This window comes from Pseudomonas sp. BS-2016, from assembly GCF_001806145.1.
Taxonomy (GTDB): Bacteria; Pseudomonadota; Gammaproteobacteria; order Pseudomonadales; family Pseudomonadaceae; genus Aquipseudomonas; species Aquipseudomonas lundensis.
Window position 1 is genome coordinate 166,654 of sequence record NZ_MLCT01000034.1, and the last position, 42,936, is coordinate 209,589.

41 protein-coding genes and 3 pseudogenes (1 of these 44 only partly in view) are annotated in these 42,936 nt (G+C 58.4%); 17 read left to right on the forward strand and 27 right to left on the reverse strand.

Annotated elements, in window-relative coordinates:
- Nucleotides 1-2,321 carry the 5' portion of an ATP-dependent RNA helicase HrpA gene (gene hrpA, locus BKD70_RS18345; protein ID WP_047276082.1) on the reverse strand. Its footprint begins 1,591 nt before the window's first position, so the window shows 2,321 of its 3,912 coding nt (coding positions 1-2,321); its start codon is at nt 2,319-2,321; the stop codon falls past the left edge of the window.
- Between the two features lie 135 nt (nt 2,322-2,456).
- Nucleotides 2,457-4,166, reverse strand: a complete 1,710-nt coding sequence (gene aceK, locus BKD70_RS18350; protein WP_047276084.1) for a bifunctional isocitrate dehydrogenase kinase/phosphatase — start codon at nt 4,164-4,166, stop codon at nt 2,457-2,459.
- 136 nt (nt 4,167-4,302) lie between these two features.
- Here aceK and BKD70_RS18355 point away from each other — a divergent pair, with 136 nt between their 5' ends.
- Nucleotides 4,303-5,187 carry a DMT family transporter gene (locus BKD70_RS18355; RefSeq protein WP_047276086.1) on the forward strand — a complete coding sequence of 295 codons (885 nt, stop codon included), beginning with the start codon at nt 4,303-4,305 and terminating at the stop codon, nt 5,185-5,187.
- 62 nt (nt 5,188-5,249) lie between these two features.
- On the opposite strand, the gene BKD70_RS18360 is transcribed toward BKD70_RS18355, so the two are convergent.
- The 3 genes from BKD70_RS18360 to cysK form a co-directional block, all read right to left on the reverse strand.
- The gene (locus BKD70_RS18360; protein ID WP_047276088.1) at nt 5,250-6,113 is read right to left on the reverse strand and encodes a DMT family transporter; all 864 of its coding nucleotides are present in this window, start codon (nt 6,111-6,113) and stop codon (nt 5,250-5,252) included.
- A gap of 320 nt (nt 6,114-6,433) precedes the next feature.
- Complete coding sequence (locus BKD70_RS18365) at nt 6,434-7,372, reverse strand: aspartyl/asparaginyl beta-hydroxylase domain-containing protein (protein WP_047276087.1); 939 nt, start codon at nt 7,370-7,372, stop codon at nt 6,434-6,436.
- Nucleotides 7,373-7,648: 276 nt separating this feature from the next.
- The gene (gene cysK / locus BKD70_RS18370) at nt 7,649-8,623 is read right to left on the reverse strand and encodes a cysteine synthase A (RefSeq protein ID WP_047276090.1); all 975 of its coding nucleotides are present in this window, start codon (nt 8,621-8,623) and stop codon (nt 7,649-7,651) included.
- 207 nt (nt 8,624-8,830) lie between these two features.
- Between cysK and BKD70_RS18375 the strand changes: the two genes are divergently transcribed.
- Both BKD70_RS18375 and BKD70_RS18380 read left to right on the forward strand, forming a co-directional pair.
- Nucleotides 8,831-9,676, forward strand: coding sequence for a MoxR family ATPase (locus BKD70_RS18375; protein WP_047276083.1), 846 nt, complete (start codon nt 8,831-8,833; stop codon nt 9,674-9,676).
- Between the two features lie 19 nt (nt 9,677-9,695).
- Complete coding sequence (locus BKD70_RS18380) at nt 9,696-10,874, forward strand: VWA domain-containing protein (protein ID WP_047276093.1); 1,179 nt, start codon at nt 9,696-9,698, stop codon at nt 10,872-10,874.
- 30 nt (nt 10,875-10,904) lie between these two features.
- Here the strand turns inward: BKD70_RS18380 and BKD70_RS18385 are convergent, their stop codons facing one another.
- The 6 genes from BKD70_RS18385 to BKD70_RS18410 all read right to left on the reverse strand — a co-directional run bounded on the left by BKD70_RS18385 (nt 10,905) and on the right by BKD70_RS18410 (nt 15,310).
- Nucleotides 10,905-11,828, reverse strand: coding sequence for a biotin-dependent carboxyltransferase family protein (locus BKD70_RS18385; RefSeq protein WP_047276095.1), 924 nt, complete (start codon nt 11,826-11,828; stop codon nt 10,905-10,907).
- Complete coding sequence (locus BKD70_RS18390; RefSeq protein WP_047276097.1) at nt 11,825-12,529, reverse strand: allophanate hydrolase subunit 1; 705 nt, start codon at nt 12,527-12,529, stop codon at nt 11,825-11,827. The genes BKD70_RS18385 and BKD70_RS18390 overlap by 4 nt, the downstream gene beginning before the upstream one ends.
- Nucleotides 12,526-13,275 (reverse strand): 5-oxoprolinase subunit PxpA, encoded by a 750-nt coding sequence (locus tag BKD70_RS18395; protein WP_047276099.1) that lies wholly within the window; start codon nt 13,273-13,275, stop codon nt 12,526-12,528. Before BKD70_RS18395 ends, BKD70_RS18390 begins: the two co-directional genes overlap by 4 nt.
- A 182-nt stretch (nt 13,276-13,457) precedes the next feature.
- Nucleotides 13,458-13,991 (reverse strand): DUF2937 family protein, encoded by a 534-nt coding sequence (locus tag BKD70_RS18400; protein ID WP_047276074.1) that lies wholly within the window; start codon nt 13,989-13,991, stop codon nt 13,458-13,460.
- A gap of 12 nt (nt 13,992-14,003) precedes the next feature.
- Nucleotides 14,004-14,780: a class II glutamine amidotransferase gene (locus tag BKD70_RS18405; protein ID WP_047276072.1), complete on the reverse strand. Its 777-nt coding sequence runs from the start codon at nt 14,778-14,780 to the stop codon at nt 14,004-14,006.
- Nucleotides 14,781-14,815: 35 nt separating this feature from the next.
- The gene (locus BKD70_RS18410) at nt 14,816-15,310 is read right to left on the reverse strand and encodes a hypothetical protein (RefSeq protein WP_047276208.1); all 495 of its coding nucleotides are present in this window, start codon (nt 15,308-15,310) and stop codon (nt 14,816-14,818) included.
- Nucleotides 15,311-15,398: 88 nt separating this feature from the next.
- Between BKD70_RS18410 and BKD70_RS18415 the strand changes: the two genes are divergently transcribed.
- On the forward strand, nt 15,399-17,444 hold the full coding sequence (locus BKD70_RS18415; RefSeq protein WP_047276102.1) for a S9 family peptidase: 2,046 nt from the start codon (nt 15,399-15,401) through the stop codon (nt 17,442-17,444).
- A 32-nt stretch (nt 17,445-17,476) separates the two neighbouring features.
- Here BKD70_RS18415 and BKD70_RS18420 read toward each other — a convergent pair whose 3' ends face one another.
- The gene (locus BKD70_RS18420) at nt 17,477-17,773 is read right to left on the reverse strand and encodes a hypothetical protein (protein ID WP_047276068.1); all 297 of its coding nucleotides are present in this window, start codon (nt 17,771-17,773) and stop codon (nt 17,477-17,479) included.
- Nucleotides 17,774-17,855: 82 nt separating this feature from the next.
- On the opposite strand from BKD70_RS18420, the gene BKD70_RS18425 reads away from it, so the two are divergent.
- From BKD70_RS18425 to BKD70_RS18440, 4 genes are all read left to right on the forward strand, one after another.
- Nucleotides 17,856-18,542 carry a spermidine synthase gene (locus tag BKD70_RS18425; RefSeq protein WP_047276066.1) on the forward strand — a complete coding sequence of 229 codons (687 nt, stop codon included), beginning with the start codon at nt 17,856-17,858 and terminating at the stop codon, nt 18,540-18,542.
- A gap of 52 nt (nt 18,543-18,594) precedes the next feature.
- Nucleotides 18,595-18,969, forward strand: coding sequence for a YajD family HNH nuclease (locus tag BKD70_RS18430; protein ID WP_047276064.1), 375 nt, complete (start codon nt 18,595-18,597; stop codon nt 18,967-18,969).
- A 92-nt stretch (nt 18,970-19,061) separates the two neighbouring features.
- Entirely contained in the window at nt 19,062-19,529 is a 468-nt protein-coding gene (locus BKD70_RS18435; RefSeq protein WP_047276062.1) for an RNA methyltransferase, read from the forward strand.
- Between the two features lie 78 nt (nt 19,530-19,607).
- Nucleotides 19,608-19,943 (forward strand): DUF2892 domain-containing protein, encoded by a 336-nt coding sequence (locus BKD70_RS18440; RefSeq protein WP_047276060.1) that lies wholly within the window; start codon nt 19,608-19,610, stop codon nt 19,941-19,943.
- Nucleotides 19,944-20,002: 59 nt separating this feature from the next.
- Here the strand turns inward: BKD70_RS18440 and BKD70_RS18445 are convergent, their stop codons facing one another.
- From BKD70_RS18445 to BKD70_RS18480, 8 genes are all read right to left on the reverse strand, one after another.
- Entirely contained in the window at nt 20,003-21,052 is a 1,050-nt protein-coding gene (locus tag BKD70_RS18445; protein WP_047276058.1) for an AI-2E family transporter, read from the reverse strand.
- Nucleotides 21,053-21,122: 70 nt separating this feature from the next.
- Nucleotides 21,123-21,941 (reverse strand): DUF4892 domain-containing protein, encoded by an 819-nt coding sequence (locus BKD70_RS18450; RefSeq protein WP_047276105.1) that lies wholly within the window; start codon nt 21,939-21,941, stop codon nt 21,123-21,125.
- A 145-nt stretch (nt 21,942-22,086) separates the two neighbouring features.
- A complete protein-coding gene (locus tag BKD70_RS18455) occupies nt 22,087-22,941 on the reverse strand; it encodes an alpha/beta hydrolase (RefSeq protein ID WP_047276106.1) in 855 nt (284 codons plus the stop codon).
- Nucleotides 22,942-22,946: 5 nt separating this feature from the next.
- Nucleotides 22,947-23,753 carry an alpha/beta fold hydrolase gene (locus tag BKD70_RS18460; protein WP_047276109.1) on the reverse strand — a complete coding sequence of 269 codons (807 nt, stop codon included), beginning with the start codon at nt 23,751-23,753 and terminating at the stop codon, nt 22,947-22,949.
- Between the two features lie 111 nt (nt 23,754-23,864).
- Nucleotides 23,865-24,308: a hotdog fold thioesterase gene (locus BKD70_RS18465; protein WP_047276111.1), complete on the reverse strand. Its 444-nt coding sequence runs from the start codon at nt 24,306-24,308 to the stop codon at nt 23,865-23,867.
- Between the two features lie 139 nt (nt 24,309-24,447).
- Complete coding sequence (gene sixA / locus BKD70_RS18470) at nt 24,448-24,897, reverse strand: phosphohistidine phosphatase SixA (protein WP_047276113.1); 450 nt, start codon at nt 24,895-24,897, stop codon at nt 24,448-24,450.
- The gene (locus tag BKD70_RS18475; protein WP_047276115.1) at nt 24,894-25,223 is read right to left on the reverse strand and encodes a DUF4389 domain-containing protein; all 330 of its coding nucleotides are present in this window, start codon (nt 25,221-25,223) and stop codon (nt 24,894-24,896) included. Before BKD70_RS18475 ends, sixA begins: the two co-directional genes overlap by 4 nt.
- 18 nt (nt 25,224-25,241) lie before the next feature.
- The gene (locus tag BKD70_RS18480; protein ID WP_047276117.1) at nt 25,242-26,267 is read right to left on the reverse strand and encodes an NAD(P)H-dependent glycerol-3-phosphate dehydrogenase; all 1,026 of its coding nucleotides are present in this window, start codon (nt 26,265-26,267) and stop codon (nt 25,242-25,244) included.
- A 260-nt stretch (nt 26,268-26,527) separates the two neighbouring features.
- Between BKD70_RS18480 and BKD70_RS18485 the strand changes: the two genes are divergently transcribed.
- The 4 genes from BKD70_RS18485 (at nt 26,528) to BKD70_RS18500 (ending at nt 31,513) form a co-directional block, all read left to right on the forward strand.
- Nucleotides 26,528-28,414 (forward strand): ATP-binding protein, encoded by a 1,887-nt coding sequence (locus BKD70_RS18485; protein ID WP_047276119.1) that lies wholly within the window; start codon nt 26,528-26,530, stop codon nt 28,412-28,414.
- 249 nt (nt 28,415-28,663) lie between these two features.
- A complete protein-coding gene (gene fabA / locus BKD70_RS18490) occupies nt 28,664-29,179 on the forward strand; it encodes a 3-hydroxyacyl-[acyl-carrier-protein] dehydratase FabA (protein WP_047276121.1) in 516 nt (171 codons plus the stop codon).
- A gap of 11 nt (nt 29,180-29,190) precedes the next feature.
- Nucleotides 29,191-30,411: a beta-ketoacyl-ACP synthase I gene (gene fabB / locus BKD70_RS18495; RefSeq protein WP_047276123.1), complete on the forward strand. Its 1,221-nt coding sequence runs from the start codon at nt 29,191-29,193 to the stop codon at nt 30,409-30,411.
- 319 nt (nt 30,412-30,730) lie between these two features.
- Nucleotides 30,731-31,513 (forward strand): hypothetical protein, encoded by a 783-nt coding sequence (locus BKD70_RS18500; RefSeq protein ID WP_047276125.1) that lies wholly within the window; start codon nt 30,731-30,733, stop codon nt 31,511-31,513.
- A gap of 125 nt (nt 31,514-31,638) precedes the next feature.
- On the opposite strand, the gene BKD70_RS18505 is transcribed toward BKD70_RS18500, so the two are convergent.
- Entirely contained in the window at nt 31,639-32,646 is a 1,008-nt protein-coding gene (locus BKD70_RS18505) for an amidohydrolase family protein (protein WP_047276127.1), read from the reverse strand.
- Nucleotides 32,647-32,786: 140 nt separating this feature from the next.
- On the opposite strand from BKD70_RS18505, the gene BKD70_RS18510 reads away from it, so the two are divergent.
- Entirely contained in the window at nt 32,787-33,203 is a 417-nt protein-coding gene (locus tag BKD70_RS18510) for an OsmC family protein (protein ID WP_047276128.1), read from the forward strand.
- 64 nt (nt 33,204-33,267) lie between these two features.
- Nucleotides 33,268-34,128, forward strand: a complete 861-nt coding sequence (locus tag BKD70_RS18515) for a pirin family protein (RefSeq protein ID WP_047276130.1) — start codon at nt 33,268-33,270, stop codon at nt 34,126-34,128.
- A gap of 58 nt (nt 34,129-34,186) precedes the next feature.
- Here BKD70_RS18515 and BKD70_RS25735 read toward each other — a convergent pair whose 3' ends face one another.
- The 3 genes and pseudogenes from BKD70_RS25735 to BKD70_RS18525 form a co-directional block, all read right to left on the reverse strand.
- Nucleotides 34,187-35,029 (reverse strand): methyl-accepting chemotaxis protein, encoded by an 843-nt coding sequence (locus tag BKD70_RS25735; protein WP_371264259.1) that lies wholly within the window; start codon nt 35,027-35,029, stop codon nt 34,187-34,189.
- Nucleotides 35,030-35,044: 15 nt separating this feature from the next.
- Nucleotides 35,045-35,869 (reverse strand): annotated as a pseudogene (locus tag BKD70_RS25740) (cache domain-containing protein); the annotation flags it as partial.
- Nucleotides 35,870-35,972: 103 nt separating this feature from the next.
- Nucleotides 35,973-37,292 carry a Na+/H+ antiporter family protein gene (locus BKD70_RS18525; protein ID WP_162493713.1) on the reverse strand — a complete coding sequence of 440 codons (1,320 nt, stop codon included), beginning with the start codon at nt 37,290-37,292 and terminating at the stop codon, nt 35,973-35,975.
- 523 nt (nt 37,293-37,815) lie between these two features.
- Between BKD70_RS18525 and BKD70_RS25745 the strand changes: the two are divergent.
- Together BKD70_RS25745 and BKD70_RS25750 are read left to right on the forward strand one after the other, a co-directional pair.
- Nucleotides 37,816-38,886, forward strand: a pseudogene (locus BKD70_RS25745) (HAMP domain-containing protein); the annotation flags it as partial.
- 342 nt (nt 38,887-39,228) lie between these two features.
- Nucleotides 39,229-39,744: pseudogene (locus BKD70_RS25750) on the forward strand (methyl-accepting chemotaxis protein); the annotation flags it as partial.
- A gap of 23 nt (nt 39,745-39,767) precedes the next feature.
- On the opposite strand, the gene BKD70_RS18535 reads toward BKD70_RS25750, so the two are convergent.
- The 3 genes from BKD70_RS18535 to BKD70_RS18545 are packed head-to-tail and all read right to left on the reverse strand — an operon-like array spanning nt 39,768 to nt 42,081.
- Nucleotides 39,768-41,102 (reverse strand): ATP-binding protein, encoded by a 1,335-nt coding sequence (locus BKD70_RS18535; RefSeq protein WP_047276138.1) that lies wholly within the window; start codon nt 41,100-41,102, stop codon nt 39,768-39,770.
- Nucleotides 41,099-41,767, reverse strand: a complete 669-nt coding sequence (locus tag BKD70_RS18540) for a response regulator transcription factor (RefSeq protein WP_047276140.1) — start codon at nt 41,765-41,767, stop codon at nt 41,099-41,101. Before BKD70_RS18540 ends, BKD70_RS18535 begins: the two co-directional genes overlap by 4 nt.
- Nucleotides 41,767-42,081 carry a PepSY domain-containing protein gene (locus BKD70_RS18545; protein WP_047276015.1) on the reverse strand — a complete coding sequence of 105 codons (315 nt, stop codon included), beginning with the start codon at nt 42,079-42,081 and terminating at the stop codon, nt 41,767-41,769. The genes BKD70_RS18540 and BKD70_RS18545 overlap by 1 nt, the downstream gene beginning before the upstream one ends.
- 220 nt (nt 42,082-42,301) lie before the next feature.
- Here BKD70_RS18545 and queD point away from each other — a divergent pair, with 220 nt between their 5' ends.
- Nucleotides 42,302-42,658 carry a 6-carboxytetrahydropterin synthase QueD gene (queD, locus tag BKD70_RS18550; RefSeq protein ID WP_047276013.1) on the forward strand — a complete coding sequence of 119 codons (357 nt, stop codon included), beginning with the start codon at nt 42,302-42,304 and terminating at the stop codon, nt 42,656-42,658.
- Nucleotides 42,659-42,936 lie beyond the last annotated feature (278 nt).

The window sequence follows — 42,936 nt, forward strand, 5'->3', positions numbered from 1 at the left end:
AGCAACCGGGCATTGGCCGCCAGGCACTTGGCCCGCGACTGGATCTCACCGCGCACCAGACCTTCGCGGATAAACAGCTCACGGGACAGCACCGGGTCAATCGGCCCGTAATGCACGGGGCGACGGCCCACCACGATCAAACCGAACAGCGTGATTTGCTCAAAGGCCACCACTTGCCCGCGTTTTTTCTCCCAGTGCGGCTCAAAGTAATTCTTTTTGACCAGATGCCCGGCCAGCGGCTCGATCCAGTCCGGCTCGATCTTGGCCACCATGCGCGCATACAGTTTGGTGGTTTCCACCAGCTCGGCGGTCATCAGCCATTGCGGGCGTTTTTTGCCCAACCCCGAAGACGGGTGAATCCAGAACCGACGCTGACGCGCGCCCAGGTAATCACCTTCTTCGGACTTCTGCCCGATCTGGCTGAGCAACCCCGACAACACGGCCTTGTGCAGCTTGGGGTAATCCGCCGGTTCTTTATTGACCGACAGTTGCAGGTCACGGCAGATCAAGCTCAGTTGACGGTGAGAATCGCGCCACTCGCGCAAGCGCAGGTAGTTCAGGAAATTCTTGCGGCACCAGTTGCGCAGCGGACTGGCGGTCAGCGCCTGGCGCTGCTCTTCAAACCCGCGCCACACATTGATCAGCGCGGCAAAGTCCGAGTCCACATCCTTCCATTGCGCGTGGGCCTGATCGGCCGCCTGCTGACGCTCCGGGGGACGCTCGCGCGGGTCTTGCACCGACATCGCACTGGCCACGATCAACACTTCCTGCAAGCTGCCGAGCTTGGCCGCTTCAAGCAGCATGCGCCCCATGCGCGGGTCGACCGGCAGGCGCGCCAGTTGGCGGCCCAGCGGCGTCAGCTGGTTTTCGCGGTTGACGGCGGACAGCTCCTGCAACAGGTTGAAGCCGTCCGTAATGGCTTTGCCGTCTGGCGGCTCGATGAACGGGAACGCCGTAATTTCCCCCAGACGCAGGTGCAGCATTTGCAGGATGACGGCCGCAAGGTTGGTACGCAGAATCTCGGGGTCGGTAAATTCCGGGCGCCCGTTGAAGTCTTCTTCGGCGTACAACCGCACGCAGATACCCGGCTCAACCCGCCCGCACCGGCCCTTGCGCTGATTGGCGCTGGCCTGGGAAATGGCTTCGATCGGCAAGCGCTGGACCTTGGCCCGGTAGCTGTAGCGGCTGATGCGTGCGGTGCCGCTGTCAATCACATAACGAATGCCCGGCACCGTCAGGGAGGTTTCTGCGACGTTGGTCGCCAAGACCACGCGGCGTCCGGGGTGCGACTGGAAAATCCGCTGCTGCTCGGCCGGTGACAGTCGTGCATACAACGGCAGGATTTCGGTGTGTTTAAGCTGGGCCTTGCGCAGCATGTCGGCGGCATCGCGGATTTCGCGCTCGCCGGGCAAAAACACCAGCACGTCGCCGGGGCTCTTGCGCTCATGACGCTCGTGGGCAGCAATTTCGTCCAGCGTCGCAATGATCGCCTGATCGACGCTCAAATCCTCTTCGACGCTGTTGCCCTCCTCGTCCTGCTCGGCGGTCAACGGGCGATACCAGGTCTCGACCGGGAACGTGCGGCCCGAGACCTCCACAATCGGCGCATCGTTGAAGTGCTTGGAGAAACGCTCCAGATCGATGGTGGCCGAGGTAATGATGACCTTGAGGTCCGGGCGCCGGGGCAGCAGGATTTTCAGGTAACCCAGCAAAAAGTCGATGTTCAGGCTGCGTTCGTGGGCTTCGTCGACGATGATCGTGTCGTAGCGTTCGAGGAAGCGGTCGTGCTGGGTTTCGGCCAGCAAAATCCCGTCGGTCATCAACTTGATCAGCGTGTTGGAATCGCTTTGATCCTCAAACCGCACCTGATAGCCGACCAACGCGCCCAACGGCGTCCCCAGCTCCTCGGCCACGCGACTGGCCACGCTGCGCGCGGCGATACGCCGGGGCTGCGTATGGCCAATCAAACCGTGCTGACCGCGCCCGATCTCCAGGCAGATTTTCGGCAGCTGGGTGGTTTTGCCCGAACCGGTTTCACCGGCCAGAATCAACACCTGATGCTTGAGCAGCGCGGCCTTGATCTCATCGCGCTTGGCGGCGATCGGCAAGTGTTCGTCATAGCGAATCAACGGCACACTGGCCGCCCGCGCCGTCACCTGCGCGCACGACGCCTCAACCCGCGCCACCCAGGCCGCCAGCTTGGCGTCGTCCGGTTTTTTGCGCAGCTCATGCAACTGCCGACGCAGCGTGTGGCGGTCGGCAATCATGGCGTGATCGAGGTTTTTCAACAGCTTGTCGATAGCAGGCGATTCGTCAGTCATCAGGTGCGTAACAGTCTTGGTAAAGGCAGGGGGCGGATTGTCGCAGATTTAAGGGCCCAAGCACGAATCTGTAGCACGACGACCCTCAGTTGTGCGTATCCGGGAGGTGTCAAGAAACGCCTCCCCTGCGCAGCATCATCCCCGCCGCCGATAAGGAAACACATCGATCACCTTGCCCGACGCGATGGAGGCTTGCAGGGCTTTCCAGTAATCGGCGTCGTAGATTTCACCGTGCAGCTCGTCGAACAAACGGCGCTGGCTGGCATCGGCGAACAGGAACGGCGGAAATTCTTCGGGGAACACGTCCAGCGGACCGATGGAGTACCACGGCTCGCTGGCCATTTCGTCTTCCGGGGTGCGCGGCTGGGGGATGTGCCGGAAGTTGGCTTCGGTCAGAAAGCAGATTTCGTCATAGTCGTAGAACACCACGCGGCCATGGCGGGTGACGCCAAAGTTTTTCAACAGCATGTCGCCGGGAAAGATGTTGGCCGCCGCCAGTTGTTTGATCGCTAACCCATAGTCGTCCAGGGCTTCGCGGATTTGCGCAGGGTTGGCGTTTTCCAGGTACAGGTTGAGCGGGGTCATGCGCCGCTCGGTCCAACAGTGGCGAATCAGTACCGTGTCGCCTTCCACCTCGACCGTGGACGGCGCCACGTCCAGCAGCTCGGCCAGGCACTCGGGCTCGAACTTACTTAACGGGAAACGGAAATCCGCAAATTCCTGGGTGTCGGCCATGCGCCCGACCCGATCCACGCTTTTGACCAGCCGGTATTTTTCAATGACCGTGGCCCGGTTGACGTTTTTGGAGGGTGAAAACTTGTCCTTGATCAGTTTGAACACGGTGTTGAAGCCCGGCAGGGTGAACACGGTCATGACCATGCCGCGCACGCCGGGGGCCATGATGAAGCGGTCATCCGTGGTGGCCAGGTGGTTGATGAAGGCGCGGTAGAACTCGGACTTCCCGTGTTTGTAAAACCCGATGGAGGTGTAGAGCTCAGCGATGTGCTTGCCCGGCAGGATGCGTTTGAGAAAGCCGACAAACTCGGCGGGCACTGGTACATCGACCATGAAGTACGAACGGGTGAAGGAGAAAATGATCGACACTTCGGCTTCGTCGGTGATCAAAGCGTCTATCTGAATGCCCCGTCCTTCGCGGTGCAGCAGCGGGATCACCAGCGGCCATTGCTCGTCACGGGTGTAGAGGCGCCCTACCAGATAGGCCCCCTTGTTGCGGTACAACACCGAGCCAAACAGTTCGATGCTCATGTCCGGGTCTTTGCACACCCAGTCGGGCAGGCTTTCACGCAGGTGTGCTTCCAGCCTGCGCACGTCGCCCGGTAAATCGGCGTACGCCTCACTGAACGCGTAGTCGCTGAAGATCTGCGTGAGCGTGAGGCTTAACTGCCCGGCGGGGCGATACGTGCGGGTTTGTGCGGCCCGCGGCTGACGCAAGGCCGGGCGCGTGGTGTGAATGAACATGCAGTCGTCGCTGATCAGGTCGTGGCTGAACAGGCTGCAAAACGTCGAGTTGTACCAGGTCTCGGCCAGCTCGTCGTCCAGCCGCGGATCAATCAGGCGGATGTACGCGTGCTTGACCAAGGGCCACTGGCTGGCATCCAGCAAACCCTGTTCAGCGAACGCCGATTGCAACCGCTGGCGGACCTGACTGACTTTTTGCTCATAGAGGTTGATCCGTGCGGCGGAAGCCTCCTGCGCGTCCTGCCACAGCGCGCCTTCAAACCGGGCGCGGGCGCCGTCGGTGATTTGCCGAAAGTGCTCACGGTAATCATCGAAGCCATCGAGAATCAGTGTTGCGATGGCGTCGGCCGGCCAGGTACGGGGCATGGGGAAAACCTCTGCACGAACGTCGTGGATGTTGTTATGCGCCTGAGCTTAGAGGCCAATTGTTACCGGACGCAACCATTGCCTTGCGCGCAGCATCCCCTACACTGCCCGCCACAAAACCTGTAAGGAAACATCCGTGAGACTTGTCGATATCGTGCGCATGCTGTCGCTGGCAGGCATTTGGGGCGCCAGCTTTTTGTTTATGCGGATCATCGCACCGGTTCTCGGCTCCATCCCTACTGCTTTCTTTCGTGTGTCCATCGCGGCCACCGGATTGCTGGTGATGCTGACGATGATGCGTGTCAGCTGGAATTTCGGCGGCAAATTCAAAGTCGTGCTGATCCTCGGGGTCATTAACTCAGGCATACCGGCCACGCTGTATTCCGTGGCGGCCCAGGTGCTGCCTGCCGGGTATTCAGCCATTTTCAACGCCACCACACCGCTGATGGGCGTGTTGATTGGCGGCCTGTTTTTCAGTGAAAAACTCACGCTGACCAAAATGGCAGGGGTGTTTTTGGGCCTGTTGGGGGTGGGCATTCTGACCCGGGCAGGGCCTGTCGCGTTTGACATGGACTTGCTGATGGGCGCCCTCGCCTGCTTGCTGGCCACCACCTGCTACGGCTTCGCCGGCTTTTTGGCGCGCCGCTGGCTGGATCAGCAAGGTGGGCTGGACCCGCGTCTCTCGGCGCTGGGCAGCATGCTCGGGGCCACGCTGTTTCTGCTGCCGCTGTTTGCGGGCAGCCTGATCCATCAGCCACCCGCCAGTTGGGGTGGTACAAGCGTGTGGTTGTCGCTGCTCGGGTTGGGCCTGTTGTGCACAGCGTTTGCGTACATTTTGTACTTCCGCCTGCTGACCAGTATCGGTCCGGTCAAGTCCATGACTGTGACCTTTATGATCCCGCCGTTTGGCGTGCTGTGGGGCGCACTGTTTCTGGACGAGCCGCTGTCGATGGCGCACGTGTATGGCGGGCTGTTGATCGCCGTGGCGCTGTGGCTGGTGCTCAGGCCCGGACGGCCTTGATACCGTGACTCAAGCAAGCTGCGAAGAAGGCCGCATTGCCCCTTCGCAGCCCGGCTCAGCGGTTACGCGGTTTTACGGAACACGAACATCAGGCCCACGATGATCATGGCCATGCCCAGCAGGCTCAACGCCGCGAGGGTATTGCCGAAAATCAAGTAGTCCATGACGGCTGTGACGGCAGGCACCAGGTAAAACAGGCTGGTGACATTGACCAGGTTGCCCCGCGCAATCATCCGGTACAGCAGCAAGGTGGCCAGCACCGAGACCACCAGCCCCATCCACAACACCGGAATTACAAAGCCTGCGCTGTACTGGACGTTAAAGGGTTGAAACGGCACGAACACCGCGCACACCACCAGCCCGGCAAGGTACTGCAACGGCAAGGTGCCCAACGGGTTATGGGTGATGCGCTTTTGCATCAGGGTGCCGAACGTCATGCTCCCCAGCGCCAGCACCGCGAACAGCATGCCTTGCCATGACATGCCCGCCAGCCCGATGCCCTGGTACACCACCAGCATCAGCCCGGCCAACCCCAGAAACAGCCCCAGCAGTCGGCTCCAGCAAAGGCGCCGCTCCAGGATCACAGCGGTCAGAATCGGCTGGACGCCCATGACCGTGGCCATGACGCCCGGCGTGATGTGAAGCGACAGCGCCAGCATGTAAAAAATCTGATAGGCGCCCAGCAAGACCGCCCCGGTGGCCAATGCATACCGCACCGCCCGGGCCCCGCGCGGCCGCTGGAGTTTGAGCAAGGGGATCAACAGCACCAGCGCCAGTAACGCGATGGCAAAGCGGATCAATAAAAACGCAAAGGGCGACGCGTGGGCCAAGCCCCATTTGGAGAAAATCGCGCCGCTGCTCCACAGCAACACAAACACACACGTGGAGGCAGCCGCCAGCGCGGTATCTTTTGAGATCGAATACATGAGTTACACCTGTCATCAGGCAAAAAAGGCCACTCAGCCAAGGCTGAAGTTCAGTGGTTTTTCAGACGGGTACGGGCAGCCGAAGGCTCGGCTCAGCCCGTCACAACACCCGGTGGCGATACGACGACGTACACCACAGTGCTGCTGACAGGAGGGGGGGAGTGAATGATCTGCTCCGGCTGCTGATTCGCACACGGCACTGCCTCAGCAGTGACTGCTGAATCGACAACGCGGTGTGGAAGAGAAACCGGCATGGGCTGATCGTTCTGAAGGGTATCGAGCGCCGACTATAACCAGCGCCCGATACAATTGGCAATACGTTAACCGAACAACCAGCGCCACAGCAGCACCAGCACCAGCACCGCCAACACCGGGCGCATGATGCGGTACAGCTTGGGGTTGCGGCGTTTCCACTGCTTGACCACGCCACTGAAGCGATCGCTGAAGCGTTTGCTCCAGGCGTAGGCTTTGTTGATACCGCCTACCCGTTCGTCGTCCAGGTTTTGCGGCGCGGTGGCTTTGCCCAACTGAGCGCTGACCCAGCGGTTGATCTTGGTCATGAGGCGGTTGGTCAACGGGCGTTCCACGTCACAGAACAGGATGACGCGGGTGATGTCGGTTTCGTTTTTGACCCAATGCACGTAGGTTTCATCGAACATCACGTCTTCGCCATCACGCCAGGCGTACTCCTCGCCGTCCACAAAGATGCGGCACGCGTCGGAGTTGGGCGTTGACAGTCCGAGGTGATAACGCAGTGAACCGGCAAACGGGTCGCGGTGCGGGTTGAGGTGACTGCCGCCCGGCAGCAAGGCAAACATCGCGCCTTTGACGTTAGGAATGCTGTTGACCAGCGCCACGGTTTTCGGGCAAAGCAGCTCTGCGGAAGGCAGCGGCTTGTCATACCACTTGAGGTAAAAGCGCTTCCAGCCTTTTTTGAAGAACGAACCGAAGCCTGCGTCGTTGTTCTTTTCGGCGGCGCGGATATAGCCCTCGTCGAACAGGTGCATGGCCTCTTCGCGAATCGCCTGCCAGTTGTCCTTGAGGATATCCAGCTCGGGGAATTTGCTGCGGTCCAGGTAAGGTTTGGACGGCACACCGGAGAACAGGTACATCAAGGCGTTGTACGGCGCAAAAAAAGCGGAGTGGTTGACGAACTGACGCAACACCGGCAAGCGCGCCTTGCCGCGCAAGTGCACGTAAAGGATGCTGCCGACAAACAGCAGTATCAGCCCTGCCTTGATGGCGAAGGATAAGGTCATGCAACAACTCCTCGAAAAAACTGTGCGGCACCGATAGCCCGATGTGGCAGCCGGGCATGATAAACACTACCGGCGCAGGACAAAACCCGCGTGATCCAACATTCAGTGTTAAGGATTACGTAACAGCGCATTTAATAGCATAGGCCGAGGCGAAATCGCTTGATGTGAGTCAGGCAAAACCTGTCGCTGATGCGGGCCGGGACGCGACAGGCGGCGCTTGCGCAGGCGCGGTGAGCCCGCCTGCCTGCGCCGCCCCGGGCCGCGACAATGGTGGCCTTACTGCTCCAGTTCCTGGTCGCTGAACATGTCGCTGAACAGAAAGCTCGACAGGTAACGTTCGCCCGAGTCCGGCAGGATCACCACAATCGTCTTGCCTTGCATCTCCGGTTTTTCGGCCAGCCGCACCGCCACTGCCATGGCCGCACCGCAGGAGATGCCACACAGAATGCCTTCTTCATGCATCAGGCGCAGCGCCATGGCCTTGGACTCATCGTCACTGACCAGCTCGACCTGATCGACAATCGACAGGTCGAGGTTTTTTGGCACAAAACCGGCACCGATGCCCTGGATTTTGTGCGGCGCAGGCTGGATGGCCTGACCGGCCAGCGCCTGGGTGATGACAGGCGAGGTGATGGGTTCAACGGCCACTGACGTCAGCGGCTGACCCAGCGTGTGCTTGATGTACCGTGAAATACCCGTGATGGTGCCGCCCGTGCCCACGCCTGAAACCAGCACATCGACACGCCCTTCGGTGTCGTTCCAGATTTCGGGGCCGGTGGTTTTTTCGTGGATGGCAGGGTTGGCCGGGTTTTCGAATTGTTGCGGCATGAAGTACTGGGCAGGGTCGCTGGCCTGGATTTCAGCGGCCTTGTCGATCGCGCCTTTCATGCCTTTGGCCGGTTCAGTCAGGATCAGCTCGGCGCCCAGTGCCTTGAGCACTTTGCGACGTTCAAGGCTCATGGACGACGGCATGGTCAGCATCAATTTGTAACCGCGTGCAGCGGCCACGAAGGCCAGGCCAATGCCGGTATTGCCCGACGTGGGCTCAATGATGGTCATGCCCTGTTTAAGTACCCCGCGGCTCTCGGCGTCCCAGATCATGTTGGCGCCAATCCGGCATTTAACCGAATACCCCGGATTACGCCCTTCGATCTTGGCCAGAATCGTGACACCACGGGGCCCAATGCGGTTGATCATTACCAGCGGTGTATTACCGATGGAATGAGCGTTATCTGCAAAAATGCGACTCATGACGGGGGTCCCTTATGCACTTTTCGGAAAGGCTCCAAGGGTAGGCTTCGTGTTCGCGTGCGTCCAGTCATGGCGTGACGGCCCGTTCACAGACTGAATGAGGCGTTTGCGTTCACGCCACGCGGGTGCCGCGTTATAGTCGGACATACTTTTTTAGTCACCCGCCCTGCCCTGTGCAGACCGGGTTCATGGTTTGAGGATGTGCAGATGAAGTTTGAAGGTACCCGCGCCTACGTGGCCACCGATGACCTGAAGCTGGCGGTCAACGCGGCCATTACCCTGGAACGCCCGCTGCTGGTCAAGGGCGAGCCCGGCACCGGCAAGACCATGCTGGCCGAGCAACTGGCCGAGTCTTTCGGCTGCAAGCTGATCACCTGGCATATCAAGTCCACGACCAAAGCCCACCAGGGCCTTTATGAATACGATGCGGTCAGCCGTCTGCGCGATTCACAGCTGGGCGTCGATAAAGTCCACGATGTGCGCAATTACCTGAAGAAAGGCAAATTGTGGGAAGCCTTCGAAGCCGAAGAACGGGTGATTCTGCTGATCGACGAAATCGACAAGGCCGACATCGAGTTCCCCAATGACCTGCTGCAAGAACTCGACAAGATGGAGTTCTACGTTTACGAGACCGACGAAACGATCAAGGCCAAGGTGCGCCCGATCATCATCATTACGTCCAATAACGAGAAAGAGCTGCCGGACGCCTTCCTGCGCCGTTGCTTCTTCCACTACATCAGCTTCCCGGACCGCAACACGCTGCAAAAAATTGTCGACGTGCACTTCCCTGACATCAAGAAAGAACTGGTCAGCGAAGCGCTCGACGTGTTCTTCGATGTGCGCAAAGTGCCAGGCCTGAAGAAAAAGCCTTCGACTTCCGAGCTGGTGGACTGGCTCAAGCTGCTGATGGCCGACAACATCGGCGAAGCCGTGTTGCGCGAGCGTGATCCGACCAAGGCCATCCCGCCGCTGGCCGGCGCGCTGGTGAAAAACGAGCAGGACGTGCAATTGCTTGAGCGCCTGGCGTTCATGAGCCGTCGCGGCAATCGTTGATTGACCCGAGGCGATAAGCATGTTGCTGAATCTGTTCAATGAAATGCGCGCAGCCAAGGTGCCGGTTTCGGTGCGTGAGCTGCTGGACCTGATCAATGCGCTCAAACACCGCGTGACCTTCGCCGACATGGACGAATTTTACTTTTTGGCGCGCACCATTCTGGTCAAGGACGAGCGCCACTACGATAAGTTCGATCGCGCCTTCGGCGCTTATTTCAATGGCCTGCAAAACCTCAATGAACACCTTGAAGCCCTGATCCCGGACGAATGGCTGCGCAAGGAGTTCGAGCGCTCGTTGAGCGATGAAGAGCGGGCGCAGATCCAGTCGCTGGGCGGGCTGGACAAACTCATCGAAGCGTTCAAACAGCGCCTGGAAGAGCAAAAGGAACGTCACGCCGGGGGCAACAAGTGGATCGGCACCGGCGGTACCAGCCCGTTCGGTTCCGGCGGCTATCACCCCGAAGGCATTCGCGTCGGGGATGCCGGTGCGCGCCAGGGCAAGGCTGCAAAAGTCTGGGAACAGCGCGAGTACAAAAACCTCGACGATCAGGTCGAACTGGGCACCCGCAACATCAAAGTTGCGCTACGACGTTTGCGAAAATTCGCCCGTCAGGGTGCGGCAGATGAACTGGACATCGACGGCACCATCGACCACACCGCACGCGACGCCGGTCTGCTGAATATCCAGATGCGACCGGAGCGGCGCAACACCATCAAGCTGCTGTTGCTGTTCGACATTGGTGGCTCGATGGACGCCCATGTGCAGATCTGCGAAGAACTGTTCTCGGCCTGCAAAACTGAGTTCAAGCACCTGGAGTATTACTACTTCCACAATTTCATTTATGAGTCGGTGTGGAAAAACAACCAGCGGCGGCAGGTTGAACGGATCGCGACCCAGGATGTGCTGCACAAATACGGCGCCGATTACAAGGTGATCTTCATCGGCGACGCGGCCATGGGCCCGTACGAAATCACCCATGCCGGGGGGAGCGTCGAGCACTGGAACGAAGAACCGGGTTACCTGTGGATGCAGCGTTTTAGGGAGAAATACAAAAAGCTCATCTGGATCAACCCGTACCCCAAAGACACGTGGAACTACACGGCCTCGACGCGCATCGTGCGCGACTTGATTGAAGACCGCATGTACCCGCTGACGCTGGAGGGACTGGAAGAAGGGATGCGCTTTCTGGCGAAATGAACCGTCCCCCCCTCCTCCGAGGGGTGTGGCTCAGACGCTGTTGAGGCGCTGCATCCACTGCACCTGCTGGCGCTGCGCGACCTCCTGGGTCGTGGGCCGCAACGTCACCCGCTGTCCCGGCAGGCACTGGGCCAGCCGGGCCAATGACAGCGGTGTCAATGCCCCCAGTCGCGGGTAGCCACCGATGGTTTGCCGGTCATTGAGCAACACGATGGGCTGACCATCCGGCGGCACTTGCACCGCTCCCAGCGCAATCCCTTCGGAAATCATCGGCGGCCCTTGGTACACCAGGGTCGGCCCCAGCAAGCGGATGCCCATGCGGTCAGCGCGGCTGTCGAGTGCCCATGGGCAATTGAAGGCGTCAAACGTGCTTTGCCCGCTGAAATCGCCGATCTGCGCGCCCATGACCACGTCCAGCGACGCCGCGTCGGTGAATGTGGGAATCCAGGCGTGATGCAACTCACGCAGCGCGGGCTGAATGTCACTGAAGCCCAGCTCGGCGCCCTTCGCCAGCGCGTGCCCCTTGCCATCCGGCCCGCCCAATTGCTCGCGTATCACCGTGGCGCAACTGCCCAACACGCGCGGCGCGTCGAAGCCTCCCGGCGCGGCCAGGTAAGCGCGCGCGCCGTTGAGCGGCTGCACGAAATCCAAGGTCTGACCCTGGCGCAGCCTGAAACTGCGCCACGGCTTGAGCGGCTGACCATCCACGGTGGCGGCCAGGTCTGCACCCGCCAGCGCCAATGTGCAATCGCACTGGGCGATGACGCTAAAACCGCCCAAGGTGATTTCAATCACCGGCGCCTGCAGCCCATTGCCCAACAGCCAGTTGGCCCACGTCATCGACTGCCAGTCGGCAGCGCCGCCCTGCGTCACGCCCAAGTGCCGAACACCAAAACGTCCGGCGTCCTGCAACTGGCACAACGGGGTGCTGGCCTGAATCAACAATCGGCTCATGCCAAGGCCTCCTGCGGGGTGTCGTCACCGCCCAGGCGGATGAATTCGCTATGACTGATCGGCTCAAACTGCACGCGATCGCCGGGTTGCAACAGGCTGTAGCCGTCCCGCTCCCGGTCAAACAGCATGACCGGCGTGCGCCCGATGAGGTTCCAGCCGCCGGGTGACTGGGCCGGATAGGCCGCCGTCTGGCGTTCGGCAATCCCGACACTGCCCGCCGCCACCCGTTTGCGCGGGGTGTCGAGGCGTGGAGCTGCCAACACCTCGTCCACCAGCCCCATAAAGGCAAAACCGGGGGCGAAACCCAATGCGAACACCTGATACGGACGCGCGCTGTGACGACGAATCACTTCGCCCTGCGACTCGCCCGTGCGCCGGGCCAGCAATGCCAGCTCGGGCCCCACGCTCAGGTCGTACCACACCGGCAGCACATGGCATCGGCCGTGATCCCCGGTAGCGGGCTGCAAGTCTGTCAGTGCCTGATGAATCAATTCGCGCGCCTGTGCCGGGCTGAGCGCCAGCCCGTCGTAGTGAATCATCAGCGTGGTGTAGGACGGCACCACATCAATCAAAAAACCCGCAAACCCGCTGCGCACACGCTCTGTGGCGGCCAGCATCCACGGCATGTTGTGCTCGGCAATCTCATCGAACAACCGCAGCATCAAGCAGTCGACGGCCGCCACTTCGATACGCGGCTTCATGCCCGTTGCCCGTTCAGGGCTGAACGAATGCGCTGCACGGCCGCCACCGAACTGGCGTTGTCGCCATGCACGCACAGCGTGTGGGCGTGCAGGTGCAATGAGCTGCCATCAATGGCTGTCAGTGGCTGGCCCGCTGCAAGGGTCAGCGCCTGCTGCACGATGGCTGCAGGGTCGTGGTGCACCGCGCCCGGTAATTGGCGCGACACCAGATGCCCGGCCGCGTCATAGGCGCGATCGGCAAATGCTTCAAACCACAGGGTCACGCCACACGCATCGCCGATGGCTTGCGCGGCACTGTTATCACGGGTCGCCATCAGCATCAGCGGCAGGCTCGCATCGTAGGCCGCCACGGCGCGCACCACCGCGCGCAACTGCTCGGGATTGGCCATCATGTCGTTGTAGAGCGCACCGTGGGGTTTGACGTAGCTGACCCGCGTGCCCTGGGCGCGGCAGATGCCATCCAGGGCGCCGATCTGGTAATGCAGCAGGTCTTGCAGCGCCTGGGCGGTATAGGCCATGGAGCGGCGGCCGAACCCTGCCAGATCCTGATACGCCGGATGGGCACCGATCTGGACGTCATGCTCCAGCGCCAGCGCCACGGTTTTGCGCATGATCTGCGGATCACCGGCATGAAAGCCGCACGCGATGTTGGCGCAATCAATAAAGGGCATCACCTCGGCATCCAGGCCCATGGTCCAGCTGCCAAAACTTTCACCCATGTCGCAGTTCAATAACAGGCGGCTCACGATGATGCTCCTGTGGTTTTTATCGTTAGAAGTAGGACATTTTTCGACAGCCGTACGTCGTTCGTCCAACTAATAAAAGCCGGGCACAGGGATAAGAAAAGTTGATTGCGGTGAAGTTGCCACGTTTAAACCGTTGCCGATCGGCGCGCAGGGCGCAGAACGGCTTGCGCAGCGACTACAGGTCAGTAGCTGCGCTCACGGCGTGCAATGCGTTCGCGTTGACGCTTGCCGCCCAGGACGACCCAGTCGATGAGCCGCAAAAAGCCCTCGATCACGAAGGAAAACAGCAACGCGCCGGCCATGGCCCAGCCAATGGCGCTGGGCGACAGCAACACTTGATACGTGTAGGCGTCGTAGGTTTCCTGACGGATGGCCGGGTCTGCCGCGTACGCCACGTGCAGGGCGCGCAGGTACCACGGCCCTTGCATGGCCTGGAACTGGTTGTCCAGCAGGCGCTGACGGGTCAACAAGGTGCCCAGGCTTGAGGCATCGCTGCGAAATACCGGGTCGTCACTGGCCTGGTAGTGCGCCACCAGTGCGTGCAGGTCGCCGTTGAAAAACTGGTTGGCGGTGTTTTGAAACCCGGCCAAACCGGTTTGCGCTTCGATCAGGTGAGCTTCCACGCGCTTGGCGTAGTCATTGATAAAACCCGGCACTTGCACGCCGACCAACAGGCCCAGGGTGAACAACACCAACCGCAGGTAACTCAGGAACATGCTCGCCCATCCTTATTCGGTTGTGCCCTGGCTGACGCATTCGCCGCGTCGCCACAAGCCCCACTGGCCAGGCGCATAGCGCGTCCAGGTTTCGTTTTCAGTCAACGGCTCGGTGGCAATCACAGTGACCACGTCATTGGGGGTGGTTTCTGCCTGAAAATCCACGATCACGTCGACATCTTTGAGCCGCGCCGGGCCAAAGGGCGCTCGACGGGTGATATGCACCAGTTTGGTCGAGCAGTAGCAAAACAACCAGTCACCATCACTGAGCAGGCAGTTGAAGACGCCTTTGCCGCGATATTCGGCACAGGCGGCCACCAGCACCGGAATGAGGGTTTGGACGTCCACCGGTTCGGGGAAGGCTTCGCGCACCCGGTTGAGCACGTCGCAAAACGCTGCTTCGCTATCGGTGTCACCGATCGGCCGGTAGAAGCTGGTGCGCGGGTTGAAATCGGCCAGTTGGCCGTTGTGGGCGAAACACCAATTACGGCCCCACAATTCGCGCACAAACGGGTGGGTATTGGACAGGCACACTTTGCCGACATTGGCCTGGCGGATATGCCCAATCACCACTTCGCTTTTGATCGGGTATCGCTGCACCAGCAAGGCGACTTCAGAGTCGCAACTGGCGGCCGGGTCCTGAAACAGGCGCAGGCCGCGCCCTTCATAGAACGCAATCCCCCAGCCATCACGGTGCGGGCCGGTACGCCCGCCACGCTGCATCAGGCCGGTGAAGCTGAACACAATATCGGTCGGCACGTTAGCGCTCATGCCCAGTAATTCACACACGCTCGCACTCTCGCATTCAGGCTCGACGGAAAAAGTTACAACCTGGGTTCTACCCGGGTTGAACCGCTGACCCGCGGTGCTACCGGACGGCCGTAACGGTCGTCACCGGCATTGCCGAAGGGTTGATCGTCTTCAGGATCGCTCTGGCGGGCCTGCTCGGCCGCCGCCGCTTGCGCACGCCGGGCCTTGCTCGCGCGCTCAATGGGCCAGCGGATCAGCACAAACAGCCCATACAGGCAAAACGCAATGATGGCGTACATCAACAGGTCGGACACGGCCCGCCAGGCGTTGTTGCCCACTTTGAACGCCAGATCAAGGGCGGTGATGGCAATCGCAGGGGCGAACTTTTCCTTGACCGGGTCAATGATGGTCGGGCTGAACAACAGCACGGCCATCAGTACCCGCAGCGGTTCACGCAGCCAGCGCCACATGAAGCGGGTCAGGCGGCACCACACGAGCAGGCAGCCCAAAGCGGCAAAGGCGTAAAGGCCCCAAGCGATCAGATAGTCGTTCTCGGTCATGGTATCCATGGTCGGCAGGCAATGAGGCGCTATGATAACGGCTTTTAGCCAGTGCGGCTGCACGGCTTCTTTTCATTCAGGTTTCCGAGAGCAGTTAATGACCGAATCTACCTACGCAAATAGCGCTCCAGTCGCACACACCATAGAGGGTTCAGACCCCTATGCGTGGTTACAAAATCGCGACAGCAAAGAGGTTTTGGACTACCTGAAAGCGGAAAACCAGTACCAGGAAGCCCAGTTGGCCGACGAGGCGGAGCGACGTGAAGCGTTGTTTGAAGAGATCAAGGGCCGCATCCGCGAGACTGATCTGTCCTTGCCGTCGCCCTGGGGCCCTTATCTGTACTACACCCGCACCCAGGCGGGGGAAGAATACGCCCGCCATTTCCGCTGCCCGCGCCCGGCTGACAATAGCCAGCAGGTAGACGAAGAAGCCGAACATGTATTGCTGGACCCGAACGCGCTGGCCGACGGCGGGTTTATCTCCCTGGGTGCGTTCAGTATCAGCCCGGATCATCAACGGCTGGCTTACAGCCTCGACACCAGTGGCGAAGAAACCTACCGCCTGTTCGTCAAAGAGCTGACCAGCGGGACCGTGACTGAGCTGCCGTTCGAGGCGTGCGATGGCAGCATGACGTGGGCCAATGACAGCCAGACGCTGTTTTTCGCAACGCTGGACGACACACACCGTCCCCACAAGCTGCTGCGCCACACGCTCGGAGAAACCGCCGCGCACGAGGTGTTCCATGAGCCGGACGGGCGTTTTTTCCTGCATTGCTACCGCTCCAGTTCTGAGCGCCAGCTCATCCTGTTGCTCAACAGCAAAACCACCAGTGAAAGTTGGGTGCTGGATGCCGATCAACCGGCCAGCCCCTTCCACTGCCTTGCGCCCCGGGTTGAAGGCCACGATTACAGTGTCGATCACGGACTGTATGAGGGTGAGTGGAGCTGGTTTATCCGCACCAATCAGGACGGGATCAACTTTGCGCTGTACCACGCCAAGGGCGAAACACCGACCCGCGATGACTGGACGCTGCTGATTGCCCACGACGACGCGGTCATGCTCGAAGGCCTGACCCTCAATGCCCATGCACTGTGTTTAAGCCTTCGCGAAGGTGGACTGCCGATCATTGAGATCCGTCCGAGCGGTTTAACGCCTTATCGGGTGCAATTACCAGACGCCGCCTACAGCCTTTATGTGCAAGACAGCCTTGAGTTCGAAAGTCCGTATATCCGTTTGCGCTATGAGGCGTTGAATCGTCCGGCACAAGTACGTCAACTGACACTGAACACCGGCGAGCAAAGCGTACTCAAGGAAACCCCGGTCCTGGGGCCGTTCAATGCCGACGATTACGTCAGTCAGCGCCTGTGGGCCACGGCCCCTGATGGCACCCGGGTGCCAATCAGCCTGGTGGTCAAGCGCAGCGCCCTGGGCCAGCCGACGCCGCTGTATATGTATGGTTACGGCGCCTATGGTGAAAGCCTTGACCCGTGGTTCTCCCATGCGCGCCTGAGCCTGCTCGATCGGGGCGTGGCGTTTGCCATCGCTCACGTGCGCGGCGGCGGTGAGTTGGGCGAAGCCTGGTACCGGGCGGGCAAACAGGAACACAAGCACAACACGTTCAGCGACTTCATCGCCTGCGCAGAACATGTGATCGCTCAAGGGCTGACAACGGCCGGGCAACTGGTCATCAGTGGCGGCAGCGCGGGCGGCCTGTTGATCGGCGCGGTGCTCAATCAGCGGCCTGAGCTGTTCAAGGCGGCCATCGCCGAAGTGCCTTTTGTGGACGTGCTCAACACCATGCTCGACCCGGACCTGCCCCTGACCGTCACCGAATATGACGAATGGGGCAACCCGCAGGAACCCGACGTCTATGAGCGGATCAAGGCCTACGCGCCCTATGAAAACGTGCGCGCACAGGCTTACCCGGCGATGCTGGTCATTGCCGGGTACAACGACAGCCGCGTGCAGTACTGGGAGGCCGCCAAATGGGTCGCTAAATTGCGCGCCAGCAAAACCGACGACAATCTGTTACTGCTCAAGACAGAGCTGGACGCTGGCCACGGCGGGATGAGCGGACGCTATCAAGCGTTGCGCGATGTGGCGCTGGAATACGCGTTTGTGTTCAAGGTGCTGAGCCTTTAACCGAGGGCCTGAACCCGGTGCCGCTGCCCGGCTCAATCAGCAGCAGGCTTGATCTTCAGGTCTTTGCGGTCGAGCCCCGGCAAGGGTTGGTCTTTGGGCGGCGGCTGGGGCAAGTCGATGGGGGGCAGCGGGAGCAGGCTGCCGCTGCCTGCCACGGGCTTGGGCACCGGCCGCGGCGTCATCTGCGGATAAGGCGTGGGCGTGGCTGTACCGGGCGAACCGGGTTCGGGGGTTGCAGGCATCACGGGCACAGGGCTCAATGCCCCCGCTTGCGCTGCACTTATCGAGAGCACCGCCCCTGCAATGGCCGTTAGAATAGTGCGTTTCATCAGTCACTCCGTTGCCAGACCGGCTTGTCTGCCCTCAGGCTACTCGTAACCTGCGGTTTTTGTCCTCTTCTATGAGATACCCATGAAACGTTTTGTTCTGCTCGACACCACTCCGATCCCCGATAACGGCGGCGCCCTGTGCCTGTTTGAGTATGGCGAGGACTTCGTGATCAAGATCCAGGGTGGCGACGGCGGCCAATTGATGAACACCCGCATGCACGGCTCGGAAGACGCACTGGCTGAAATCCCCTGCCGCAAGGTCGCCGGACGTGCCCAGTCGCGTGTGTTGATCGGTGGTTTGGGCATGGGGTTCACCCTGGCGTCGGCCCTCAAGCATTTGGGCAAAACCGCCGAAGTGGTCGTGGCCGAACTGGTGCCGGGGGTTGTTGAATGGAATCGCGGCCCGCTAGGCGAAAAGGCCGGCAACCCGTTGCAGGACCCGCGCACGGTGATCCGCCTGGAAGACGTGGCCAAGGTGCTGCAAGCCGAACCCAAAGGGTTTGACGCCATCATGCTGGATGTCGACAACGGCCCCGAAGGCCTGACTCAAAAAGCCAACAGCTGGTTGTACTCGGCCGGAGGCTTGAGTGCCTGTGCCAACGCCTTGCGCCCCAAAGGCGTGCTGGCCGTCTGGTCTGCCAGCGCGGACAAACAGTTTTCCGACAAACTGCGCAAGGCCGGTTTCAAGGCCGAGGAAGTGCAAGTCTTCGCCCACGGCAACAAAGGCACGCGGCATACCATCTGGATTGCTGAAAAAATCAAAGGCTGATCAACAGCTAAACTTAACGACCTGACCGTCATTCGTCTTCAAAGGTGAACCCATGAGCTCGGCCAACCCTCCCTCCCATACCGCAAAGCTGGATCGCATCCTGGCCGATGCCCAGCGTGACCGTGAAATGGGCTACCGCGACAAAGCGCTGAAAATGTACCCGCATGTCTGCGGCCGCTGCGCCCGTGAGTTCTCGGGCAAACGCCTGAGCGAGCTGACGGTCCATCACCGCGATCATAACCACGACAACAACCCGCAAGACGGTTCCAACTGGGAACTGTTGTGCCTGTATTGCCATGACAACGAACATTCGCGTTACACCGACCAGCAATACTTTTCGGACAGCTCGACCAGCAGCCCGAAAGTGGCCAAAGCCACCCACAACCCGTTCGCTGCTTTGGCCGGGTTGATGAAAAAAGACGACTAGTCGCGCGCTGCCGACGCCGCGGCCTGGACTGCGGCGCCGGATCAGCGTGAACAGGCGTATACTCGCGTCTTTTTTCTGAAGGGCTCGGGCACGTGGCGAACAAACGGTACAGCTGCATTGGTTTGTATAACCCCAAATCACCGGAAAACGTCGGCTCGGTGATGCGTGCGGCTGGTTGCTATAACGTGGCGTCCGTGTTCTACACCGGCAAACGCTATGAGCGCGCCCGGGACTTCGTGACCGACACCAAAAAGGTGCATCAGGACATTCCGCTGATAGGCATTGATGACCTGAAAAAGATCCTGCCGCTGGGCTGCATTCCCGTGGCAGTGGAGTTGGTAGAGGGCGCTCGGTCCTTGCCCGAGTACACCCATCCGGATCGCGCACTGTATGTCTTCGGGCCTGAAGACGGCTCGCTGGACAAAGAGATTCTGGACTGGTGCGAGGATGTGATTTACATCCCGACCAACGGCTGCATGAACCTCGCCGCCACCGTCAACGTGGTGCTTTACGACCGTTTGGCCAAGGGTAACAACACCCGATCCGGGCCTAAATTCTGACCCTCAGGCGCCTTCCAGGGGAACAACCCGCCTGCGCTGACAGTCAGCTCTGTATCCACCAACCCTTGGAGACAGAGCATGAGCAACAGAAATCCTGTAGAGCGCATTGAATCCCCCGCATACCCGGACGTGCCTTACCAAAACGTTGAAGGCTGGGAGCGTGTAGGCTCTTTGGCGGGCGGCGTGGTGATGCTCGGCAAGGGCATTCGCCGGGGCGGGTTTATCGGCCTGATCCAGGTGGGCATCGGTGCCATGGCGCTCAAACGCGGTATTACCGGCCACAGCTCAACCAAGCGTCTGCTTGAGAAGAGCCGCCAGCAACTGCACAGCGTGCGCTCAGACATCGAGCGCGCTGGCGATGAGTTGCTGCGCATGAAGGACGAAGTGGAAGGAAAGATCGTCAAGAGCGTCTGACCGACGCGTGAGGCTGCGATGCTACGCAGCCTCACGCCGCTGGTCCTTGCGTGCGCGGGTTAGCCCTGGGTTTTGTTTTGCTGGCTGGCGCTCCAGTCCACCAGCAGGCTATAGGCCAGCGCCAGCAAGGTCGGGCCGATGAACAAACCGATAAACCCGAACGCCATCAAGCCGCCGAACACGCCAAGCAGCACGATCACCAAGGGCAAGTTGCCGCCCCTGCTGATGAGGTAGGGCTTGAGCACGTTGTCCACACCGCTGATGATCAGCGTGCCCCATATGCCCAGGAAAATCGCCATCCCGTAATCGCCTTTCCAGGCCAGCCACGCCGTGGCCGGAATCCAGATCAGCGGCGGCCCCATCGGGATCAGGCTGAGCAGGAACGTTGCAAGGCACAGCACCAGCGCGCCGGGCACGCCCGCAATCAGAAAGCCGATGAGTGCCAGTAACGCTTGAGCGGCCGCCGTGCCGATCACCCCGTTGACCACTCGCTGAATGGTGCCGGCCACCAACTCTTGGTAGTAAGACGCGCGCTCACCGATCAGGCGTTCAAGCAAACGGTGCACAAAGGTCGCCAGCCGCGGGCCGTCCCGATAGAAAAAGAACACAAAGACAATACTCAGGGTCAGCTCCAGAATCCCGCCGCCGATCTGCGCACTGCGGGCCAGCAACCAGTTACCCACCTGCCCCAAATACGGCTTCACCGCGATGATCATCGCCGCGCCCTGCTCGTCGATGGTGTCCCAGATGCCCACCAGCCGCTCTCCGACCAGCGGAATGCCAGCCAGCCAGGTCGGGGCCTCGGGCAACCCTTCTAATTGCACATCCTTCACGAAGGTGGTGGCGTCGCGCACGTGATCGGCCAGATTAAAGCCCAGCCACACCAACGGCCCGGCCACCAGCAACATCCACCCCAAAGTCAAAATGCCAGCCGCCAGCGATTCGCGCCCATTGAGCCAGCGGGTCAGTAAGCGCATCAGCGGCCAACTGGCAAAAGCCAGTACGGCGCCCCAGAACAGAGCCGACCAGAAAGGTGCCATGACCCACAAACTGGCACCGAACAACACCAGCAGCAGGATTTGCACCAGCAGGCGATCGTTATTGAGCATGTGTATTCCACAGAAATTCGAAAACAAAAAAGACGACGGCTACGCCAAGTGTAGCCGTCGCAGGTCGCGCTTAGCGCAGCAGCTCGATATGCAGCCCCGGCGCCGGGGTGTCGCTCAGTTCAAGACGCGAGGCGCGCACGCCGCTCTTGATCAGGGCCTCTCGCCAGGCAGCTGCATTGACGCCGCTCAAGCTGAGGCGTGCGGTGGTATCAAGTTTTAAAGCACGGCTAATGAGCTCAAGCCAGGGCGCGTCGGGCGCTTGTGTCAGGGTCGGGAAATCCAGCGCATAGGTGGTTTTCAGTTGACGCTGCAACGTAGCAGGCGTGGGCAACAAGGTCCCGAGATCGGTCGTGGCCACCAGTTGTTCTACATGCAGATACCCTTTGCGACTGCCGCGGTTGATGGCATACAGCGCCACCAATCGATTGCGTTCAGGGGCTGCCATTCGGAGCAACAGGTAGGATTGTTGTTCATCGGAGCCCACCAGCTTGGCGTTGCCTAACACCTCATTGGCCCAGAGGCTGCTTTCGCCGCAGTCACGCGCCTGGCACCAGAACAATAATTCGGCATCCTTGGCTTGCAGCGCCTCGCGCGCCGCCGTGAAGGCTTCGGTGGCCGAATGGCCGGCCGGCAGCTCATAGGTTATTGCGGTGGTCTCGCCCCGTGCATCCACTTGCCCGTCGAAGCGCAGGCGCCCGCTTATTTTACGAATCGGTCCCATCGGGTAGATGCGCTCGGCATCCGGCTTAACGGTGTAATCGACAATGTGTGCGTCAGCCAGCCGGGGCACGTCCTGCAAGTCCTGGCTGCCTGGCACATCGGCTGCCCACAACAACGGGCTCAGGCAACTCAAACCCAGTACGCCGATCAAACGATTGGTCAATTTCATCGGCACGCGTCACCCGCAGGTGACGGGTGACTCAGCCTGCTCACGATAGAGACCGGATGGCCTTTCAGGGTCGCAGCGGTGTAGAGATCTATCATGGTTGTCTCCCATTTCAACCCGCCAAGCCTCGGCAGTTGGCCGCCGCAAGTCAAGGAGCAGCGAAGAACCTATTGAAACAGTCTGCAACAAGGATTGCCCCGGCTTCGTCATTGACATGTAAATGATGGCCACCGGGTAACCGTTCCAGGCTGAAGGGTAGTCTATCCAGCCGCTCGGGATGGGTAGCAAGCATGCCGGCTTCGGCCACGATCAGGGTGGCCGGACAATTGACGCGCCGGACGAAGGACATAGCTTGCTCGTCCGTCAGGCGCAGGGGCGAAGGGAGTGTCAGGCGGCTGTCGCTGCGCCAGCTGTATCCGCCCGGCACCGGCATCAGCCCGCGTTGAGCCAATAACTCGGCAGCTTCGCGGCTGACCGCGACCATGCCTTTCATGCGCGCTTCGACGCCGCGCTCGAGGGTTGTGTGCACGGACTTGCGTTTGTGGTTCAACTGAAGCTGGGCATGTAGCGCCTGCCCCATGCGCTCAGCCGTGTCGTGCTGAGTGCCGGTGTGCAGCATCACGCCATCAATGAGCGCCAGATGCGTGACACGCTCCGGGCACGAACCGGCCACCACCACCGAAATGATAGCCCCCAAAGAGTGGCCCAGCAGCGCAAAACGCTCCCAGCCCAGTTGTTCGGCCACGCTCAATACATCAAATGCATACTCCCACAAGGAGTAACTGGCGCCCGGCGGCCTGTGCGCAGAGTGGCCGTGACCTGCCAGATCCAGCGCCACAATGCGTAACCCGTGCAGCTTGGGCGCCAGCCGCGCAAAACTGTTGGCGTTATCCAGCCAGCCGTGCAGCGCGATCACGGGAATACCGTCTTCGGGCCCAAACACATGGGCTGCCAGTTCGATATGGGGCAGGCTCAGACGAATTTCTTCCACCACGGGGGGCATACGGTTCACTCTTCAACGCCGGAATCACGCGATTCCCAACGGGTAAAAATCGCCCTGAGCAGGCGGGCGGTATCGTCCGGCTGTTCCAGTGGAAACATATGCCCACCCGGCACGCTCAACGCTTCACCGAACGGCAAGCGGGCCACGGCATTGGCATGGTGGCGCATCACGACGCGGCTGTCACGTCCACGCACCACGGTCAATGGCACCTGCAATTGCTTGACCAGACCGGGACTGGTGTGGGGCACGCTGCGGTAGATATTGATTTCCGTGGCCGGGTCGAAACTCAGGCGCAAACGGTCATCCATCGCACGCAATCCATGCTCCAGATACGCGTCGAAACAGTCAGGATCGAAGCTGCGAAACAGTGATTTTCCGGCGAAGTACTCGCGCGCCGCTTCGCGATCGGCAAACTCTTCACGACGGCCCAACGTGCGCCCGGCCGGGGTCAGTCGATCAATCAGGCCGAAGCGTTTAGCAGCACGAATCACCCACTGGTCGGTGCGCGTCAGGACAGGAGAATCGAGCATGACCACGCCTTTGTAGAGCTGGGGACACCGGATGGCCGCATGCAGGTGCAACATCCCGCCCAGTGAGTGGCCAACGCCCAGCACCGGGCCGTCCTGCTGCTGCAGGTGGTAAATGAGTTCGTCGACCAGGTTGCGCCAGTTGTTGTCGACCGGGAAACGCGGGTCATGCCCGTGCTGAGGCAAATGCGCCACGTGGTAATCGGGCGCAAGTGCGGCAAACAGCTTTGCATAGGTGCCCGAAGGGAAGCCGTTGGCATGGGCGAAAAAAATCTGCCGGGACATATGAAGGCATCCACATATGGGAATTCGCCTTATTGTCTGTAGGAATTTTACTTGCCGCAATGACCGTATGCGCCATGAAGGACGCCACTACGGCCATTGCCCTTTAAATGCTCAACGCGCGGGCGGTGTTTCGCCGAGCGGCACAACGGCGATGGTCAGACGCGAAATGCAGGTGAGTTTGCCCGTGTCATCGGTCAAGCGGATGTCCCAGACATGGGTGGTACGGCCCCTGTGCACAGGCCGTGCTACGGCGCTAACGCGCCCGCTGCGTACTCCGCGCAGGTGGTTGGCATTGACCTCAATACCTACGCAATAAAATTGCTTCTGATCGATGCACATATAGCTGGCCATCGACCCGAGGGTTTCCGCCAGCACCACCGATGCACCGCCGTGTAACAGCCCGAATGGCTGATGGGTGCGGTGGTCAACCACCATGCTCGCGGTGATGGAGTTGTCATCAAACGCATCAAAGGTGATGTCCAGCACCTCACAAATGGTGTTTTTGCGCATTGCATTGAGGTACGCCAGATCTGGCAGGGATGTCCACATGCTCATTGTTCAGTCCTTGGTGGGTGAGTCGGCTATCGTCTTGCCACAAAACACACCGACGGCACAACCATGCATGCCTTCGCAGGCAGCGCCGGGCAACGAGCAAAGGCACCCGAAAATCCCCTCCAGGCGCAGTTTTTCGCGTTTAAGGGTGCCACACCCGCAGCAAGCGCAGGCTGCCGGCCAGTGGCCACTCACCTTCGAGTTCTGCCAGGCTGGCGGTTTGCATGGGTTGAGGCTGCCGGCAATGACCATGCTGCAACAGACTGATCAGTTCACCCACGAACGGTTGATGGCTGACCAACAGCACATTGCCGCTGTCCGGAAGTTGCTTGACGGCAAACAGGGGATCACTCTCCGGGGTCAGCCAAGGTACGGTTTTCAGGGCAGAGCCGAACCCCAGTGCATCGCGCACAAGGGCGGCCGTCTGCTGAGCCCGGACATACGGGCTCACCAAGATGCAATCAAGCGGTTGCCCCATCAAGTGCGCAGCGCTACGGAGCACTTGCTGCCGCCCATGCTCGGTGAGATTACGATCGGCATCGCGACGGGCATGCGGCTCGGCTTCTCCATGGCGCAATATCCATAACTTCATGGCTGTTTGGTCTGCGCCGCAGGCTCGGCATAGGGCGCCTCACCTTCTGGGGCACGGGGAGCGGGCCAGTCAGCAAAAGGCCAGGGTTTTTGCTCGGTGTGAAAACTACCGAAGCGACCGATTTGTGCCAGGTACAGGCTCAAACTGTCGCCGACATTCATCAGGCCGCCGTTGGGCGCGCCGTACACCAGCCGGTAAATCAGCTGCACCAGCACCAGACCGCCGAGCAGCAACTGGGCGATTTGCCAGACCAGCAGAAAAACCAGCATCCACAGCACGCGCAACACTAGGGATTCGTACTGGGGGGCATTCGGGTTGTCATTCATGGGTTGCTCCTGTCGGGTTCAGTTGAAACCACTGGTGGAAATAAAATCGACGTCAGTCTTGGGCTCACCCCGCATCAGCACTTCAATCACCTGATTGAGCGTACGCCCTTCAAAGAGGATCGCGTGCAAACCGGCCACCAGCGGCATGTAAACATTCAGTTCCTGCGCCTTGGCCTTGAGCACCTTGAGGGTATTGACGCCTTCAGCCACTTCGCCAAGACGCGAGACGGCCTCTTCCAGGCTCAGACCTTCACCCAGGGCGAACCCCACCTGATAGTTACGGCTCTTGGGGGAAGAACAGGTCACGATCAAATCGCCTACCCCGGCCAATCCCAGGAAGGTCATCGGGTTGGCACCTTGACTGACAGCAAATCGCGTCATTTCAGCCAAAGCACGGGTAATCAACATACTTTTAGTGTTTTCGCCCATGCCCAGCGCAACCGCCATGCCGGCAATGATTGCATAGACGTTTTTAAGCGCCCCGCCCAACTCGACGCCGAAGCGGTCGGCACTGGCATACACACGAAATGTGCGGCCATGCAAAACCGCTTGAACCTGCGTGCACAGGGCTTCATCAGCACTGGCAACGACCGTGGCCGTCAGCGCATGTTCTGCGACTTCACGCGCCAGGTTAGGCCCCGACAACACGCCAATCCGCGCTTGCGGGGCGATCTCTTCAAGAATTTCGCTCATCAGTTTGAAGCTGTGGGCTTCAATGCCTTTGGTCAGGCTGACGAGCATTTTGCCGCTCAAGCGCTCGGCATGCGCTGATAGCACGGTCCGCAATGCGCTGGAAGGCAAGGCGACGAAACATAAATCACACGCCTCAAGGGTGGCTTGCAAGTCCGTGACCGGATCAACGCCTGGATGAATCTTGATGCCTTTAAGGTAACGAGGGTTTTCACGGTTAAGTCGAATCGCCTCGGCTTGCACCGGGTCGCGCATCCATTGACGCACCGGGTGACCGTTTTCTGCCAGCAGGTTGGCCACCGCGGTGCCAAAGCTCCCGCCTCCCAAGACCGCAATCGCGCGCTGTTCAGTCATAGCAATCCTGTCATCCATCTAGCCGTGGCAATGGCGGCATTATACGGAGCACATCCGCTGGGGCCAGCCCCCCTCACGCAGCGCCCTTGTGCGGCTGTTCCCTCAGAAAATGCATGGTTTTGACTGGAAAACTGATTCAGCTCGGTTAACATGCCGCCCATCATCCACACTCGAGGCAGCCTGGCTGCGCACCTGCATGACTGACTGCACGTCACGGCTGATCTCGGCACCCTGGCGCTGGCTCACGGAACCTCTCACTCATGGCTGATCGACGCCGCTGGGATATTCACGCCCGTACCCAAATGATGAGCCTGGGCCCTGCTTTGCTGTTGACCCTGATGCTCATCAGCTTTTTTACCTTTGTGCGCCTGCAGGATTTGCGTCAAGAGCTCAACCACACAGGCCAGTTGATTGCTAACCAACTGGCCCCAGCCACGGAGTTCGGGGTGATTTCCGGCAACACGCACGTGCTCGAAACCCTGATGCAAGCCTCGTTAAATACCCCTCACGTGCAATTCGTGCAGGTTCAGGACCGCGCCAACCAGGTGCTGGTGCATGCGCAGCAACCTTTGGCCGATAAGGGTCGCCCCCAGGATGTGGAAATGTTTGAGGCACCCGTGCGCGTTCAAAGCATTTCAGGAAAACCCGACAACGATCCCATGACGCCTGCCACCGAGGATTACCTGGGGCGGGTGTTGGTGGGCATGTCCAGTGATGCCTTCAATGAGCGTCAGCAGGACATCCTGTTGAAAGCCATGATCCTTGCGCTGTTTGCATTGGGCTTTACCTACTTGCTGGCGCGGCGCCTGGCGTCCAACCTGTCCCAGCCGATCAGCGACATGAGCGATGCGGTGAAGGCGATTCAACAGGGGCACTTCAACACGCCTTTACCGGTGGTTGACGATGGTGAACTGGGCAGCCTGGCCCGCCACATTAATAACCTGGCGCACGGACTGGCCCAAGCCAGCCGCGAACAACAGACCGCAATCGCTCAGTTGATCCAGACCCGCGAGGAAGCAGAGCGCGCCAACAGCGCAAAAACCGATTTTCTGGCCATGATGAGCCATGAGTTGCGCACGCCGATGAACGGTGTTCTGGGGATGCTGCAATTGCTGGAAACCACCCACATGACGGACGAACAGGCTGAGTACGCCGCACTGGCCTCGGAGTCCACGGAACACTTGCTCAAGGTCATCAACGACATCCTCGATTTCTCCAGAATCGAGCGTTCCACCCTGGAACTGGAGCAGATCCCGTTCAACCTTGCCGAGCTGGTGGGCAATTGCGCGCAGGCGTTTCAGCACAGTGCCGTACAGCGTGGTCTGAAGCTGAACTTGAGCATGGCCGAGGGCCTGCAGGATTTACAGGTTTTGGGCGACCCTACGCGGATTCGTCAGATACTGGTCAACCTGATCGGCAACGCACTGAAGTTCACCGAGCAGGGTCAAGTCAGTATCGAGCCAACCTGGCAACCGCTGGACCATGAGCTGATCTGGTTCACTTGCACGGTACGCGACAGCGGGATCGGGATCAGCGCAGATAAGCTGGAGTCGATGTTCAAAGCCTTCCAGCAGGCCGACAGTTCGATTTCACGACGTTACGGTGGCACCGGGCTTGGCTTGCCCATCGCCCGCACCCTGGCTGAACGCATGGGCGGTCGCTTGCTTGCGCAAAGCGAAGAAGCTCAAGGCTCGGTCTTCACCCTGGAAATCCCCCTTGAGCTGCACCAGAGCATTGCCATTAACCCAAGGCCGGCGATGGCTGCGGACAACGCGTGCATCAAAGGACGCAAGGTCCTGCTGGTGGAAGATAACCCGGTCAACCAGACCGTTATCGAAGCCATGCTCAGCAGCCTGGGGTATGAAGTGAGCATGGTCAGTGACGGCGCACAGGCCATTCACCGGGCCAACACCGAGGCATTTACAGCCATCCTGATGGATTGCAGGCTACCGATTATTGATGGTTATGAGGCGACCCGGCAGATCCGCCAATTGTTGGGTTGTACGGACGTGCCCATTATTGCGCTGACCGCCAACGCCTTGCAGGGCGACCGCGAGGCGTGTCTGCAAGCCGGAATGAACGATTACCTGGCCAAGCCGTTCAAACGCACTGATCTGGAGCAAATACTGCGGCGCTGGGTCCAGTAACTTATGGCTATTAGCCTACCTGCGACTGGCGTAAAACCTAAAAGTGCGGCAGTCTTAGGCACCCGATTGGGGCCCTTGACCGGCCTGAATTACAATTTCAGTGAACAAGTGTACATTTGTGCCCTTGGCGCTGTGACTTTCACTACTACGCAATAGTCTATGTGTAGGCTGGCGAACTGAGACGGGTATGTTTCAGTTGGTCGGGAAGTTTTGCCCCACCTTGCCGCATGGGATTATTGAGGAGCTCGCATGACCAAACAAAACGCCTTTACTCGGGAAGATCTGCTGCGCTGTAGCCGCGGCGAACTGTTCGGCCCAGGTAACGCGCAACTGCCCGCCCCTAACATGCTGATGGTGGATCGCATCACCCATATCAGTGAAGAGGGTGGCAAGTACGGCAAAGGTGAATTGGTCGCCGAGCTGGATATCACCCCTGACCTGTGGTTCTTCGCTTGTCACTTTGAAGGTGACCCGGTGATGCCAGGTTGCCTGGGCCTCGACGCCATGTGGCAGCTGGTGGGTTTCTACCTCGGCTGGCAAGGTCTGCCGGGCCGCGGTCGTGCCTTGGGTTCAGGCGAAGTGAAGTTCTTCGGCCAGGTCCTGCCGACCGCACAGAAAGTCACTTACAACATCCATATCAAGCGCGTCCTCAAGGGCAAGCTGAACCTGGCCATTGCCGATGGTTCGGTGGCCGTTGACGGTCGCGAAATCTACACCGCCGAAGGCCTTCGCGTCGGCGTTTTCACTTCAACTGACAACTTCTAAGGGTTATCCGCATGCGCCGCGTCGTTATCACTGGTCTGGGCATCGTTTCGTGCCTGGGCAATGACAAAGAGACCGTCTCCGCTAACCTGCGTGCAAGTCGCCCTGGCATCCGATTCAACCCGGAATATGCCGAAATGGGTCTGCGTAGCCAGGTTTCCGGCTCCATTGACCTGAACCTCGAAGAATTGATCGATCGCAAGATTTATCGTTTCGTCGGCCACGCAGCTGCTTACGCTTACTTGGCCATGAAAGACGCCATCACTGATTCGGGCCTGACCGAGGAGCAAGTCTCCAACCCGCGTACCGGCCTGATTGCCGGTTCGGGCGGCGCGTCGACCCTGAACCAGATGGAAGCGCTGGACATCCTGCGCGAAAAAGGCGTTAAACGTGTTGGCCCATACCGTGTAACGCGGACCATGAGCAGCACCGTTTCGGCTTGCCTGGCCACACCGTTCAAGATCAAGGGCCTGAACTACTCCATCGCTTCTGCCTGCGCCACCAGTGCTCACTGCATCGGTACCGCCATGGAACAGATTCAGATGGGCAAGCAGGACATCGTATTCGCCGGCGGCGGTGAAGAAGAGCACTGGAGCCAATCGTTCCTGTTCGACGCCATGGGCGCCCTCTCCAGCCAATACAACGACACACCGGAAAAAGCCTCCCGTGCCTACGATGCCAAGCGTGACGGTTTCGTCATTGCCGGTGGTGGCGGCATGGTGGTGGTTGAGGAGCTGGAGCACGCTCTGGCCCGCGGCGCCAAAATCTACGCCGAGATCGTCGGTTACGGTGCAACATCCGACGGTTACGACATGGTTGCCCCAAGCGGTGAAGGCGCCATTCGTTGCATGCAGATGGCAATGTCTACCGTTGACGCCCCAATCGACTACATCAACACCCACGGCACCTCGACCCCGGTCGGCGACATTGCCGAGATGAAAGGTGTGCGTGAAGTGTTCGGTGAAAATGCGCCCGCCATCAGCTCCACCAAGAGCCTGTCGGGTCACTCCCTGGGCGCCGCAGGCGTTCACGAAGCGATCTATTGCATGCTGATGATGGAAGGCAACTTCATTGCTGGCTCGGCCAACATTGAAGAACTGGACCCGGCGGTCGCCGACATGCCGATCCTGACCAAAACCCGTGAAGATGCAAAAATCGACACGGTGATGAGCAACAGCTTCGGTTTCGGCGGCACCAATGCCACGCTGGTTCTCAAGCGTTGGGCGGGCAAATAAGCCAACCTCTTGCCTCATAAAAAAGCCCTGACCTGTCAGGGCTTTTTTGTGGGTGCCACTTACGTTCAGAAACGCTCTTACGCAACCGGGTATTCCTGTCCCTTTAAATTATTTACCCACGCTTAATGCCCTCATACCCCGTTGATTATTAACAACCTCCAACACCGTAATGACGCGCCATTTACAAGAAGTAAAAACAGCGTTCACGGCATATCGAAACATTTAAAAACACCCCCTTTGATACAACTCGCCACTTGTCGACTACGTTTATTTAAACAACCAAAACACACCTTAATACTTACGCGCACAAGGAAGAGCGATGAAATCCATCATGCTTAATATGAAACAGAAGGCGTTACCCCTGGCGATGAGCGGGGTAAAAAACAAACTTGTTATTCTTCTGGAAACAACAGGCGAAAAGGAGCGCTACGGGGCAAAACTTGAAGCCATCATGACCCCTAGCAGTAACAGTAACGTTAACGGCATCTTTATGTACAACGCTCAATATGGTTATCAAGCGCACCCTAATGGTCGCGACGGGCACTGGTTCTACGTACCCTCTTTCAACTCAGAGCACTGGAAATCCGAGATTCTTGTCTATGTAACTTGCGATCATTTACCCACTGACGGTAGCGTCGTCGAGGTCGGTACCTTCACGTATTACAGCCCGGAAGGCGTACGGGGTGTCTCGACCCCATTGCGGGTAAGAGCGCCTTTTGACCCCAGAGTCAAAATGAACTTGAAACAAGAACTGCTCGCCAGTTGGGAAGATAACTTAAGTGGCAAGCGCGTCTACAGCCACAGGATCAGCCTTGATTTGCCTGATAAGAATGTCAGCCACTGGAGCGTTTCTTTTAAAGTCGGGAAAGGAACACTCGTTTTCAACAAGCCCTGGACCGCCTACACCCACGACGAACTTACAGGGGTCATCGAACTCACGTGGTCAGCCCCTAAAAACGCTACACACACTGAAAAAAGAGAGGTCGATTTCCAGTTACTGTCCACGTCTAAACACTACGAGCCCGCGCTGGAGAACCTGGCCAACCTTGAGGGTCATTACGTGATGAAAGGAAGTCCATTGGCCGGCGACTGTCAGGATTAAGACTGTACTGTTACGCCTATCAGCAAGTGCGCGCCAACATCTGTAGATGAACTGACGCGCATATTTAGGCGTGCTTATCATGCCTATTTAAACAGTGTCGCGCTGCTGGAGTCACTGAGAGAGAATCAACTTCTATTCTTGGGCAAGATGGCTAAAAAGTTATCTTTGGCCACCTTATGAGCTACCTCCACTGGCAGCGCGTTTAAAAAGGGATCAAAGCTGTGCATTTCCTGCCCCAACTTGTCGAACCGCCCTACCACATCTGACCCCAGCATAAAGCGTTCTGGGAAGCGCTTAACGAGTGCCACCCACTCAGCCCTCGGCTTGCCTTGCTCATCCAGCAGATAAGGCGTGAGCATACTCCAGGACAGGTCGATATAAAGATTGGGATAAGTGGCCAGCAAACGGGTCAGCGTCGGTAATAAAAACTCCATCTGTGTTTGATGCCGATGAATCTCGGCGCTGGTACCGGCGTGCGCCCAAATAAAGCGCGTGTCAGGGTGTTGACCCAACGGCTCTTCGATTTCTGCTAGGTATAACGGATTTTTTTCACGCTTTGACGTGATATTCGAATGCACCAGCACCGGCAGGTCATGCTCGGCCGCCAAGGTGTAAATACGCATCATCGCCTCATTGTTGGCTCGTGGCGTATCCCCGGAAATCAGTGCCGTCAGATCGTCGTGACGGGTGAAGACCTCGCCAATGCCTTGCCACAGCCCCGGATTGAGGTCGAGCATGCGCTGAATGTGCGCGGCGGAGTTCTTGTCGTTCGGATTAAACCCCGACAGAAACGGATGAAAATGCCGACGCTGCTCAGCGCTAAGCTGCTTGACCGCTTGCGCCACCCACACATCGGTTGCGCTGTACCAATAGGCGTCAGCGTCGTCACCCGCGTAGTAACGAGGGCGCTTGGGTTCGTCTTCATGCCACTTTTTGGCCACTGGAATGCCAGAAATCATCACGTGTTGAATGCGATTTTTCTCCATTGCTTGCAGCAACTCAGGCATACCGGCGGTTTCCTGGAAAAAATCCACGTAATGCAAATGCGCGTCGCTGTAAGCATATTCGCGTGCCTGCACCGTGGCACAGACCGCCAACACCCCCAAAGCCAAAAACACTGATGTGAATCTCAATGCGTCATCCTCATGTAGTGATACGAGTAGACCCGATCAGAACCTCCGGGGTTCATGCCACGGTTTTAAATGGAACGCACAATCCCCCAGATGCTCTATAAAGATCAGGACCTTTAATCACTGCCAAGCTGAGGTTTGCCATGACTGTTACCGTTAATACAGTGTCGCACGATGGTTTTCGTCACAGCATCAAGATCGACGACTACGAACTGTTTACCGACGTGCCCAAAAGCGCGGGCGGCGAAGGAAGCGCGCCGTCACCTCACGACTACTTCGATGCTTCATTGGCTGCCTGCAAAGCGCTGACACTGAAGATGTATGCGCAAAAGAAAGACATCCCGCTGACAGGCGTCACGGTCGAGATCAAGCACGATGCCGAGCAGGAACAAAAAGGCCATTACACACTGATCGTCAAGTTAACGCTCAAGGGCGTATTAACGGACGCACAGCGCCAGGAACTGCGCGCAGTCGCGGACAAATGCCCGGTACACAAACTCATGACATCCGCTGAGATTGAGATCGAAACGCACCTGTCTGAAGGCGCCTTCAGCCAGTAAACGGAACGCGCTACCGCGGAGCGTTGGGGTATGCTCAACGCTCCTTGATTGCCGGAGCAGGCTCATGTCTGCACGTATCGTGATTCGCCCCCGCGCTGAAGAAGTGGAAGGCCAACCTATTCTGCGTCCGCTTCCTTCTGCCAAGTGCCGCAGTGTCGGCCCTTTTGTCTTTTTTGATCACATCCTGCAGGCCCGCTATCTGCCAGGCCATGGGATGAATATCCGACAGCATCCTCATATCGGTCTGTCGACCCTTACCTATTTGTATGAAGGTCATTTGCAGCACAAGGACAGCTTGGGCTCCGATCAACGCGTCGGACCGGGCGATGTCAGTTGGATGACCTCAGGGGCAGCCATTGCTCACATTGAACGAACCCCTGAGCCTTTTCTTTCTGCCGGCTCTGATATTCATGGCCTGCAAGTGTGGCTTGCGTCTCCCACAGAGCATGAACAAGGGCCTGGCTACTATAGCTATCACCCGGCTGACAGCCTGCCCGTCAGCGACACCTTGGGTGTCAGGATTTGCCTGATTGCAGGTTCCGGGTTTTGCTTGACCTCCCCGGTGCCCGTGCTTTCTCCCACGCTCTACGCCGACGTACAGATGCAGACTGCGACCACGTTGGTGATCCCGGCTGAGCATGAAGAGCGTGCGGTGTATGTGCTGGAAGGCGATGCAAAAGCCGATGGCGAGCCGCTGGAGGTTCGCACACTCAACGTGTTGTCGGCAGGAGAGGATGTGACGCTCTGCGCTGACAGTCCCTGTCACGTTGTGATTCTCGGCGGCGCAACCCTGGACGGGCCACGTCGAATGAACTGGAATTTCGTCGCCAGCGATCAGGCGCTGATTGAGCGGGCCAGGGCTCGATGGGCTGCCGGGCAATGGCCCACCGTACCGGGCGAGACTGGCCGCATCGAATTACCCTGAACCTCAAACCGCTGGCGAAGGGAACAAAAAACTCGTCACCTTCGCCAGCATCGGCCAATCAAATACGAAACTGACCGACCAGGTCTCCGAGCCGCTGCCCCAACTGCGCCAGGCTGCGAGTCGTTTGCGCGCCCTGCTGGGTTTCGTCTGCCACGTTATCCACGGCGACAGCAATCTGGTGAACACTGCGGTTGATCTCTTCGGCCACCGCCGTCTGCTCTTCTGCTGCACTGGCAATTTGTGCGTTCATCGAGTTGATGGTGCCAATCAGTTGCGCCATGGCGTCCAGTGATTCACCCGCCTGATTGGCCTGCTCGGAAGTACCGACACCCGCTTCGCTGGACCGACGCATGGCCTGGACTGCCTCATCGGTGCCCTGTTGCAGGCGGTCGATCATGCCTTGAATCTCTTGCGTGCTTTGCTGTGTACGGCTGGCCAGCGCACGCACCTCATCGGCGACGACCGCAAAGCCCCGACCCGCTTCACCCGCTCGCGCCGCTTCAATGGCAGCGTTCAAGGCCAGCAAGTTGGTCTGGTCAGCAATAGAGCGAATCACACCCAGTACGCTGACAATAGAGGTCACGTCCTGCTGCAAACTGTCCAACGAAGACCCGCTGCTGCGGATGTCGCTGACCAACGCATGGATCTGCTGAATGCTGCCGTCGACCACACGCTTGGCCACCTGGCCTTCTTCATCGGTTTTCTGCGCCGCGACCGAAGCGCCCTGAGCACTGCGGGCCACCTCTTGTGCGGCCGAGGACATTTCATTGATGGCAGTGGCCACTTGATCCGTCTCGTGACGCTGACGCTCCATGGCCTGCTCAGAACGATGAGCCTGATCAGATACTTGCCCGACCAGCGTCGTCAATTGGAATGTCATGTCCGTGATCTGACGAACCATCGCGTGGATTTTATCCACGAAGCGGTTGAACGAACGGGCCAGGTCGCCAAGTTCGTCCTGACTGGTGATCGCCAAACGGTGGGTCAAGTCACCCTCGCCCGCGGCAATATCGTCCAGGTTGGCTTTCATCAGGTGCAAGGGACGCAGGATGGTATTGGCTACCAACATGCCAATCACTGCGATGACCAGGAGAACGACAAAGGTAATGGCCACGATGCTGAGGATCATGCCCTGCATGCGCTCTTTGACACCGGCTTCGACCTCCGCCACCTGTGCTTCGATGCCATCGAGGTTAACGACGGTACCGATCACCATGTCCCATTTGGGCAAGTACTCGGTATAGCCCAGCTTGGGTACCAGCACGTGTTCGTTGCCCGGCAATGAGGAGCTGTATTGAGCATAGTGGCTGCCATCCTTGGCCACGCGTACCAACTCGCGGTTGGTGTACACGCCATTCGGATCGCGGTTGTCCTGAAAGTTTTTGCCGAGGCCTTCCGGGCTATTGCCTTTGAACAGGCGCACGGTTTGCGAGTCATAGCCGAAAAAGTAGCCGTCATTGCCGTAAGTGACGTTAGAGAGCAACTTGATCACCTGCGCCCGCGCAACCTCATCCCCCGGTTGCGCGGCATCGTAGAGAGGCTTGATCGCGGTCATCGCCACTTCAACGTAGCTTTTCAGGGTGGACTTGGCGTCATTGAGCAGGCGTTGACGAGTTTCCTCCACTTCCTGGTTGGCCTGATTTTGCAAAATCCAGACAGTCGTCAGACTCATGACCAGGGCAAACAACAAGACCGGCAACACTGCGAGGGACAACACTTTTGCCTTCAGGCTCAGGCGCATGGCTTTTACTCTTTTTAAGAAACGACTTACTGCGTTAACGGCCTGAATCCTACAAAGTTAAGACCGCACACAGGTGTTTATTCATAAATGGTCAGCCCGCCGCTTACAGCGTCATTGCCGCAACCCAGCCGAACGCCAGCAGTGGCAAGTTGTAATGCAGGAAAGTGGGCACCACGGTGTCCCAAATATGGTGATGCTGGCCGTCAACGTTCAGACCGGAGGTCGGACCGAGGGTTGAGTCTGAAGCCGGGGACCCGGCATCGCCTAACGCACCGGCAGTGCCCACGATGCACACGATGGCCATTGGACTGAAACCCAGTTGAACGCAGAGCGGAACGAAAATGGCTGCCAGGATGGGCACGGTCGAAAACGACGAGCCAATCCCCATGGTCACCAGCAAGCCGACCAGCAGCATCAGCAGTGCTCCGACGCCTTTACTGTGATTGATCCAGCCCGCGGACGCCTCGACCAGGGATTTCACTTCGCCGGTGGCCTTCATCACTTCGGCAAACCCCGAGGCTGCGATCATGATGAAGCCGATCATGGCCATCATTTTCATGCCTTCGGTAAACAGGTCGTCGGTCTCACGCCAGCGCACGATGCCCGAGGCAGAAAAAATCAGAAAACCGACCAGTGCGCCAATGATCATCGAACCCAGCCACAGCTGAACAATGAAGGCCGCTGCGATGGCCACACCGGCGACCAGCAGGGTGCGCGGGTTATAGCGAATGGCCGTTTGCTCGACCTGCTCGATTTTCGACAGGTCGTACTCACGCTTTTTGCGGTAGCTGATAAACACGGCAACCAGCAAACCGAACAGCATGCCCAACGCCGGAATGGCCATGGCATGGGTGACATTAACCTGGCTGATGTCCACGCCCCCTTTGCTGACGTTGGCGAGCAAGATCTGGTTGAGGAAAATGTTGCCAAAGCCCACAGGCAGGAACATGTACGGCGTGATCAGGCCAAATGTCATGACACAGGCAATCAGGCGACGGTCGATCCGCAGTTTGGTCAAGACGTATAGCAGCGGAGGCACCAGCAAAGGGATAAACGCAATGTGGATCGGCAAAATGTTCTGCGACGAAATGGCCACCACCAACAACAGCACGATCAATAACCACTTGACCCGGTTCCCGCCTGCAGTCTGTTGTTTGTTAACCAAGGTCAGGGCTTTATCGGCCAAGGCATGTGCCAGGCCTGATTTGGCGATGGCTACAGCGAAGGCACCGAGCATTGCATATGACAATGCAACCTGCGCTCCACCGCCCAGCCCGCTGTTGAACGCATTAAGGGTTTCTTCGACGCCCAACCCGCCCACCAGGCCGCCGACGACAGCACCGACGATCAGGGCGATGACCACATGCACACGGGACAGACTGAGCACCAACATGATGCCGACCGCGGCAACAACTGCATTTATCATTACAACCTCATGGCTCACACAACGTGAAAATACCGTCATGCGGATGATTCCGGGCAAAAGACTGCTGTTCCAGTCGCCGGATTTGGAAAGGAGGATTTATTTGAGGGCGCACACTTTGCAGCAGCATTGCCGCCTTGTCAAAGCGCGTGCCTTGCCTTGCCATTAAACGCCCCGCATCCGGCTTTAACCCTAGTAAATACAGGGCCAAATCAAATTTTAAAAAGCCTGATTTCAGGTTTCAACGGTAAAGAAATGTGTCAATCGGCCGCTAACAGACAAAGCCTCTTTTTAGGATGTCTCCATGTCGATCAGACAGCTTTCCATTCAATGGAAAATCACCCTGCTTTCCGGACTTTGTTTATTGGCGATTGTGACGTTGCTGGTGGGATTGTCCCTTTATCGCATGGAGCACAATTCGGAGCTGGTGAAAGCCTCCAGCACCCAGATGCTCAATGAGTCAGCCCAAGCCCGTATCGAATCACAGGGCGAAGCTCAGGCACTGGCCATCAGTCGCCAGTTCATGGATGCGTATCAATATGGGAATGGCTTCGCCCGTCAGGTGCTCTTTCTGCGCGAGCAATCGGAAAAACGTTTTCTGGATGCGTTTGATCTGCGCGAAGACCTGACCCGTCAGGTAAAAGCCGCCTTGCAGGCCAACCCGGACTTGCTCGGTTTGTCTCTTGTGTTTGAAGCGAACGCGCTGGATGGCAAAGACCAGCTGTTTGATCATCAAAAAGAGCTGGGCAGTAACGACAAAGGCCGTTTTGCCCTGTATTGGTCGCAACCGACGCCGGGCAAGCTGACGTCGATGGCGCTTCCTGAAAGTGACATGGCTGATACCAGCACCGGTCCGAGCGGACAGGCCAATAACGCCTGGTTCACTTGCCCGCGCAAGACCCTGAAGCCGTGCATCATTGAGCCCTACTTTTATGAAATAGACGGGCAGAACGTGCTGCTGACCAGCATCGTATTTCCCCTCATGGTTAACGGCAAAGTGATTGCATCGCTGTCCGTGGATATAAATCTCAACAGCCTGCAAGCCCTCAGCCAGGACGCCAGCCAGAAACTCTATGGCGGCCAGACCAACGTAGGCATTATCAGCTCGGTCGGTTTGCTCGCCGGTTACAGTGCCGACGCCAGTAAGCTCAGTCAGCGCCTGGATGCCGTAGATCGTGAAAATGGCGCACAACTGCTGCAAATGATGACCACGGGCGGTCAAGCCCAAAGTCTGCGCAATCAGGGGCGTCTGAAAGTACTCACGCCATTCTTTCCCATCCCGGGGAGCCAACCTTGGGGGGTTTTGCTGGACGTGCCTGAAAAAGTGCTGGTAGGCCCGGCTGAAACCTTGCAGGCCGAGCTGGATGAGCGCAATAACGCCGGCACATTGATTGAGCTGAGCCTGGGCCTGCTGGCGGCGATCGTCGGCCTGGTGCTTATCTGGTTCATGGCGCGCAGCGTGACGCGCCCTATTCTGGGCGTGGCTCACATGCTGGAGGATATCGCCAGTGGCGAAGGTGACCTGACGCGCCGCCTGACGTACGACAAAAAAGACGAGCTTGGCCAGTTGGCCGGTTGGTTTAACCGTTTTCTGGACAAGCTGCAGCCGATCATTGCCGAGGTCAAACGCTCCGTGCAGGATGCGCGCAGCACTGCCGATCAATCGGCCGCCATCGCCACGCAGACCAGCGCGGGCATGGAACAGCAATACCGTCAGGTCGACCAGGCTGCCACGGCTTCCCACGAAATGAGTGCCACGGCACAGGACGTTGCCCGCAGCGCCGCTCAGGCTGCGCAAGCCGCGCGGGATGCAGACCAGGCGACCCGTGAAGGCTTGACCATCATTGACCGCACCACCAGCAGCATCGACCACCTGGCTGCCGACATGAACGACGCCATGACCCAAGTGGAAGGGCTGGCAGCCAACAGTGAAAAAATCGGGACGGTGCTGGAAGTGATTCGCGCCATTGCCGAACAAACCAACTTGCTGGCCTTGAACGCCGCCATCGAGGCGGCCCGGGCCGGCGAAGCAGGCCGCGGATTTGCAGTAGTGGCGGATGAGGTCCGTAACCTCGCGCGGCGCACGCAAGAATCCGTGGAAGAAACCCGCCAGGTGATTGAGCAATTGCAAGCGGGCACGCAAGTGGTCGTCAGCTCAATGGGCAATAGTCATCGTCAGGCGCAAGGCAGTGTTGAACAGGTTGGACAAGCCGTCACAGCCCTGCAACAAATCGGCAATGCCGTGACCGTGATTACGGATATGAACTTGCAGATTGCCAGCGCGGCGGAAGAACAGAGCGCGGTGGCGGAAGAAATCAACAACAACGTGTCGACTATTCGTGATGTCACGGAGTCATTGTCTGAACAGGCAAATGAATCGGCGCGGGTCAGTCAGTCGCTGAACGAACTGGCCAATCAACAACAGACGCTCATGGATCAGTTCCGGGTCTGATTGTGCAAAGGCGACGACATGCCTCAGGCTGTCGTCGCCCCGTTTGCTGGGTGCACCAGTTCAATAGTGACCAACAAACCGCCCCACTCGCCTGTTGTCAACTGCATGCTCGCGCCCCAGGCGTCGACTATGTCGCGCACGATCCCCAGTCCCAAACCATGGCCAGCCGTCTGCTCGTCCAGACGCGTACCGCGACTGACTACCTGATCGCGTTCACCCTCGGGGATGCCCGGACCGTCGTCCTGCACTTGAATGTCATACCCGACTTCCGTTTGCCGCAAACGCAGCTCGACGCGGGCATCCGCCCATTTGCACGCGTTGTCCAATAAGTTGCCCAATAACTCAAGCATGTCTTCGCGATCCCAGGGCAAATGCAGGTTCGGCGTTGAGTCAAAGGTAATCGCAAGATGCTGGCCGTGAATCATGCTTAGGGTGGCGAGCAACGCAGGTAACTCGGCATCGGCATCAAATTGGGCACCCGGTAGAGCATCCCCCGCGAGACGGGCCCGATTAAGTTCTCGGTTCATGCGCTGTTCTATGTGCTCAAGTTGGTCATGCAAAGTGCGCTGAATTTCGGGATAGGCCGCGAGACGTGGGTCGTTGGTAAGACTCATCAGCACTGCCAGGGGCGTTTTCAGGGCATGCCCCAGATTGCCTAAGGCATTGCGTGAACGCTTGAGGGTGTCTTCCGTGTGTGCCAGGAGGTGGTTGATTTGCGTGACCAGCGGCTCCAGTTCAAGGGGCACCTGCGCATCCAATTGAGAGCGTTGGCCTTGCTGTAACTGAGCTATTTGTTTGCGGGCTATCTCCAATGGCCGCAGTGCGCGTTGGACGGTTACACGTTGCAGCATCAGGATGATGATTAACGCCGCCACCCCCATGGCTAAACCAATGCGTTGTACTTGCTTCAGGCTGGCGCGTATGGGCGAGTAATCTTGGGCAACGGTGATGGAAACCACCTGCCCCAAACGTTTGTACTCACTTCGCAGCACGAGCAACATCTGGTTATCCGGGCCTGGCTGGAGTTTGCTGCTCAACCCTGGCTTCGCTGTCTTGGGGAGTTGACTGTCCCAGAGGGATCGAGACCTCCAGTGGATGTCCCCAAACTCAATACTGAAGTAATGCCCGGAAAACGGACGCTGATAAGCGGGCGCCAGACGTCGCTCGTCGAGTTGTAATCCTTGGGGGCCCCGGCTTAATGCAATCAACAGGTTTTCACTGTCATTTTGCAAGCCTGACTCCAGATAACGCTGCAGACCTGTTTCAAATAACCACAGGCTAACCTGCCCCACTACAAGGCCTGCTACCAGCAAGACACTGACAAGCCCAAGACTGAGCCTGCGCTGGATTGACCTCATGAAGTACCCGATCCAAAGATATATCCTTGCCCGCGGCGCGTTTCAATCACATCACGTCCCAATTTGCGGCGCAGGTGGTTTACATGCACTTCCAATACATTGGAATCACGCTCGGTTTCACCATCATATAAGTGCTCGGATAGATGGCTTTTCGAGAGAATTTGTTGCGGATGCAACATGAAATACCGCAATAACCGGAACTCGGCAGCGGTCAGTTGAATATCGACACCATCCCGGGTAACACATTGACGGCCTTCATCCAGTTGCAAGCCGGCAGACGTTAATACCGGTTGATTGGCATGGCCATGCGAGCGTCGTAACAGCGCCTGCACCCGCAATTGCAATTCTTCTGGATGGAAGGGTTTGGTCAGATAATCATCCGCTCCGGCCTTGAGGCCCTCTATCCGCTCCGCCCAAGAGCTGCGAGCTGTGAGTATCAACACTGGGGTGGTCACGCCACCTGCTCGCCACTGTTGTAGAACGTCTATGCCGGGCAGACCCGGTAATCCCAAGTCAAGAATGATTAAATCATAAGGCTCGCTTTGCCCTTCATGGAGAGCGTCACGGCCATCAGCAAGCCAGTCAACGGCATAACCTTGACGGGTCAGGGCGGCAGTCAACTCATCAGCCAATGGCACATGATCTTCAACCAGCAACAAACGCATTAATCGTCTTCCTTATCTTCGAACAATTCACCTTCACGGGCGTCGAACTTGAGCTCTCGAACAACGCCTTCCTTGGTCAACAGTTCGACTTCATAAACGTAACGACCGTGTTTTTTTTCCAACTCAACTTCCAGCAATCTGGAAGCCGGGTAGCGCTCAAGGGCTCTGTCCACAAACTGCTCAAACGGCAAAATAATCCCTTTTTGGCGCAGGCGCAGTGCTTCATCCGGCCCCAGATCCCGCGCGACAGCCAGCGAGCAAACACCAAAAAGCATTAAAACCAGCAGAGCTTTAGCGCCCCCGCTCCCGTACATGGTATCTCCTGATGTCCAGCGCATAAGGTGGTGTTGAATGCTGGAGGGGTTAACTCTACTGGTCATGGCTTAACTTAAACTGAAGATATCGGGCATTTTGTCGCTGATCATACTCCGGTCCCGCTCAGGTTGAGCGCTGCGCCGGGGTTAACTGTTAAACTCTGTTTCTGCTTTCATCACACACGTGAAAGCCCCCCTTTCTTCAAGAGCTGCTAACACTGTGGAAATTTTCAAAGAGTTTACCTTCGAGTCGGCGCACCGCCTGCCTTTCGTTCCGCAAGGACACAAATGCGGACGCTTGCACGGCCACTCATTCAAAGTAGCGATCCATTTAAGCGGTGAAATAGACGCTTCGACTGGCTGGATTCGGGACTTTTCTGAGATCAAAGCGATTTTCAAGCCTCTCTATGAAGTGCTTGATCATAACTATTTGAATGACATTCCTGGTCTGGAAAATCCAACGAGCGAAGTGCTTGCCACGTGGATATGGCAGCAGCTGAAACCTTTGCTGCCAGAGTTGTCAGCAATACGAATTCACGAAACCTGTACCAGCGGTTGTATTTATCGCGGCGAGTGATTTCGGAGTTAGCGGTTTGTTTCACCCCAACCTGCGAGCAGAGTGTTCGCAGGTTTTTTTTGGCCAAAAAACGGGTTTAGCCTCGTCAATTGAGGCCGTCGCAGGCGTGTAACTTTTCTTGAGGGATGGGGTTACCCGTAGAATTACCTGAAAGCTCTTTTTCAGGCACAAAAACAAAATCCCCGTCTGCGTGAGCAGACAGGGATTTTGGAATTTAATCTTGACGATGACCTACTCTCACATGGGGAAACCCCACACTACCATCGGCGATGCATCGT

What these genes read in the sequence shown, in the direction of transcription:
- BKD70_RS18420 (WP_047276068.1), bottom strand. Translation starts at nt 17,773, where the DNA reads ATGAAACGCACTATTCTAACGGCCATTGCAGGGGCGGTGCTCTCGATA.
- BKD70_RS18480 (WP_047276117.1), bottom strand. Translation starts at nt 26,267, where the DNA reads ATGACTGAACAGCGCGCGATTGCGGTCTTGGGAGGCGGGAGCTTTGGC.
- BKD70_RS18515 (WP_047276130.1), top strand. Translation starts at nt 33,268, where the DNA reads ATGTCTGCACGTATCGTGATTCGCCCCCGCGCTGAAGAAGTGGAAGGC.
- sixA (WP_047276113.1), bottom strand. Translation starts at nt 24,897, where the DNA reads ATGAAGTTATGGATATTGCGCCATGGAGAAGCCGAGCCGCATGCCCGT.
- BKD70_RS18360 (WP_047276088.1), bottom strand. Translation starts at nt 6,113, where the DNA reads ATGTATTCGATCTCAAAAGATACCGCGCTGGCGGCTGCCTCCACGTGT.
- BKD70_RS18390 (WP_047276097.1), bottom strand. Translation starts at nt 12,529, where the DNA reads ATGAAGCCGCGTATCGAAGTGGCGGCCGTCGACTGCTTGATGCTGCGG.
- BKD70_RS18375 (WP_047276083.1), top strand. Translation starts at nt 8,831, where the DNA reads ATGAAGTTTGAAGGTACCCGCGCCTACGTGGCCACCGATGACCTGAAG.
- BKD70_RS18535 (WP_047276138.1), bottom strand. Translation starts at nt 41,102, where the DNA reads ATGAGGTCAATCCAGCGCAGGCTCAGTCTTGGGCTTGTCAGTGTCTTG.
- BKD70_RS25735 (WP_371264259.1), bottom strand. Translation starts at nt 35,029, where the DNA reads ATGGTTCGTCAGATCACGGACATGACATTCCAATTGACGACGCTGGTC.
- BKD70_RS18475 (WP_047276115.1), bottom strand. Translation starts at nt 25,223, where the DNA reads ATGAATGACAACCCGAATGCCCCCCAGTACGAATCCCTAGTGTTGCGC.
- cysK (WP_047276090.1), bottom strand. Translation starts at nt 8,623, where the DNA reads ATGAGTCGCATTTTTGCAGATAACGCTCATTCCATCGGTAATACACCG.
- BKD70_RS18545 (WP_047276015.1), bottom strand. Translation starts at nt 42,081, where the DNA reads ATGTACGGGAGCGGGGGCGCTAAAGCTCTGCTGGTTTTAATGCTTTTT.
- BKD70_RS18415 (WP_047276102.1), top strand. Translation starts at nt 15,399, where the DNA reads ATGACCGAATCTACCTACGCAAATAGCGCTCCAGTCGCACACACCATA.
- BKD70_RS18430 (WP_047276064.1), top strand. Translation starts at nt 18,595, where the DNA reads ATGAGCTCGGCCAACCCTCCCTCCCATACCGCAAAGCTGGATCGCATC.
- BKD70_RS18425 (WP_047276066.1), top strand. Translation starts at nt 17,856, where the DNA reads ATGAAACGTTTTGTTCTGCTCGACACCACTCCGATCCCCGATAACGGC.
- BKD70_RS18400 (WP_047276074.1), bottom strand. Translation starts at nt 13,991, where the DNA reads ATGTTCCTGAGTTACCTGCGGTTGGTGTTGTTCACCCTGGGCCTGTTG.
- BKD70_RS18485 (WP_047276119.1), top strand. Translation starts at nt 26,528, where the DNA reads ATGGCTGATCGACGCCGCTGGGATATTCACGCCCGTACCCAAATGATG.
- BKD70_RS18500 (WP_047276125.1), top strand. Translation starts at nt 30,731, where the DNA reads ATGAAATCCATCATGCTTAATATGAAACAGAAGGCGTTACCCCTGGCG.
- BKD70_RS18460 (WP_047276109.1), bottom strand. Translation starts at nt 23,753, where the DNA reads ATGTCCCGGCAGATTTTTTTCGCCCATGCCAACGGCTTCCCTTCGGGC.
- BKD70_RS18540 (WP_047276140.1), bottom strand. Translation starts at nt 41,767, where the DNA reads ATGCGTTTGTTGCTGGTTGAAGATCATGTGCCATTGGCTGATGAGTTG.
- fabB (WP_047276123.1), top strand. Translation starts at nt 29,191, where the DNA reads ATGCGCCGCGTCGTTATCACTGGTCTGGGCATCGTTTCGTGCCTGGGC.
- BKD70_RS18455 (WP_047276106.1), bottom strand. Translation starts at nt 22,941, where the DNA reads ATGCCCCCCGTGGTGGAAGAAATTCGTCTGAGCCTGCCCCATATCGAA.
- BKD70_RS18365 (WP_047276087.1), bottom strand. Translation starts at nt 7,372, where the DNA reads ATGACCTTATCCTTCGCCATCAAGGCAGGGCTGATACTGCTGTTTGTC.
- BKD70_RS18445 (WP_047276058.1), bottom strand. Translation starts at nt 21,052, where the DNA reads ATGCTCAATAACGATCGCCTGCTGGTGCAAATCCTGCTGCTGGTGTTG.
- BKD70_RS18385 (WP_047276095.1), bottom strand. Translation starts at nt 11,828, where the DNA reads ATGAGCCGATTGTTGATTCAGGCCAGCACCCCGTTGTGCCAGTTGCAG.
- BKD70_RS18410 (WP_047276208.1), bottom strand. Translation starts at nt 15,310, where the DNA reads ATGGATACCATGACCGAGAACGACTATCTGATCGCTTGGGGCCTTTAC.
- BKD70_RS18440 (WP_047276060.1), top strand. Translation starts at nt 19,608, where the DNA reads ATGAGCAACAGAAATCCTGTAGAGCGCATTGAATCCCCCGCATACCCG.
- BKD70_RS18510 (WP_047276128.1), top strand. Translation starts at nt 32,787, where the DNA reads ATGACTGTTACCGTTAATACAGTGTCGCACGATGGTTTTCGTCACAGC.
- BKD70_RS18450 (WP_047276105.1), bottom strand. Translation starts at nt 21,941, where the DNA reads ATGAAATTGACCAATCGTTTGATCGGCGTACTGGGTTTGAGTTGCCTG.
- aceK (WP_047276084.1), bottom strand. Translation starts at nt 4,166, where the DNA reads ATGCCCCGTACCTGGCCGGCCGACGCCATCGCAACACTGATTCTCGAT.
- BKD70_RS18465 (WP_047276111.1), bottom strand. Translation starts at nt 24,308, where the DNA reads ATGAGCATGTGGACATCCCTGCCAGATCTGGCGTACCTCAATGCAATG.
- BKD70_RS18380 (WP_047276093.1), top strand. Translation starts at nt 9,696, where the DNA reads ATGTTGCTGAATCTGTTCAATGAAATGCGCGCAGCCAAGGTGCCGGTT.
- fabA (WP_047276121.1), top strand. Translation starts at nt 28,664, where the DNA reads ATGACCAAACAAAACGCCTTTACTCGGGAAGATCTGCTGCGCTGTAGC.